The sequence below is a fragment of the Caloranaerobacter longqiensis genome, assembly GCF_050286925.1.
Taxonomy (GTDB): domain Bacteria; phylum Bacillota; class Clostridia; order Tissierellales; family Thermohalobacteraceae; genus Caloranaerobacter.
Genome location: NZ_JBFWFX010000010.1, coordinates 1 through 57,671 on the forward strand (window position 1 = coordinate 1; position 57,671 = coordinate 57,671).

At 30.2% G+C, this 57,671-nt stretch carries 61 protein-coding genes, 2 pseudogenes and 1 CRISPR repeat array (1 of these 64 running past the window's edge); of the genes and pseudogenes, 47 read left to right on the forward strand and 16 right to left on the reverse strand.

The annotated features are described in order from the left end of the window. On the forward strand, positions 1-883 hold an 883-nt coding region (locus tag AB4Y15_RS09095), incomplete at its 5' end, for a lamin tail domain-containing protein (protein ID WP_427339908.1). 31 nt (positions 884-914) lie between these two features. Here the strand turns inward: AB4Y15_RS09095 and AB4Y15_RS09100 are convergent. The 3 genes from AB4Y15_RS09100 to AB4Y15_RS09110 are packed head-to-tail and all read right to left on the reverse strand — an operon-like array spanning position 915 to position 1,568. Next, positions 915-1,133: a manganese catalase family protein gene (locus tag AB4Y15_RS09100; RefSeq protein ID WP_427339910.1), complete on the reverse strand. Its 219-nt coding sequence runs from the start codon at positions 1,131-1,133 to the stop codon at positions 915-917. Positions 1,134-1,147: 14 nt separating this feature from the next. After that, the gene (locus AB4Y15_RS09105; protein WP_035163871.1) at positions 1,148-1,399 is read right to left on the reverse strand and encodes a spore coat protein CotJB; all 252 of its coding nucleotides are present in this window, start codon (positions 1,397-1,399) and stop codon (positions 1,148-1,150) included. A gap of 19 nt (positions 1,400-1,418) precedes the next feature. Next, a complete protein-coding gene (locus AB4Y15_RS09110) occupies positions 1,419-1,568 on the reverse strand; it encodes a spore coat associated protein CotJA (RefSeq protein ID WP_427339912.1) in 150 nt (49 codons plus the stop codon). A 194-nt stretch (positions 1,569-1,762) separates the two neighbouring features. Between AB4Y15_RS09110 and arsB the strand changes: the two genes are divergently transcribed. Continuing rightward, the gene (arsB, locus tag AB4Y15_RS09115) at positions 1,763-2,824 is read left to right on the forward strand and encodes an ACR3 family arsenite efflux transporter (protein ID WP_427339914.1); all 1,062 of its coding nucleotides are present in this window, start codon (positions 1,763-1,765) and stop codon (positions 2,822-2,824) included. A 34-nt stretch (positions 2,825-2,858) separates the two neighbouring features. Beyond that, complete coding sequence (locus AB4Y15_RS09120; protein WP_069650806.1) at positions 2,859-3,260, forward strand: arsenate reductase ArsC; 402 nt, start codon at positions 2,859-2,861, stop codon at positions 3,258-3,260. Between the two features lie 117 nt (positions 3,261-3,377). On the opposite strand, the gene AB4Y15_RS09125 is transcribed toward AB4Y15_RS09120, so the two are convergent. Beyond that, entirely contained in the window at positions 3,378-3,719 is a 342-nt protein-coding gene (locus tag AB4Y15_RS09125; RefSeq protein WP_427339917.1) for a hypothetical protein, read from the reverse strand. 1 nt (position 3,720) lies between these two features. Further along, a complete protein-coding gene (locus AB4Y15_RS09130) occupies positions 3,721-4,926 on the reverse strand; it encodes a DUF1576 domain-containing protein (RefSeq protein WP_427339919.1) in 1,206 nt (401 codons plus the stop codon). Between the two features lie 357 nt (positions 4,927-5,283). Here AB4Y15_RS09130 and AB4Y15_RS09135 point away from each other — a divergent pair, with 357 nt between their 5' ends. The 25 genes from AB4Y15_RS09135 (at position 5,284) to AB4Y15_RS09255 (ending at position 31,072) form a co-directional block, all read left to right on the forward strand. After that, positions 5,284-5,520: an ArsR/SmtB family transcription factor gene (locus tag AB4Y15_RS09135; RefSeq protein ID WP_427340066.1), complete on the forward strand. Its 237-nt coding sequence runs from the start codon at positions 5,284-5,286 to the stop codon at positions 5,518-5,520. Positions 5,521-5,612: 92 nt separating this feature from the next. Beyond that, the gene (locus AB4Y15_RS09140; protein WP_427339921.1) at positions 5,613-8,126 is read left to right on the forward strand and encodes a CoA-disulfide reductase; all 2,514 of its coding nucleotides are present in this window, start codon (positions 5,613-5,615) and stop codon (positions 8,124-8,126) included. A gap of 109 nt (positions 8,127-8,235) precedes the next feature. Then, positions 8,236-8,787 (forward strand): rubrerythrin family protein, encoded by a 552-nt coding sequence (locus AB4Y15_RS09145; protein ID WP_427339923.1) that lies wholly within the window; start codon positions 8,236-8,238, stop codon positions 8,785-8,787. Between the two features lie 144 nt (positions 8,788-8,931). Beyond that, a complete protein-coding gene (locus AB4Y15_RS09150; protein ID WP_427339925.1) occupies positions 8,932-9,561 on the forward strand; it encodes a hypothetical protein in 630 nt (209 codons plus the stop codon). 232 nt (positions 9,562-9,793) lie between these two features. Further along, the gene (locus AB4Y15_RS09155; RefSeq protein ID WP_427339927.1) at positions 9,794-11,080 is read left to right on the forward strand and encodes an HD-GYP domain-containing protein; all 1,287 of its coding nucleotides are present in this window, start codon (positions 9,794-9,796) and stop codon (positions 11,078-11,080) included. After that, complete coding sequence (locus AB4Y15_RS09160; RefSeq protein ID WP_427339929.1) at positions 11,070-11,678, forward strand: DUF5317 domain-containing protein; 609 nt, start codon at positions 11,070-11,072, stop codon at positions 11,676-11,678. The genes AB4Y15_RS09155 and AB4Y15_RS09160 overlap by 11 nt, the downstream gene beginning before the upstream one ends. Positions 11,679-11,814: 136 nt before the next feature. Then, a complete protein-coding gene (locus AB4Y15_RS09165) occupies positions 11,815-12,549 on the forward strand; it encodes a PrsW family intramembrane metalloprotease (protein ID WP_427339931.1) in 735 nt (244 codons plus the stop codon). Between the two features lie 49 nt (positions 12,550-12,598). Then, complete coding sequence (locus AB4Y15_RS09170) at positions 12,599-13,801, forward strand: CapA family protein (protein WP_427339933.1); 1,203 nt, start codon at positions 12,599-12,601, stop codon at positions 13,799-13,801. Between the two features lie 93 nt (positions 13,802-13,894). Beyond that, positions 13,895-14,728, forward strand: a complete 834-nt coding sequence (gene cdaA, locus AB4Y15_RS09175) for a diadenylate cyclase CdaA (protein WP_427339934.1) — start codon at positions 13,895-13,897, stop codon at positions 14,726-14,728. Beyond that, positions 14,709-15,947 (forward strand): CdaR family protein, encoded by a 1,239-nt coding sequence (locus AB4Y15_RS09180; protein WP_427339936.1) that lies wholly within the window; start codon positions 14,709-14,711, stop codon positions 15,945-15,947. The genes cdaA and AB4Y15_RS09180 overlap by 20 nt, the downstream gene beginning before the upstream one ends. A gap of 17 nt (positions 15,948-15,964) precedes the next feature. Further along, a complete protein-coding gene (locus tag AB4Y15_RS09185) occupies positions 15,965-17,683 on the forward strand; it encodes a sigma-54 interaction domain-containing protein (protein ID WP_427339937.1) in 1,719 nt (572 codons plus the stop codon). 226 nt (positions 17,684-17,909) lie between these two features. Then, positions 17,910-19,001 carry a butyrate kinase gene (gene buk / locus AB4Y15_RS09190; protein WP_427339939.1) on the forward strand — a complete coding sequence of 364 codons (1,092 nt, stop codon included), beginning with the start codon at positions 17,910-17,912 and terminating at the stop codon, positions 18,999-19,001. After that, entirely contained in the window at positions 18,994-19,896 is a 903-nt protein-coding gene (gene ptb / locus AB4Y15_RS09195) for a phosphate butyryltransferase (protein WP_427339941.1), read from the forward strand. Before buk (AB4Y15_RS09190) ends, ptb begins: the two co-directional genes overlap by 8 nt. A gap of 18 nt (positions 19,897-19,914) precedes the next feature. Beyond that, positions 19,915-20,991: a butyrate kinase gene (gene buk / locus AB4Y15_RS09200; protein WP_427339943.1), complete on the forward strand. Its 1,077-nt coding sequence runs from the start codon at positions 19,915-19,917 to the stop codon at positions 20,989-20,991. 11 nt (positions 20,992-21,002) lie between these two features. Next, the gene (locus AB4Y15_RS09205; protein ID WP_427339945.1) at positions 21,003-21,677 is read left to right on the forward strand and encodes a nucleotide-binding protein; all 675 of its coding nucleotides are present in this window, start codon (positions 21,003-21,005) and stop codon (positions 21,675-21,677) included. 138 nt (positions 21,678-21,815) lie between these two features. Next, positions 21,816-22,046 (forward strand): 4Fe-4S dicluster domain-containing protein, encoded by a 231-nt coding sequence (locus tag AB4Y15_RS09210; RefSeq protein WP_035164795.1) that lies wholly within the window; start codon positions 21,816-21,818, stop codon positions 22,044-22,046. Between the two features lie 20 nt (positions 22,047-22,066). Continuing rightward, positions 22,067-23,128 carry a 3-methyl-2-oxobutanoate dehydrogenase subunit VorB gene (locus AB4Y15_RS09215; RefSeq protein ID WP_427339947.1) on the forward strand — a complete coding sequence of 354 codons (1,062 nt, stop codon included), beginning with the start codon at positions 22,067-22,069 and terminating at the stop codon, positions 23,126-23,128. After that, the gene (locus tag AB4Y15_RS09220; protein ID WP_427339949.1) at positions 23,128-23,874 is read left to right on the forward strand and encodes a thiamine pyrophosphate-dependent enzyme; all 747 of its coding nucleotides are present in this window, start codon (positions 23,128-23,130) and stop codon (positions 23,872-23,874) included. The genes AB4Y15_RS09215 and AB4Y15_RS09220 overlap by 1 nt, the downstream gene beginning before the upstream one ends. A gap of 1 nt (position 23,875) precedes the next feature. Then, positions 23,876-24,415 carry a 2-oxoacid:ferredoxin oxidoreductase subunit gamma family protein gene (locus tag AB4Y15_RS09225; protein WP_427339951.1) on the forward strand — a complete coding sequence of 180 codons (540 nt, stop codon included), beginning with the start codon at positions 23,876-23,878 and terminating at the stop codon, positions 24,413-24,415. Positions 24,416-24,566: 151 nt separating this feature from the next. Then, a complete protein-coding gene (locus AB4Y15_RS09230; protein ID WP_427339953.1) occupies positions 24,567-25,448 on the forward strand; it encodes a YitT family protein in 882 nt (293 codons plus the stop codon). Between the two features lie 126 nt (positions 25,449-25,574). Then, complete coding sequence (gene glmM, locus AB4Y15_RS09235) at positions 25,575-26,921, forward strand: phosphoglucosamine mutase (RefSeq protein WP_427339955.1); 1,347 nt, start codon at positions 25,575-25,577, stop codon at positions 26,919-26,921. A gap of 404 nt (positions 26,922-27,325) precedes the next feature. Then, complete coding sequence (gene glmS, locus AB4Y15_RS09240; protein WP_427339956.1) at positions 27,326-29,152, forward strand: glutamine--fructose-6-phosphate transaminase (isomerizing); 1,827 nt, start codon at positions 27,326-27,328, stop codon at positions 29,150-29,152. 454 nt (positions 29,153-29,606) lie between these two features. Then, positions 29,607-30,392, forward strand: coding sequence for a PHP domain-containing protein (locus AB4Y15_RS09245; RefSeq protein WP_427339958.1), 786 nt, complete (start codon positions 29,607-29,609; stop codon positions 30,390-30,392). 40 nt (positions 30,393-30,432) lie between these two features. Further along, positions 30,433-30,792: an inorganic diphosphatase gene (locus AB4Y15_RS09250; RefSeq protein ID WP_427339960.1), complete on the forward strand. Its 360-nt coding sequence runs from the start codon at positions 30,433-30,435 to the stop codon at positions 30,790-30,792. Beyond that, positions 30,767-31,072, forward strand: coding sequence for a hypothetical protein (locus AB4Y15_RS09255; protein ID WP_427339962.1), 306 nt, complete (start codon positions 30,767-30,769; stop codon positions 31,070-31,072). Before AB4Y15_RS09250 ends, AB4Y15_RS09255 begins: the two co-directional genes overlap by 26 nt. Positions 31,073-31,128: 56 nt before the next feature. Here AB4Y15_RS09255 and AB4Y15_RS09260 read toward each other — a convergent pair. Next, positions 31,129-31,242 (reverse strand): annotated as a pseudogene (locus tag AB4Y15_RS09260) (S26 family signal peptidase); the annotation flags it as partial. 272 nt (positions 31,243-31,514) lie between these two features. Further along, the gene (locus AB4Y15_RS09265; RefSeq protein WP_427339964.1) at positions 31,515-32,180 is read right to left on the reverse strand and encodes a hypothetical protein; all 666 of its coding nucleotides are present in this window, start codon (positions 32,178-32,180) and stop codon (positions 31,515-31,517) included. Positions 32,181-32,482: 302 nt separating this feature from the next. Between AB4Y15_RS09265 and AB4Y15_RS09270 the strand changes: the two genes are divergently transcribed. The 16 genes from AB4Y15_RS09270 to AB4Y15_RS09345 all read left to right on the forward strand — a co-directional run bounded on the left by AB4Y15_RS09270 (position 32,483) and on the right by AB4Y15_RS09345 (position 46,875). Beyond that, positions 32,483-34,108, forward strand: a complete 1,626-nt coding sequence (locus tag AB4Y15_RS09270) for a type I restriction endonuclease subunit R (RefSeq protein WP_427339966.1) — start codon at positions 32,483-32,485, stop codon at positions 34,106-34,108. Positions 34,109-34,150: 42 nt separating this feature from the next. Next, positions 34,151-34,924, forward strand: coding sequence for a type I restriction enzyme endonuclease domain-containing protein (locus AB4Y15_RS09275; protein ID WP_427339968.1), 774 nt, complete (start codon positions 34,151-34,153; stop codon positions 34,922-34,924). Positions 34,925-34,973: 49 nt separating this feature from the next. Beyond that, complete coding sequence (locus AB4Y15_RS09280; protein WP_427339969.1) at positions 34,974-35,204, forward strand: type I restriction enzyme endonuclease domain-containing protein; 231 nt, start codon at positions 34,974-34,976, stop codon at positions 35,202-35,204. 323 nt (positions 35,205-35,527) lie between these two features. Further along, positions 35,528-35,891: direct repeats of the CRISPR family, unit length 31 nt; unit sequence GTTACTAGAGTACCTATAAGGAATTGAAACA. Positions 35,892-36,555: 664 nt separating this feature from the next. Then, on the forward strand, positions 36,556-37,383 hold the full coding sequence (locus tag AB4Y15_RS09285) for a pyridoxamine 5'-phosphate oxidase family protein (protein WP_427339971.1): 828 nt from the start codon (positions 36,556-36,558) through the stop codon (positions 37,381-37,383). A gap of 105 nt (positions 37,384-37,488) precedes the next feature. Next, entirely contained in the window at positions 37,489-37,698 is a 210-nt protein-coding gene (locus AB4Y15_RS09290; protein WP_427339973.1) for a hypothetical protein, read from the forward strand. Between the two features lie 417 nt (positions 37,699-38,115). Next, positions 38,116-39,384: an MFS transporter gene (locus AB4Y15_RS09295; RefSeq protein ID WP_427339975.1), complete on the forward strand. Its 1,269-nt coding sequence runs from the start codon at positions 38,116-38,118 to the stop codon at positions 39,382-39,384. A 105-nt stretch (positions 39,385-39,489) separates the two neighbouring features. Further along, on the forward strand, positions 39,490-40,536 hold the full coding sequence (gene rsgA, locus AB4Y15_RS09300) for a ribosome small subunit-dependent GTPase A (RefSeq protein ID WP_427339977.1): 1,047 nt from the start codon (positions 39,490-39,492) through the stop codon (positions 40,534-40,536). 131 nt (positions 40,537-40,667) lie between these two features. Beyond that, positions 40,668-41,003: a coiled-coil domain-containing protein gene (locus AB4Y15_RS09305; protein WP_427339978.1), complete on the forward strand. Its 336-nt coding sequence runs from the start codon at positions 40,668-40,670 to the stop codon at positions 41,001-41,003. Between the two features lie 217 nt (positions 41,004-41,220). After that, a complete protein-coding gene (gene larC / locus AB4Y15_RS09310) occupies positions 41,221-42,444 on the forward strand; it encodes a nickel pincer cofactor biosynthesis protein LarC (RefSeq protein WP_427339980.1) in 1,224 nt (407 codons plus the stop codon). Then, positions 42,434-43,240 (forward strand): ATP-dependent sacrificial sulfur transferase LarE, encoded by an 807-nt coding sequence (gene larE, locus AB4Y15_RS09315; RefSeq protein ID WP_427339982.1) that lies wholly within the window; start codon positions 42,434-42,436, stop codon positions 43,238-43,240. Before larC ends, larE begins: the two co-directional genes overlap by 11 nt. A 25-nt stretch (positions 43,241-43,265) precedes the next feature. Continuing rightward, positions 43,266-44,012: a nickel pincer cofactor biosynthesis protein LarB gene (gene larB / locus AB4Y15_RS09320; RefSeq protein WP_427339983.1), complete on the forward strand. Its 747-nt coding sequence runs from the start codon at positions 43,266-43,268 to the stop codon at positions 44,010-44,012. 133 nt (positions 44,013-44,145) lie between these two features. Continuing rightward, a complete protein-coding gene (locus tag AB4Y15_RS09325) occupies positions 44,146-44,571 on the forward strand; it encodes a ferritin family protein (protein WP_427339985.1) in 426 nt (141 codons plus the stop codon). 255 nt (positions 44,572-44,826) lie between these two features. After that, a complete protein-coding gene (locus AB4Y15_RS09330) occupies positions 44,827-45,222 on the forward strand; it encodes an MGH1-like glycoside hydrolase domain-containing protein (RefSeq protein WP_427339987.1) in 396 nt (131 codons plus the stop codon). Positions 45,223-45,252: 30 nt separating this feature from the next. Next, the gene (locus tag AB4Y15_RS09335) at positions 45,253-45,564 is read left to right on the forward strand and encodes a LysO family transporter (RefSeq protein ID WP_427339989.1); all 312 of its coding nucleotides are present in this window, start codon (positions 45,253-45,255) and stop codon (positions 45,562-45,564) included. Then, positions 45,554-46,147, forward strand: coding sequence for a LysO family transporter (locus tag AB4Y15_RS09340; protein WP_427339991.1), 594 nt, complete (start codon positions 45,554-45,556; stop codon positions 46,145-46,147). Before AB4Y15_RS09335 ends, AB4Y15_RS09340 begins: the two co-directional genes overlap by 11 nt. 14 nt (positions 46,148-46,161) lie before the next feature. Next, positions 46,162-46,875, forward strand: a complete 714-nt coding sequence (locus AB4Y15_RS09345) for a M48 family metallopeptidase (protein ID WP_427339993.1) — start codon at positions 46,162-46,164, stop codon at positions 46,873-46,875. 50 nt (positions 46,876-46,925) lie between these two features. Here the strand turns inward: AB4Y15_RS09345 and AB4Y15_RS09350 are convergent. The 3 genes and pseudogenes from AB4Y15_RS09350 to AB4Y15_RS09360 all read right to left on the reverse strand — a co-directional run. Continuing rightward, positions 46,926-47,117 (reverse strand): annotated as a pseudogene (locus AB4Y15_RS09350) (transposase); the annotation flags it as partial. Positions 47,118-47,206: 89 nt separating this feature from the next. After that, complete coding sequence (gene fabF, locus AB4Y15_RS09355) at positions 47,207-48,454, reverse strand: beta-ketoacyl-ACP synthase II (protein ID WP_427339995.1); 1,248 nt, start codon at positions 48,452-48,454, stop codon at positions 47,207-47,209. Between the two features lie 37 nt (positions 48,455-48,491). Further along, a complete protein-coding gene (locus tag AB4Y15_RS09360; RefSeq protein ID WP_427339996.1) occupies positions 48,492-48,725 on the reverse strand; it encodes an acyl carrier protein in 234 nt (77 codons plus the stop codon). 273 nt (positions 48,726-48,998) lie between these two features. On the opposite strand from AB4Y15_RS09360, the gene bioF reads away from it, so the two are divergent. The 3 genes from bioF to bioC are packed head-to-tail and all read left to right on the forward strand — an operon-like array spanning position 48,999 to position 51,739. Further along, the gene (bioF, locus tag AB4Y15_RS09365; protein WP_427339998.1) at positions 48,999-50,171 is read left to right on the forward strand and encodes an 8-amino-7-oxononanoate synthase; all 1,173 of its coding nucleotides are present in this window, start codon (positions 48,999-49,001) and stop codon (positions 50,169-50,171) included. 4 nt (positions 50,172-50,175) lie between these two features. Beyond that, the gene (locus AB4Y15_RS09370) at positions 50,176-50,922 is read left to right on the forward strand and encodes an alpha/beta fold hydrolase (protein WP_427340000.1); all 747 of its coding nucleotides are present in this window, start codon (positions 50,176-50,178) and stop codon (positions 50,920-50,922) included. Between the two features lies 1 nt (position 50,923). After that, complete coding sequence (gene bioC, locus AB4Y15_RS09375; protein WP_427340002.1) at positions 50,924-51,739, forward strand: malonyl-ACP O-methyltransferase BioC; 816 nt, start codon at positions 50,924-50,926, stop codon at positions 51,737-51,739. A 45-nt stretch (positions 51,740-51,784) separates the two neighbouring features. Here bioC and dsdA read toward each other — a convergent pair whose 3' ends face one another. The 6 genes from dsdA to AB4Y15_RS09405 form a co-directional block, all read right to left on the reverse strand. Further along, entirely contained in the window at positions 51,785-53,143 is a 1,359-nt protein-coding gene (gene dsdA, locus AB4Y15_RS09380; protein WP_427340004.1) for a D-serine ammonia-lyase, read from the reverse strand. 510 nt (positions 53,144-53,653) lie between these two features. After that, positions 53,654-55,072 carry a [FeFe] hydrogenase H-cluster radical SAM maturase HydG gene (hydG, locus tag AB4Y15_RS09385; RefSeq protein ID WP_427340005.1) on the reverse strand — a complete coding sequence of 473 codons (1,419 nt, stop codon included), beginning with the start codon at positions 55,070-55,072 and terminating at the stop codon, positions 53,654-53,656. Positions 55,073-55,128: 56 nt separating this feature from the next. Beyond that, a complete protein-coding gene (locus tag AB4Y15_RS09390; protein WP_427340006.1) occupies positions 55,129-55,383 on the reverse strand; it encodes a TM1266 family iron-only hydrogenase system putative regulator in 255 nt (84 codons plus the stop codon). A gap of 323 nt (positions 55,384-55,706) precedes the next feature. Further along, positions 55,707-56,180, reverse strand: coding sequence for a spore coat protein (locus tag AB4Y15_RS09395; protein ID WP_427340008.1), 474 nt, complete (start codon positions 56,178-56,180; stop codon positions 55,707-55,709). Between the two features lie 59 nt (positions 56,181-56,239). Beyond that, a complete protein-coding gene (locus AB4Y15_RS09400) occupies positions 56,240-57,364 on the reverse strand; it encodes a bifunctional cystathionine gamma-lyase/homocysteine desulfhydrase (protein ID WP_427340010.1) in 1,125 nt (374 codons plus the stop codon). Position 57,365: 1 nt separating this feature from the next. After that, positions 57,366-57,671: the 3' portion of an S-ribosylhomocysteine lyase gene (locus AB4Y15_RS09405; RefSeq protein WP_427340011.1), read on the reverse strand. Its footprint extends 156 nt past the window's final position; the window shows 306 of its 462 coding nt (coding positions 157-462); its start codon lies beyond the right edge, outside the window; it ends in the stop codon at positions 57,366-57,368.

Sequence of the window (57,671 nt, forward strand, 5' to 3'; positions counted from 1 at the left end):
AAAAGAAATAAAAAATAAAGGATTGAAAATTACGCGAGCAAAAGGCGGATTGAGTATCATAGATACAGATGACTTGAAGTTTACAATAATTGCTCCAAATTCTGAAAAGTATGATGAAACTAACGAATATTCAATAGTTAATAAATTAATTTATAAAAACACTTCTTTTATTTTCACTGGCGATGCTGAAAAGGATTCAGAAGAAGAAATGATAAAGCTAGGTTATGATTTAAAGGCAGATGTTTTAAAAGTTGGGCATCATGGTGGCAGAACTTCAACGAATTATGAGTTTTTAGAAAGAGTTAACCCTAAATTTGCAGTCATATCAGTTGGGAAAGATAATGATTATGGACATCCTCATAAAGAGGTTTTAAAAAGACTAGATAAAATGGGAATAAAAGTATTTAGAACAGATGAATTAGGAACTATAATTGCAACTTCTGATGGTGTTAATATTAAATTCAATAAAGAACCTTGCAAGGTTGATTTAAAATCAAATGATGATTCAACAAAATCAAGTGTAAATAGTGTAAATACAAATAATGATTCAAAAACTACTGAAACTAACACAGCTAATACTAATGTTACTAAAACTAATGCTAGTGTTATTATTAAGAATATAGATTTAAGCAAAGAGATAGTTACAATACAGAACACTACTGATAAAGATATAAACATGACTGGCTGGAAATTAGTATCAGAGGAAGGAAATCAAATCTTTAATTTCCCAGACGGGTACATTCTTAAAGCAGGAGCTACAATTACAATTGCGAGTGGTAAATCTACAGGTGATTTAAAGTGGACTAAAAAATATATCTGGAACAACGATGGGGACACAGGAATACTCTACAACGATAAAGGGGAAGAAGTATCACGATATTAAAATGGGTGGCAAGCTGCCACCTATGAATTTTTCATTGATAGCATAGTGGTGCAAACTCTTCAGTTCCTATATCAGTTAAAATACCTTTTGCTTGATCAGTAGGCATTGCCCATCTTTGGGTTAAATATCTAATACCTGCTGAAAGTTCACCATCTGGACCTCCAAATTGTTCTAATATCATAGCTGCAAGAGTTGGATTGCAAGTATCTACTCTAACTGGATATTGTAGTTTCTTTTCATAAATCCACATAACTTAACCTCCTATCAATATTCTATTTCCCATGGCCAAGGGCTTTTTGTATATTCCCATGGATATTTACTTAAATCATAATTAGTTAGAGGTCCATATTTCATATTATACATATTTGTAAGTTCTTTATATTTCTTTGAAAAAGTATTGTGAAGGGCTACAGCTCTTTCATCATTTGGATGGGTATCAAGGTATAAGTTTATATCAGTTAAGCAAAAGCATATTTCCATTATTTCTTTTAGCATATCTAATTGTTTTGAATCCACAGAAAACACCTCCAAATTATTACTTCTTGACAGGTTTATACGGCATATATAGTTCAGGGAAAATAGTTCCTTTCTTTAATGCTTCTTCAGGACAATATATTTTACCCATTATCTGATAGGGAGTATATGCTTTAGCAAGTTCATAATAAGGATATTTTTTCATGTCCATTATTACCCCTCCTGAAAAATATATTTTGTAGTAATATATTACGCTTATTTAAGCATATCTGTGACTAATGCTATATTAAGATATTGTGATGGGTTTTAATATCTTAATTTACCACAAAAATTATATTGACTCATGAATTTGTTATATGTTAATTTAAGCATATATACATTTGAATATATATAAGGAGGTACAGTATGTCTAAGCAAGTAAAAAAGCAAAGTGAAGGATTAGATTTCTTTGGGAAATATCTGACCATATGGGTAGCATTATGTATAATAATAGGTGTAGCAATAGGTCAATTATTTCCGGCTTTTCCACAAGTACTAAGCAAGTTTGAATACGCCAAAGTTTCAATACCAGTTGCCATACTTATTTGGCTTATGATTTATCCAATGATGCTAAAGATAGACTTTTCTAGTATTATTAAAGCTACTAAAAAACCAAAGGGTTTAACTGTAACGTGTATAACTAACTGGCTTATTAAACCATTTACTATGTATTTAATTGCAAGTTTTTTCTTAAAAGTTGTTTTTAAATCATTAATACAACCAGATTTAGCTTCCGAATATTTAGCAGGAGCTGTTTTATTAGGAGCGGCACCATGTACTGCTATGGTATTTGTGTGGAGTCATCTAACTAAAGGAGATCCAGCTTATACATTAGTTCAGGTAGCAGTAAATGACATAATCTTATTATTTGCTTTTACACCTATAGTAGCATTCTTACTTGGAGTTAGTAATGTAACAGTACCATATGATACTTTGATTCTTTCAGTTATATTGTTTGTAGTAATTCCATTAGCTGGTGGTTATCTATCTAGAAAGTATATAATTAGAAGAAAAGGTATGGAATATTTTGAAAATGTGTTTCTAAAAAAATTTGATAATATTACTGTTATAGGATTATTGCTAACATTAATAATAATCTTTTCATTCCAAGGGGAAGTAATTATTAATAACCCAATCCATATAGGACTTATAGCAATTCCACTTATAATTCAAACATTTTTTATATTTTTCATTGCATATGGATGGGCAAAGGCATGGAAATTACCACATAATATAGCTGCGCCAGCATCTTTGATAGGTGCAAGTAACTTTTTTGAATTAGCAGTAGCTGTAGCAATATCACTATTTGGTCTAGAGTCAGGTGCAGCATTAGCAACAGTTGTTGGTGTATTAGTTGAAGTACCACTTATGCTAACGCTTGTTAGAATAGCAAATAAGACAAAACATTTATTTAAACATTCTTGGTAGTAAAATATCAATAATAATCTGAGGAGGAATTTTAGTGAAGAAAAAAGTTGCTTTTGTTTGTGTTCATAATTCTTGTCGTTCACAGATGGCAGAAGCCTGGGCAAAGCATTTAGGTAAAGATGTATTAGAGGTATATTCAGCGGGAACAGAAGAGTATCCAGAAGTTAAGCCTAAGGCAGTTCAAGTTATGGAAGAAGTGGGAATTGATATGAGTGACCATTATCCTAAACTTTTATCGGATATACCTGAAAAAATAGATATTTTAATAACTATGGGTTGTGGTGTAGTATGTCCTTATGTACCATGTGACCATAGTGAGGATTGGGGGCTCGAAGACCCTTCTGGTGGCCCTATAGAAGAATTTAGAAAAACAAGAGATATTATTAAAGAAAAGGTAGAGGACCTTATAGAAAGAGTAAAAAGCAAAAAAATATGAGGGATTTAATATCCCTCTTTTTTATATACCTTATTAAATCAAAACTAATTTAAAATATAATTTCCGTTTATGGATATAGGAAAAATATTCCTAAATTTATTCAAATTAAAGATTTTGTTATTTATTCCTATATAAAGTTATAGATAGAGAAGTTCCATCAAAATTTACTTCTGCTTTATCCACCATCATTCCTACAAGTGTAAGCTCTGTATCACTATCACATTCACCAGCTAATTCCCAATAATACTCTTCTACTTCTGATTGTCTTGGGTAGTTTAAAAGTTCTTTAAGCTGCTGAACTCTAACATCATTACAATCTATATTATCAATTTCAAGATATATCTTAAAATAATCTTCATGATTTTCTAAGGATATATTCATGTTGTTAGTACCGTGGAGAAAACAGAAAGTAATTAACTCATCAAGAATTTTTGATATTCTTTTTATCTCATGTTTCATATTAATCCTCCTTCTTGAAGGCATCAATAATTGGTACTAGTATAGTAGCAACAATACCACTTGAAAAACCGTTATTATATAAATTAATTCCTCCGTGAAGATATCCAACATTCATTACTACAGATAAATGAATAAATCCAGCAAGTATTCCTGCCAAGTAACCATAAGTTCCTGATATTGGGGCCATACTAGTTCCAAATAGACCAGTAATTATTAGAATAGTTGGGGTTATCTTTTTTGTGATTAAAACACTGCCTAATAATACACCTAATAAAATTGGTATAGAGTTTTTAGGATGCTTACCAAAAGATGAAAAACCGACAAGAGTTAACAATCCACCTATAACAGGTCCATTAATTACCCCACCTGATATTATAACATAAATTATGCCTATAAGCCCCATTAAGCCCATATTAATTAAAGTCAAACCAAAGCCTGTTAGTAGTGTAAAGTCTGTAATAAGTCTTCCAGTAAACCAAAGCAGTTTTTTATAACCTTTAAAGCTTTTGTTATTAAAAAAGTAACCTAATGTAATTAATGTTAAGAAAAATACAGTAAAAAATATTTTTAGAAGTATGTCGTGTTCATTAGAAAGTATAATTTGGTTTTCTACGATGAAACCATAACTTTTCATAATTGACATAATTATTGTTCCAATAAAACCTGCTGCAAATCCTATGTTATATAGATTGTAACCATCGTGTACTCTTAGCATATGTGCTGAAAGTGGAGGAATTATAAATCCAACTAATATTCCTACCAAAATACCTAATAATATACCAATAGGAATAGGAAGGTTTAACCCGTAAGCAAATTCATTTACTAAAGGAGATAATGCAGTTGCAAACATAGTAATCAATATGACATTTTTGAAATTTGTTTTTTGATATTTAGAATAAATATATCCTCCAATATAAATAGGCCAAACGTTAAAAATATTTTTTCCGAAAAAAGCAAAACCCATGATTATAAAAATAGCTGCTATAACTGGCCCATTAATATTTATTTTAAGTTTCCATATAATATAAATATTCACTAGAGTAAGAATAGCGGAATTAATTAAAGCAGCACCTAATCCACCGACTTTAATATAATCTGTTATAAGAACATCTGGATGAATTATTATTTTGAAAATTCCATTTACTATATTAGTTGGAGTATCAATAATAAGTGCCAGTAATATAAAAGAAATTGGCAGTATAAGCATTATATACAGTTTAGTTTTTATGTCTATTTTATTAAATTCTAATTTTTTCAGTAGAATCACCTCCATGTATTATTTTCTGAAAATTTATCAAAAAAAGTAGGGATCAGTATATGTAATATTTATAAGAAGAAATTTGAAAAATATGTGATTTAGTTTTTAGAGAAATGAAAGAATTTATGAAGTGATATTTGAATTTAGGTGTGCTTATACTATTCTACCATAAATTAAACAATATGAATAGAATAAAATTGACAATTTCTTTTATATATTGTAATATTAAAATATACAGATAGAACGAGGTGATGACTTATAAAAGAAATAGTAAATCAAATCGAGGAATTAACTAAAAAAGCTGATATATTAAAGGCTATTGCACATCCAGTAAGATTATGTATAGTTAAAGGGCTTTTAGACGAAGAAGGATGCAATGTAACTAAAATACAAAATTGTTTAAACATGCCTCAATCAACAATATCACAACATTTAGCAAAGTTAAAAGCAGCTGGTGTTGTTGAAGGCAGGAGACATGGTGTAGAGATTAAATACTATTTAGTTAACGAAGATGTTAAGAAAATTTTAAAAGCTATATTTTAATTTGCTTTTCATGCTCAATTTTGTATTTTTTTTAACAATACAATTTAATTATTAATATATATTAATTAAAAGATTAACAAGGAGGAATTTTTATGTCAAAAAAAGTTTTAATTGTAGGTGGTGTGGCTGGAGGAGCTTCTACGGCAGCAAGACTTAGAAGGCTCGATGAAACTGCTGAAATCATCATGTTTGAAAAAGGTGAGCATATTTCATTTGCAAACTGTGGTTTACCTTATTATATTGGCGGTACAATTGAGCAAAGAGATGCTTTATTAGTTCAGACTCCAGAAAAAATGAAATCGAGATTTAACATCGATGTAAGAGTGAAAAACGAAGTATTATCAATAGACAGAGAGAAAAAAGAAGTAAAAGTAAAAGATTTAAATAGCGGAAAAGTATATAAGGAATCATATGATTATTTAGTATTATCTCCAGGTGCTAGCCCAATTAAACCACCTATTCCAGGTATTGATTCACCTAATATATTTACTTTAAGAAATATACCTGATACAGATGCGATAAAGGAATATATAGATAATAAAAAGCCTAAGCGTGCAGTAGTTGTTGGTGGTGGATTTATCGGTATAGAAATGGCAGAAAACCTTTATGATAGAGGTTTGGAAGTTTCTATTGTAGAAATGGCAGACCAAGTTATGGGTCCTATTGATTTTGATATGGCTCAGATTGTTCATCAACATATTAGATCTAAAAATGTAAAATTATATCTAAAAGATGGAGTTAAAGAATTTGAATATAAAGATGGCGTAACTAAAGTAACACTTCAAAGCGGTAAGACTTTAGATGCTGATATAGTAATACTTGCGATCGGAGTAAGACCGGACAGTAAATTAGCTATAGATTGTGGCCTTGAGGTTAACCAAAGAGGCGGAATAATTGTTGATGAGTATCTAAGAACATCAGATAAAAATATCTTTGCTATAGGAGATGCAATTGAAGTAGTTGACTTTGTAAATGGTTCTAAGACTATGATACCACTAGCTGGACCTGCAAATAAACAAGGTAGAATAGTAGCAAATAATATTGCAGGTAGATCAGAAAAATACAAAGGAACACAAGGTACTTCAATAGCAAAAGTATTTGATTTAACAGTTGCTTCAACTGGCAATAACGAAAAGATATTAAACAGAATGGGCAAAAAATATGGTAAAGATTACAAAATAGCGCTTATACATTCAAAATCACATGCAGGATACTATCCTGGAGCAATACCAATGACAATCAAATTAATATTTAACTTAAAAGGAAAAATATTAGGTGCTCAAATAGTAGGTTATGATGGTGTAGATAAGAGAATAGATGTTATTGCATCTGCAATAAGATTTGGAGGTACAATTTACGACCTTAAGGAATTAGAACTTGCTTATGCACCACCTTACTCATCAGCAAAAGACCCTGTAAACATGGTAGGTTTTACAGCAGAAAACATACTAAAAAGAGACGTAGATGTTATAATGTGCAATGAGTTAGAAAAATTAGATAAAAACGAAGTAATTATTCTTGATGTTAGAGATGAAATTGAAAGAGAATTAGGATATATTGAAGGCTCAATTAATATACCATTAGATGAGTTAAGGGATAGATTGAATGAATTAGATAAAGAAAAATTAATAATAACATATTGTGCTATAGGACTTAGAGGGTATTTAGCAGCTAGAATTTTAAAACAAAATGGCTTTAAGAAGGTTAAGAATTTAAGTGGAGGATATACAACTTATAGTTGTATCTTCTGTCAAGATGAAGATGGAGCTTCAAAATGTGGAGGAGTTACTTGTGATTCTAATGTAGATTTCAATGAAGATGGAGAGCCAGAAGAAATAGATGTAAATAAACTAGAAGGGAAAACTGTAAAGTTGAATGCTTGCGGCTTGCAGTGTCCAGGACCGATAATGCAGGTATATGAGAGAATGAAGACATTAGAAAATGGAGATATTCTAGAAGTAACTGCAACAGACCCTGGATTTGTAAATGATATAAAAACTTGGTGCAAAAGAACTGGTAATACTTTGATAAAGACAGAAAAAAGACCTAAAGAATTTGTAGCTTTTATTAGAAAAGGTACAGGTGGAAATATTGCTGCAAAAGAGAATAATACTAGCAATGTAGTACAAGCTGCAAATGACGGTAAATCAATAATTGTATTCAGTGGAGATTTAGATAAAGCAATAGCTTCATTTATAATCGCAAATGGAGCAGCTGCTATGGGTAGAAAGGTTACAATGTTCTTTACATTCTGGGGACTTAACATATTAAGAAAACCAGAGAAGGTAAAAGTACAAAAAGGCTTTATGGATAAAATGTTTAGTATGATGATGCCAAGAGGAAGTAAAAAGTTAAAACTATCACAGATGAACATGATGGGCATTGGTGCTAAAATGATAAGAAGTGTAATGAAGAAGAAAAATATTTCTTCATTAGAAGAATTGATTGAACAAGCTAAGAATCAAGGTGTAAGATTAGTTGCATGTAATATGTCTATGGATGTAATGGGAATAACTAAAGAAGAGTTAATAGATGGTGTAGAAATAGGAGGAGTTGCAAGTTTCTTAGGAGCAGCTGAAGAATCAAATGTTAACTTATTTATTTAGTATTGAAAGAGGGACTTTGTTCCCTCTTTTATTTTTAAAAAATTGTTTAAAGGTTTTTTATATGGGTATTAATAAGACGGACAAGAAAAATAGGGTAGGGGGTATTTAGATGAATGCAATGACAGCAACAAACTTACGTTCAGCATATGGTGGAGAAAGTCAAGCTCATATGAGATATAAAGTATGGGCAGCTAAAGCAGAAGACGAAGGATTCAGTAACGTAGCAAGATTATTCAGAGCAATATCATTCGCTGAAGAAATTCATGCTACGAGCCATTTTAAGGCTTTAAAAGATGAAAAAGGTGACTTTTCAGTTACAGCAGGAGCTGGATTTGGTTTAGGTAGTACTTCAGAGAACTTACAAGGAGCTATAGATGGAGAGAATTTTGAAGTTGAGCAGATGTATCCTGCTTTTATAGAAGTAGCTAAAATGCAAGGAGAGAAAAAAGCTACAATCTCAATGCAATATGCATATGAGGCAGAGAAAACACATGCAGCTCTTTTTACTAAGGCAAAAGAAGCTGTAGATTCTGGTAAAGATGTAGAATTTGGAGATTTACATGTATGTGAAATTTGTGGTTATACTGTAGAAGGAGAAGCTCCTGAAAAATGTCCGATTTGTGGTGTTAAAACTGAGAAGTTTAAAACTTTTAGTAAATAATGTAAAAAATAATATAAAAATATTTGCAAACATCCCGTTTCGGGATGTTTTTAATTTTTTTAATAAATTAAACAAAAAATAAAGGAAAAAATAATATCTTGTAGAATAAATAAGTTAGTCCAAAAAACAAGCGAAGGTGATAATATGATTATAAAGGATATAGAACAATTTATTAGTCAGATTAAATCTGTTCTTTCATGTAAAATTGTTGCTGATGAAAACGGTAGCATTCAAGAGATACATATACTTTCAGATACAAAAAGAAGTCCAAAACAAATTTCTAGAGATGTGCAGTCAGGTTTAATATCAAGATTTGGGTTAGATATAGATCATAAAAAAATAAGTATTGCTCAAATTGATGAAAAAGTAGCTGAAAATAAGGATTTTAGATTAAAGCTCAAAGCAATTGAGTTTTCGACATCAGGGACAAAAGTATTTATTAAAGTTATATTAGAAAAAGATGAAGAGATTTTTGAAGGAGAAATATCAGGAGTAAATACTGTTTCAAACTCTCAAAGACTTCTAGGAACTGCTACGTTAAAGGCAGTTGAGAAATTCTTAGGAATTGAAGATAACTTTATACTTGAGGATATAAAAACTGTTGGGTTAGCAGGACGAGAGGTTGTAGTATCAGCTATTACCTTTGTTACTACTAACCATGAAAAGCTGCTATCAGGTTGTGCTTTTGTCAATAGAGACAAAAAAGAAGCAGTAGTAAAGGCAACATTAGATGCAATAAATAGAAGTATTATTAGACATTACAGTGGTAATTAGGCCGGCTAACTTTTATTTTTATTTTGACTTTTTTTCTCTTTAGCGAAGCGAGTATAGCCTGTTGGAATAGCGAACCAACAGAGTATATACTTAAAGGGGGCTATATTCGATGAAAAAAGTATTAATGGTATTAACAAGCTTATTAGCTTTAATATTAGCAAGTGGGGCAAACTTTACTTGGTTTTAGTTTAATACTTAGCCGGCCTTTTCTTTTGAGGCAAGGAGGATTGACATGTCGCAAATACCAAATAAATTGAAGTTATATATTTTATTTTTATGTTTGCTTGCTGTGGCTATGATGGTTTTTATGATACATAGCTTTGATGTATACAGTATGAAGGGGTTACTTTTCTTTAGTATACTCTCAGTAGTTTCAGAATCCTTGTTAATTCAATTAATTAATGGGGCGGCTGTTTCTGTTGGTTTTGCTGTAAGTTTAGCTTCTATTATAGTAGGTGGACCTTTGATTGGAGCGTTAGTAACAGCTACAGGAGTTCTGTTAAGAACGGTAAAAGTACCAGGTAGAGGTTATGTACATTTATTTAATACTCCAATATATAAGACTATATTTAATGTTTCTCAGATTGTTATTACAACTGGTTTAGCAGGAATTGTATATATTAAAACGGGAGGTATTATAGGATTAAGTAGTTTTATAACTAATCCATTACCAATCTTATTAGCTGTTATTGTATATATTCTTTTAAATACTGTAATAATGGCAGAGTTAATGTCGATACTAAGTGGTCAAAGTCTTATAAAAATGTGGATGAAAAATCTTAAAGGCTTTATACCTAATACTACTGCTATAGGAACATTAGGTTTAATAATTGCTTTAGCCTATATTTCATATGGTGCTTTTGCCGTAATGATATTTTTTAGCCCACTATTATTAGCAAGATATTCATATAAATTATATATGGATATGAGGCATGTGTATATGGAGACTATTCAAGCTCTTACAAATGCGATGGAAGCAAAAGATGCATATACTAGGGGGCACGCTGAAAGAGTAGGTAAATATGCAGTTAAGTTAGCCAAAGCATTGGACCTTTCTGATAGAAGAATTGAAAATATAAAAAATGCAGCAATTTTGCATGATATAGGGAAAATAGGCATTGATGACCAAATATTAAAGAAGCCAGGTAAACTTACTGATGAAGAGTATGAAAAAATAAAAAAGCATCCATCAATAGGTGCTGAAATATTAAAAGGAGTTAACTTTTTGAAAGAAGTTTCAGATATAGTAAGACATCATCACGAAAGATATGATGGGAAAGGATATCCTGATGGACTTAAAGAAAATGAAATACCTGCAGAAGCAGCAATACTTGCAATAGCAGACGTATATGATGCAATGACATCTGATAGACCTTATAGAAAGGCATTGTCAAAAGAAGTAGCACTTAGTGAGATTGAAAAAAATGCTGGAACACAGTTCAATCCAGAATTTGCCAAGATGTTTGTGAAGATAATGAGAAATGAAGACGAGAAGGAGATGCTAGCTAATGCTAATTGAGTCAATGGCAACTTCTCTAGTTGTAGGTAAGGTTAGAGGGGGAAAACTAGAAAATATCGGGAAAGTACAGATTAGAGGTTGGTATCTTTTTGTTTTAGGTTTTATTATTGAATTTGCAAGTGTGTATTTAAAAATAAAAAATATTGGAGTAATAAGCACTTTTGTTGATAAATATTTTGTTTATGTACATAGTTTATCTTATATTTTAATCTTTATTGGACTTATACTTAATTTTAAAAACAAATCTATGATATTAGTCTTTATTGGAACACTTCTTAATTTTATAGTTATTGTTGCAAATGGTGGTAGAATGCCTGTATCACCTGAAGGATTAAAAGCGGCAAATTTAATATCTAATCTAGAAATGCTAAAAAATGATATGATTATAACACATACATTAATAACTGAGTCTACTAGATTTCCTATTTTAGGAGATATTATACCATTAGTAAAACCATATCCATTTCCTAAAATGATAAGTATAGGAGATGTTTTTTTAGGTCTTGGAATATTCTGCTTTATACAAGGAGCAATGACTAAAAAGGGGATTTTTTCAAAAAAGAGCAAAATGGTAAGATTTGAATACAAGAAAAGATGACAAAATCTTCGATTTAAATAGATTACGATAATGATAAGGGAGTAGATAGATACTCTCTTTTTTATTTTCGTAGAAACGTATAACATAGGTTCTATTGTAAATAATATAAATAAAAATGTGCATGTATTTTGAGAGGATGAAAGATTTGTTTGTAAGACTTTTTATAATAGCCATAACTCCAGCAATATCAATTGCATATGCAGTTTATCTTAGTGATAGATATGATAGAGAACCAATATCTCTTTTGTTTAAAACATTTATATTTGGAGCTTTATCTGTAATTCCGACTATTATAGTAGAAAGATTTTTAGCTTCTTTTAATTTTTTTACTGGGATATTAAGTGCATTTTATACAGCATTTGTAGTTGCGGGTTTTACAGAAGAGTTTTTCAAGAGAGAAGTGGTACTAAGACTTGTATATAATAGTAAATACTTTGATGAAAAGCTAGACGGTATAGTATATTCTATATTTTCAGCTCTAGGTTTCGCTACTGTTGAAAATGTTATGTATGTAGTTTTTAGGTTTAGTTACAACTCTTATGTTGGTCTATACAGAGGGATACTTTCAGTACCGGCCCATGCAATTTTTGCAGTAACTATGGGTTATTATCTTTCAATATCAAAATTTACAAATAATTTGACAGAAAGAGAATTAAATCTAAAAAAATCTTTATTTATACCAGTTATTATTCACGGTATATTTGACTTTATATTGATGTCTAGAGTACCAGTTTTAGCAATACTATTTATTCCGTATATAATATATATTTGGAAAAACAGCCAGGCTAAATTGAACAGATATATAATTGAATCAGGAGAAAGGTTTAATAGAATAAATAAAAAAAATAATTTAATTAACAAACAGGAATAAAAGGTTTAAAATAGAATTAGGAAGAATAAAAACAGTAAAGGTGACTTATATGAAAAGAAAAAGATTAATTTTGAGCATTTCTATATTTTTTTTATTTGTTTTTCTCTTTTTAACAGGGTATATTACAGATAAATATGAGACAAGCCCTAAAAATAAAATTGTATATTATAAAAAGCCTGATGAAGTATTAGAAATGCAGCTTAAACAAAATTACAAAGTTCAAGCAACTATTGTAGCAACTGGAGATATAATGTTTCACACTCCTCAGCTAAAAAGTGCACTAGACGTAAAAAATGGAGTATATAATTTCGATGATATGTTTAAATCAGTAAAAAAATACATTGAAAGTGCAGATTTAGCTATAGGTAATTTTGAAACAGTAACTGCAGGTCCAGAACACGGCTTTAGAGGCTATCCTACTTTCAATACCCCCAAATCAGCTATAAAGACACTTAGAGATATAGGATTTGATATCTTATCAACAGCGAACAACCATAGCTTAGATGCAGGTAGGGAAGGATTAGTTGAAACAATAGAAAATATACATGAATTTGGGCTAAAAAATGTTGGTACATATAAAGAACCTGGAAAAGAAGTACTTATTGAAGATGTTAAAGGTATTAAAGTTGCTATTATGTCATATACCTATGGTTGTAATGGACTTGAATCAAGACTAACAGAAGAAGAATTGAAATATATGATTAACTTTATAGATGAAGATAAGATTAAAGAGGATATAAGGATTGCAAAAGAAAAAGCAGATATTGTAGTAATAATTATCCATTGGGGTAACGAATATCAGAGAAAACCATCCGAATTCCAAATTTCATTAGCAGAAAAAATGTTTAATTGGGGAGCAGATATTATATTAGGCAGTCATCCTCATGTTATACAGAAAGCTGAGTTAAAAACAATAAATGGACAAGTAAAATATGTGATATATTCTATGGGTAACTTTATTTCTAATCAAAGATATGAAACTATAAAAAACAGATATACTGAAGATGGGGTAATAGTTAAGATTCATTTAGAAAAAGATTTTGCACAAAATAGTACGAGAATTAAAAATGTAGAATATATCCCTACTTGGGTAAATAGATATATTTCTGCTGGGAAATACAAATATGAAATTTTACCGACAATTGATTATTTAAATGAAAAAGTAGAAGGAATTTCTGAAAATTTGTTAAATAAGTTAAAAATATCTTATAAAGCTACAATGAGTACAATTAATCAAAGTAAACTACAGTAGAACACTATACCCAAAATATTGTTTATGTATTTATACCAGGTAATATATATTGTATAATTTTATTTAGGTAGAAAAATATCCAGGGGTGTTAAAATGCAGTTTTTAAAGGAACTATTTATAAATATTAGGATAAGAGATATTATAGATATTGCTATAGTGGCTTTTGCTTTTTATAAGCTCTTTATGCTTATTAGAGAGACACGAGCTGAACAGTTAATTAAAGGTATCATAGTCTTACTAGTCGCTACGAAAATAAGTGAATGGCTGCAATTGTTTACTATAAATTGGATTCTTGAAAAAACCATGACAGTTGGAGTAATAGCCCTTCTTATAGTTTTCCAACCAGAATTAAGAAGAGCATTAGAGTATATTGGCAGAAGTAGATTTTTAACGAAGACAATTATTGAAATAGAAGATGAGAACATTCGTAATGTTATAAACGAAATATTAGAAGCTGTGGCATCTTTATCAAGGCAGAAAATAGGAGCTTTAATAGTGTTAGAAAGAACAACGGGTTTAAATGAAGTAGTAGAAACCGGTACTTTAATTAATGGAAAAGTATCAAGTGGTCTTTTAATTAATATTTTTATACCTAATACTCCGCTGCATGATGGTGCGGTAATAATAAAAGACGATATTATAAAAGCTGCAGGATGTTTTTTGCCATTAACTGAAAATATGAATCTTAGCAAAGAATTAGGTACAAGACATAGAGCAGCACTAGGGATAACTGAAAAATCAGACTCTTTGGCTATAATAGTTTCAGAAGAAACTGGTGTTATATCAATTGCTGATAATGGGAAACTTTCTCGTTATGTTGATATTAAAACGTTAGAAAAAATATTAGAGGATATTTATATTACTAATGAAATGAGACGCGGACTATTTATTAGATGGAGGATAAAAAATGGCGAGAAGCAAGAATAGGAATATTACTATAAAAATAATAGCCGTTTTTTTCGCAGTTATATTATGGACTTATGTTATGAGTGATGTAAATCCTAAAATAACGAAAGAAATCGAGAACATAAAAGTAGAACTGATAAATCTTGATACTTTGCAGGTTTCAGGCATAACTCTTATGGAACCTAAAGAGGTAACAGTAAAAGTTAAGCTATCTGGCAGAAGAAAAGAATTAATAGATATAACTGCAGATGATATAATCGCACAGGCTGATTTGAGTGGATATAAAGAAGGTTCGCATAGAGTTGATATTGAAGTAAGGACTCATGATAGTAGAATAGAAATAGAAGATTATTATCCTAAACAGGTAGTTTTTAAATTCGATAAAATTGTGCAGAAACAAAAACCCGTTATATTGAGATTAACGGGAAAAGAAGGTGTGGGATATAGTGCAGGAAAAGGAATAGTAAAGCCAAGCACAGTTTATATTAAAGGGCCGAGAACATGGGTTAATTCAGTAACAAATGTTATTGCATATGTAAATTTAAATAATTCAACTGAAGATATAATTACAAGCGTACCTTTGAAAGCTGTAAATGATAGAGGTAAAGAGGTAGAAGGTATTATTAAAGAACCAAATATTGTAGATGTAAAAATACCTATATTAAAGGTGAAAGATGTTCCGATCAAACCACGAATCACAGGCACACCTTTGATAGGATATGAAATAATAAATGTTATTTCAGAGCCCGACCATGTAAAAATTAGAGGTTCAGAGGAAGTAATAAAAGATATAAAAGTAATAGAAACAGAGCCTGTAAATGTCGATTATATTGCAAAGAGTATAAGCAAAATAACACCTTTAATTTTACCTGATGGAATTGAAGTAGTTGATGGAAATGATTCAGTAAATGTTAAAGTAGAGATTGAAAAGAAAGTTGAAAAGACATTTGAGTTTGATATAGATGAGATTAACTTTATCAATTTAGATACAGAGTTAGAAATTGACAAAGATAAATCTGATCAAAAGCTAACAGTTACTTTTACAGCTGTTGAAAGCACTATGAATGCATTAACTAAAGATGATATAAAAATAAGTGCTAATCTTGATAACTTAAAAGAAGGACTTCATAATGTAGATATAGAAATAAAAAAGCCTTCTAAAGTAGAAATAATAAAATTAAATCCGAAGGTTTTTAAGATATATTTAAAAAAGAGAACAGATGAAAATTCAACTTTTTAAACATGAGGTGGGCTAATTTGAGAAGAGAATTAGAAGTAATACTTGATTCTACCCATGATGCAATGATTGCAGTAGATAAGCAAGGAATAATAACTTTATTTAATAAAGCTGCTGAAAAACTAACAGGTATTGACAGTAAATATGCTTTGGGTAAACCCGTAAATGAAGTTATATTAAATACAAGACTTATGCATATATTAGAAACTGGAGATTATGAATTAAATAGGCAACAAGACTTAGGTAACATAAAAATAATTACTAACAGAATGCCTGTAAAGGATGAAAATGGAGAAATAATAGGTGCTGTAGCTGTTTTTAGAGATGTTACAGAAATATTAGATTTAGCTACCCAGATAACAAATTTAAAAGAAATACAGAGCATGCTTGAAGCTATTTTTAATTCTACACAAGATGCTATTTCGGTAGTAGATCAAAATGGAATAAATGTTATGGTCAATCCTGCATATACTGAGCTTACTGGCTTGAGTGAAGAAGATATATTAGGGAAACCTGCGACTATAGATTTAGTAGAAGGACAGAGTGTTCATATGAAAGTCTTAGCTACTAAAAAGCCTATAAGAAATGCTAGATTAATCGTAGGACCAAATAAAAGAGAAGTAATAGCTACAGCTGCACCAATTATAGTTGATGGAGAATTAAGAGGCAGCGTCGGAGTTTTGCATGATGTATCTGAAATTATAAAGCTAAATAAAGAGCTAAATGCAGCAAAGCAGATAATTAGAAAGCTAGAAGCTAAATATACTTTTGATGATATTGTTGGACAAAATGAATTAATACTTAAGGCGATTGAGAAAGCTAAAAAGGCAGCAAGCACTCCAGCTACAGTTATATTAAGAGGTGAAAGTGGTACAGGTAAAGAGTTATTTGCTCATGCAATCCATAATGAAAGCGATAGAAAATTTCGTCAGTTTGTTAGAGTTAATTGTGCGGCTTTAAGTGAAAATTTACTTGAAAGTGAATTGTTTGGATATGAAGAAGGAGCTTTCACAGGAGCAAAAAAAGGTGGTAAAAAGGGATTATTTGAACAGGCAAACGGCGGTACTATCTTTTTAGATGAAATTGGAGATATAAGCTTAAATACACAAGCTAAACTTTTAAGGGTTTTACAGGAAAAGGAGATTGTAAGGGTAGGAGGTACAAAACCTATACCTATAGATGTTAGAATAATTACTGCTACAAATTTGGATTTAGAAAAGGCTGTTGAGGAAGGAAGATTCAGAGAAGATTTATATTATAGGTTAAATTTTATACCGATTAACATTCCTGCATTGCGCTATAGAAAAGATGATATATATCTTTTAGTTATACATTTTATTAAAAAATTTAATCAGGAATATGGTAGAAGGATTAATGATATCACTAAAGAAGCATTGGATATTCTAAAAAAACACGATTGGCCAGGGAATGTTAGAGAGCTAGAAAATATTATTGGTAGAGCAATAATAAACATGAAACATTGTGAGAGTGTTATTGATGTTAAACACATACCATTGATAGATTCTTATGTTAAATATGATAAACAAAATCTAGTCCAAACTGAAGATATTGATGATTTAGAAGATATCACATTAGAAGAAGCTGTATCGAAATTAGAGAAAGAATTAATAATTAAAACTCTTAAGAAGTATAAAAATAATAAAACTAAAACAGCTAAAGCTTTAGGAATTTCTATTAGAAGCTTATACTATAAAATGGAAAAATACAACATAAATTAGTGTGCAAAAAAATGCAAAATAAACGGACTATGCAAAAAAATGCATGCAAAATTTTGCATAATAAATTTAGGATAGAATCATTAAAAGCTATAAAGGTTTATCCTTTACAGCTTTGTTTATGTTAAATAGATTGTTCTAGCTTTTACTTCTAAAAGATTCTTTCAACATTATAGTTGGCATATATATTGCATACAATAAACGTTAGAAAAAATATAGGGGTGAAGTTATGGAAAGGAAATATGTACTTGCTATTAATCCTGGTTCAACTTCAACGAAAGTTGCTATTTATCAGGGAAAGGAAAAGGTTATCCTAAAGAAAATTGAGCACAAGGCAAGTGATTTAGAGAAATTTGACAAAATAACAGATCAGTATGAATATAGACTTAAACTTATAATGGACTGGCTAGAAGAAGAGGGAATTGAAACTTCATCTTTGGTTGCTGTTGTAGGTAGAGGAGGACTACTGCGTCCAATGCCTGGGGGGACATACCTAGTAACAGAAAAGATGATTGATGATTTAAAAGTAGGAGTGCAAGGTGAACACGCTTCAAATTTAGGTGGAATGTTAGCAAAAGGTATAGCAGATAAAGAAGGGATTAAAGCATACATAGTAGATCCTGTTGCAGTTGATGAATTTGATGATATAGCTAGAATTTCAGGCATGCCCGAAATACCAAGAAGATCATTATTACATGCATTAAATATTAAAGCTGTATCGCATAGAGCGGCTGAAGAATTAGGTGAAGAGCTAGAAAATCTAAACTTAATAGTTGCTCATCTTGGCGGAGGTATCTCAGTAGCACCTGTTAAAAAAGGTAAAATAGTTGATGTAAACAATGCAAATGAAATGGGGCCTTTCTCACCAGAGAGAACGGGAGGACTTCCTGTAGGAGATTTGATAAAGATGTGTTATTCAGGAAAATATACTTACAAGGAAATTAAAACTAAGCTTAGAGGAAAAGGTGGCTTAGTAGGATACTTAGGAACTAATGATGCCAAAGAAGTAGTTGAAATGATTAAAAATGGAGATAAGAAGGCTAAATTAGTATTTGATGCAATGGCTTACCAAATCGGAAAAGAAATAGGTGCTATGGCAACTGTTTTAGAAGGTAAGGTTGATAGAATTATCTTGACAGGAGGATTAGCATATTCTGATTTATTAACAGATTATATTAAGAATATGGTTAGCTTTATAGCACCTGTTATTGTTTATCCGGGTGAAGATGAGATGGAAGCATTAAATGAAGGAGTTTTAAGAGTGCTTTCAGGTAAGGAGAAAGAAAAAATATATGAAAACGAGGTGAAAATAGATGATTAGAGGTTTTGAAGATGTTTTAAGGTTAGCTAAAGAAAGAGGACCTAAAACTATTTCAGTAGCAGCTGCACAAGATAAGGAAGTTCTTATCGCAGTTAAACAAGCTAAAGAAATGGGAATAGCTGATGCAATATTAGTTGGTGATAAGGAGAAAATAACTCAAATAGCTGATGAAATTGGAATGAATTTAGATGATTTTGAAGTGATAGACTTAAAAGATTTAAAAGAAGCTTCAAGAAAAGCTGTTGAGCTTGTAAGTAGTGGCAAGGCTCATATGGTAATGAAAGGATTAGTGGATACTTCAATAATACTAAAAGCTGTTTTAGATGAAGAAATAGGGCTTAGAACAGGTAAAGTATTAAGTCACGTTGCAGTATTTGATATTGAAACTTACGATAAGATTTTATTTGTAACAGATGCAGCTATGAATATAGCTCCAAATTTAGAACAGAAAAAACAAATCATCGAAAATGCAGTATTTGTAGCTCATTCACTAGATATTGAAAATCCAAAGGTAGCAGTAATTTGTGCAAAAGAAAAGGTAAATCCTAAGATGCCTGCTACTGTTGATGCGGAAAAACTAGTAGAAATGAATAAAAATGGTGAGATTACAGGATGTATTGTTGGGGGACCTTTTGCATTAGACAATGCAATATCAAAAGAAGCTGCTAAGCATAAAGGAATAGAACATCCTGTAGCTGGAGATGCTGATATATTGTTAATGCCATATATTGAAGCAGGTAATGTGCTTTATAAAGCTTTAGTATTCTTATCAAAGGCACAAAATGCAGGTGTGATTGTAGGTGCAAAAGCTCCTGTAGTTTTAACTTCAAGAGCTGATAGCGAAAGTGCTAAGTTAAATTCAATTGCTCTTGGTGTATTAATGGCTACTAAATAAATAGAAAGGAGAGTAAATATGAGCGAAGTATTCAGATTGCTTATTATAAATCCTGGTTCAACTTCTACAAAAATAGCTATATATGACAATGAAAAGCCAGTTTTAGAAGAGACTTTAAGACATTCTACTGAAGAATTAGCAAAATATGAAAAAATATATGATCAATATGAATTCAGAAAAAATATTATACTTGAAACACTAAATGAAAAAGGCATTAATTTAACTAAATTAAGCGCTGTAGTTGGTAGAGGTGGATTACTTAAGCCAATAGCCGGTGGAACTTATAAAGTAAATGAAAGAATGCTTGAAGATTTAAAAGTTGGTGTTCTTGGTGAACACGCTTCAAACTTAGGTGGTATTTTAGCACATGAAATAGCATCTCAGTTAAACATACCAGCATTTATTGTTGACCCAGTTGTTGTTGATGAAATGGAAGATGTGGCTAGAATATCAGGTATGCCTGAAATAGAAAGAAAGAGTATTTTCCATGCATTAAATCAAAAGGCTGTAGCTAGAAGAGCAGCGAAAGAATTAGGAAAGAGCTACAATGAAGTAAACTTAATAGTAGCTCATCTAGGAGGAGGAATTTCTGTAGGAGCTCATAAAAAAGGTAGAGTTGTAGATGTTAACAATGCGTTAGATGGTGAAGGACCATTTTCACCAGAAAGGACTGGAGGACTTCCAGTAGGAGATTTAGCTAAACTTTGCTTCTCAGGAAAATACACATTAGCAGAAATGAAGAAGAAAATTAAAGGTAATGGTGGATTAGTTGCATATCTTGGAACAAATGATGCTAGAGAAGTAGTTAAAATGATAAAAAATGGAGATAAAAAGGCAGAATTAGTGTATAAAGCTATGGCTTACCAAGTTGCCAAAGAAATTGGAAGTTTAGCTGCTGTATTAGAAGGAAAAGTTGATGGGATAATACTAACTGGTGGTATAGCTTACGATAAAGAATTTACAAAGTGGATTATAGATAGAGTAAGCTTTATTTCTAAGGTGTTTGTATATCCAGGGGAAGATGAAATGATAGCTCTAGCAGAAGGTGGATTAAGAGTATTAAGAGGAGAAGAGGAAGCAAAGGTATACAGTTAGAGGTGAATTTTATGCTAAATGATAAGAGAATCAGAATTATAACAGGACATTATGGAAGTGGAAAGACAGAGTTTGCAGTAAACTATGCAGTTAAATTAGCTAATTATGGTAGAAAAGTTGCATTAGCTGATTTAGATGTTGTTAATCCATATTTTAGAAGTAGAGAAAAGGAAAGTTTATTATCTGAAATGGGAATCAAAGTAATAGGAAGCTCAATTAATGCTTTAGCGGCGGATGTACCTGCTGTATCTGCTGAGATTTTTGCTCCATTACAAAATGAAAGTTATGATGTAGTACTAGATGTAGGTGGGGACCCTGTTGGAGCTAGAGCTCTTGGAAGATATCATAATTATTTCAAAGAAGGTAAATATGATATGTTCTTTGTAATAAATGCTAATAGACCTGAAACTCAGGAAGTAGAGAATACTATAAAGTACTTGAGGGAAATTGAAAGGGCTTCAAGAGCAAAAGTAACAGGGCTTATTAACAATACGCATCTACTTAAAAGTACTACTGTAGAAGATGTTCTCAAGGGGCAAAAATTGGCTGAGGAAGTATCGAAAAAATTGAATATTCCAATTAAATATATAGTTGCTTTAGAACATGTTGCTAAAGAACTTCCGTCAAACCTTAAAGGTGAAATCTTTCCAATAACGCTTTATATGAGGGAAGAATGGATGCTTTGATTGCACTACATGCAATCGAATTAAAAATGTAAAATTGAAAATGTAAAATTAATATTTAATATATCTAAAAATTTTATGAATTCAATAATTTTACATTTTAAATTTTCAATTTTAAATTTAAAAATGGGAGGGTTGTAAATGGCTAAAGCTAGAGGAAAGGTAACATTCAAAGAAGATTTATGTAAGGGTTGTGAATTATGTACAACTGCATGTCCAGTTAACATTGTTGTAATGAACAAAGAAAAGATTAATATTAAAGGTTACCATCCAGCTACAGTTATCGAAATGGATAAGTGTATAGGCTGTGGAAACTGTGCAACAATTTGTCCTGATGTTGTTATAGAAGTTGAGAGAATAATAGAAGAATAATTATTAAGGAGGGGAAATAAATGGCTAAGATTTTAATGAAAGGTAACGAAGCCATAGGTGCAGCAGCTATTAAAGCTGGTTGTAAATATTTCTTCGGTTACCCAATTACACCACAAAATGAGCTTCCTGAATATATGGCTAGAGAGCTACCAAAAGTTGGTGGGGTATTTTTACAAGCTGAGAGTGAGGTAGCTGCAATAAACATGGTATATGGTGCAGCAGGAGCTGGTGCAAGAGTAATGACTTCTTCATCAAGCCCTGGTATAGCATTAAAACAAGAAGGTATTTCATATATAGCTGGTGCAGAATTACCTTGTGTAATTGTTAATATAGTTAGAGGAGGCCCTGGCCTAGGAGGTATTCAACCTGCTCAATCTGACTATTATCAATCCACTAGAGGTGGTGGAAACGGAGACTATAGAACAGTTGTATATGCACCTGCTACATTACAAGAAACTGTTGATCTAGTTATGGAAGCATTTGATGTAGCTGACCAATACAGAATTCCTGTAATGGTTGTAGGAGACGGTATGATCGGTCAGATGATGGAACCAGTTGAATTTAAAGAGCCTAAGAAAAGAAATCTACCACCTAAGGATTGGGCAACTACTGGGACAAAAGGACAAAGAAAACCAAATATTATAAATTCATTATTTATAGATCCAAAAGAATTAGAAGATCATGTTTGGAGATTAGAAGAAAAATATAAAGTTATAAAAGAAAATGAAGTAAGATATGAAACTTATAACCTTGAAGATGCAGATGTAGTTGTAGTAGCTTATGGTACTACTTCAAGGGTTGTTAAAAATGCTATAGCTAAGTGTGAAGCTGAAGGATTAAAAGTTGGTTTAATCAGACCAATAACATTATGGCCATTCCCAGATGAAGCTTTCGAAAAGATAAGTGATAAAACTAAAGGAATATTAACAGTAGAAATGAGTACTGGTCAAATGATTGATGATGTTAAGATAGCTATAAACGGTAGAAAACCAGTTTATTTCTATGGTAGAACAGGTGGTATGGTACCAGAGCCAGACGCTATAGTAGCTGAGATTAAGAAGATAGCAGGGGGTGAAAGGTAATGGTTAAGGTTTTCGAAAGGACTAAGGGTTTAACAGATAAGCCATTCCATTATTGTCCTGGTTGTACGCATGGTATTATTCATAGATTAGTAGCTGAAGTTTTAGAGGAATTAGATGTATTAGGTAAAGCAATCGGTGTAGCTCCAGTTGGATGTTCAGTTTTTGCTTACGATTATTTCAACTGTGATATGCATGAAGCTGCTCACGGTAGAGCACCAGCTGTTGCTACTGGTATAAAGAGAGTTCATCCTGATAGTGTAGTATTTACTTATCAAGGAGACGGAGACTTAGCTTCAATTGGTACTGCTGAGATTATTCATGCTGCTCATCGTGGAGAAAAAATAACTACAATATTTGTTAATAATGCTATTTACGGTATGACAGGTGGACAAATGGCTCCAACAACATTAGTAGGACAAAAAGCAACAACTGCTCCATATGGTAGAGATGAAAATCATGCAGGTAGACCATTAAAGGTAGCAGAAATGCTTGCTACAATTCACGGAGCTAAATTTGTTGAGAGGGTATCAGTTCATAATCCTGCTAATATTAGAAAAGCTAAGAAAGCTATAAAGAAGGCTTTTGAAGTTCAGTTAGCAGGTGAAGGATTCGGAATCGTTGAAGTTCTTTCAACTTGTCCAACTAACTGGGGATTAACTCCAACAGAAGCGTTAAAGTGGCTTGAAGAAAATATGATACCTTATTATCCATTAGGAAACTTCAGAACACCTGAGGAGGTGAAATAAGATGGAAGAAAGAGTAATAATGGCAGGATTCGGTGGCCAAGGTGTTATGTCAATGGGTCAGCTATTGACTTATGCAGGTATGATAGAAGGTAAAAATGTATCATGGCTTCCATCTTACGGACCAGAAATGCGTGGAGGTACTGCAAACTGTAACGTTATAGTTTCAGATGAACCAGTAGGTTCACCTATAGTAACAGAAGCTACTGCTGCTATAGTTATGAACAGACCGTCATTAGACAAGTTTGAAAGTTTTGTTGTTAAGGGTGGCAACTTATTAATAAATAGTTCATTAATAGATAGGAAAGCTGAAAGAGATGATATAAACGCTTACTATATTCCAGCGAATGAAATTGCAGTAGAATTAGGAAATGGTAAGGTTGCTAACATGGTTATGCTAGGTGCTTATTTAGAGTTAACTAAAGCTGTTAAGGTTGAATCAGTTTTAGAAGCTTTAAAGAAAGTGTTTGGAAAAACTAAAGCTCATTTAATTCCATTAAACGAAAAAGCTCTCGAAAAAGGAGCAGAATTAGTAAGAAAATAGTACAAACCGACCAAATTTGGTCGGTTCTTTTTGTTTCATTTTTTTCACAAATAAAATTTCATAAATATATTGCAATACGACATAAGAGGGAGTATAATGATGTTGAAAAAAAATAGGGGTCTTCCCCTAGAATGAAAAGAGGTTATGTGAGTTGCAAATTGCTAAAAGAATGTCTTTTACTTCTACAAATTTAGTGGATTACTCAAGTAAAATTATATTCATTTTATTGGGGAACTTATTTTGCTCAATTGCTTTTAATGGTTTTTTCGTACCAAATCACTTGCTAAGTGGTGGAGTTGGCGGAATAGCTATAATGATTCATTTTTTAACTAATTTACCAATAGGACTTATTATATTTCTTATTAACATACCAATTTTTATAATCGGTTCTAAAATTATAGACAAAAAATTTACAGCATATAGTTTTATATCAATGTTGACCCTATCATTTTTACTTGAGTTAACTAGAGGAATTGACCAATTGATAATGATGGATGATATATTACTTGCAGCTATTTTTGGTGGTATACTAAATGGATTAGGTATGGGATTGTTGTTTAGAAACAGGACATCACAGGGTGGATTAGATATAATAGCTGCAATATTTAAGAAAAAATATAACATAAATATCGGAACAGGATTAATGGGAGTTAATACAATAATTATAGCATCATCTTCAGCATTATTTGGATTAAAACCAGCAATGTACACACTTATAGCATTATATACAGCATATAAGATAGTTGATAAGGTACAGGAAGGATTAGACACTAAGAAAAATGTAATAATAATATCAGATAAATCTCAAGAGCTAGGAGAAGCGATACAGAAGAAGTTACACAGAGGAGTTACTTTCCTTAAAGGAGAAGGTGGATATACTAAGAATAATAAAAATGTAATTTATTGTATAGTAACATCAACTCAAGTTGGAAAACTAAAAGAAATAATTGAAGAAGTAGATCCTAATGCTTTTATGACAATCAACAATATACAAGAAGTAAAAGGTAGAGGGTTTAAGAGTGTTGGAATATAAGGTAAGGTTTAATCCTTACCTTTTTTTTTCTTCAGATTAAAACAATTTTGAACTAAAATGGGTAGTTGTTACAATACACACAATATGTTATCATAAAATAGTATAGTTATATAAGGAGGTTTGCTGATGGGAAGATTATTTGGAACTGATGGAGTTAGGGGTATAGCAAACAAGGAATTGACTCCTGAATTAGCATTTAAATTGGGAAGAGCTGGAGCGTATATACTAACTAAAGGGAAAAAGGATGCAAAGATAGTTGTAGGAATGGATACAAGAATATCTGGAGATATGTTAGAAGCTGCATTAATATCAGGCATTTGTTCCGTTGGTGTAGATGTTTTATCTGTAGGTATTATACCGACACCAGGGGTTGCATATTTAACAAGAGAATATAATGCTGATGCAGGAATAGTAATTTCAGCTTCACATAATCCAGTAGAATACAATGGTATTAAATTTTTCAATTCTAAAGGATATAAATTAAATGATGAAATAGAAAGAAACATAGAAAAAATAATTTTAGATAATATTGAAATACCTGCAAGTCCTACAGGAGAGAACATAGGAAGAGTTAAAAGAGTAGAAGATGGACAAAGAAAATATATAGATTTTCTAAAGAGTACTATTGATGTTGATTTAAAAGGATTAAAAGTAGCAATGGATTGTGGTAATGGTGCAGCATATAAAATAGCTCCTACTGTATTTGAAGAGTTAGGTGCAGAAGTAGTGGTAATTCATAACATGCCAAATGGTATTAATATAAATGTGAATTGTGGTTCTACTAATCCAGAGCAGGTACAAAAGTTGGTTTTAGAAACAGGTGCAGATATAGGACTTTCATTTGATGGAGATGCTGATAGATTAATAGCAGTTGATGAAAATGGTAAAATAGTAGATGGCGATCATATAATGGCTATATGTGGAATATCATTAAAAGAAAGAAATAAACTTAAAGGTAATACTGTAGTAGCGACTGTTATGAGCAATATGGGGCTTGATATCTGCTTAAAAGAAAAAGAAATAGAAATTGTTAAAACCAAAGTAGGAGATAGATACGTTCTTGAAGAAATGTTAAATAAAGGTTATTCTTTAGGTGGAGAGCAGTCAGGACATATTATATTTTTAGATTATAATACAACTGGAGATGGGATATTAACTGCTCTGCAATTAACTAGTGTTGTGAAGAATAAGGGTAAAAAACTTTCAGAACTTGCAAAAATAATGACTACATTGCCACAAGTATTAGTAAATGCCAAAGTACCTAATGATAAAAAGAAGAAATACCTTGAAGATGAAATGATTAGAAGAGAAATTGAGAAAATAGAAGAAAGTTTAAAAGATACAGGAAGAGTTTTAATAAGACCATCTGGTACAGAGCCATTAGTTAGAGTTATGATTGAAGGAAAAAATGAAGAAGAAATCAAAGAAATGGCACAAAGTTTAGCAAAACTTATAGAAGAAAGACTAAATTAAGAAATTTAAAATTGAAAATGGAAAATGTAAAATTAAAAATGTAAAAATTAGCTGATATATAATAGATAATTCAAATTCTCAATTTTAAATTTTAAATTCCTTATAGGGGGTGATGCTTGTAAGAAAAAGGCAAACAATTGAATAAAAAGCGCCAGGGCTTAAAAGTATGTATTACTTTTAAGTCGACGAGGACAGGGTTTATCGAGGTTTCGGCGGATGCCCTGCGGTGTATCCACCACCGTTAAAGATTCTACAAAACCCATAAGCGATTATGGGGACAAAAGGAATCGGGTGGATTAATAAACCCATTTCCAATGGGTTAGTTTGTTGTGCTTCTAAAAATGATAGAGATAGTAGCAAGCATCATGCATAATTCATAATAAATGACAAAAAGGGGTGTTATTATGTGTGGAATTGTTGGATATATAGGTAGCAAAAAAGCTCATGAAATACTAGTTGAAGGACTTGAAAAGCTTGAGTATAGAGGATATGATTCTGCTGGTATAGCAGTTTTTGATAAAGGACAATTAAAGGTAAGAAAATATAAAGGAAGACTTTCAGTTTTAAGAGAAAAGTTAAGTGAAGAAGAGTTTAATGCTACTGTAGGTATTGGCCATACGAGATGGGCTACACATGGAGAACCATCAGATAAGAATGCACATCCTCATACTAATGTAACAGGGGATATAGCTGTAGTTCATAATGGTATTATTGAAAACTTTATGGAGCTTAAAGAAAAACTACAGGACAAAGGATACAAATTTGTTTCAGAGACAGATACAGAAGTTATATCTCATCTAATAGATTATTACTTCGATGGTGATTTGTTAGAAGCTGTAAAAAAAGCAGTATCAAGACTTGAAGGAGCTTTTGCTTTAGGAGTAATTTGCAAAGATAATCCTGATAAATTAATTGCAGTAAGAAAAGACAGTCCATTAATAATAGGAATAGGAAAAGGAGAAAACTTTATAGCATCTGATATACCTGCAATATTAAAATACACTAGAGATGTTTATATATTAGAAGATGGAGAAATGGCTGTTGTAGAAAAAGACAATATCAAAATAATGCAGCTTAATGGAGAACCTATAGAAAAAGAAGTTTTCACAGTTAACTGGGATGTAGAAGCAGCAGAAAAAGGTGGATATGACCACTTTATGATAAAAGAAATTTATGAACAGCCTAAAGCAATAAAAGATACTCTTTCACCAAGAATAAATAAAGATAATGTAATAAAACTTGATGATATAAACATTACAAAGGAAGAATTAGATAAAATAAATAGAATTTATATTATAGCTTGTGGTACAGCATATCATGCAGGTTTACTTGGTAAAGTTCTAATTGAAAAATATGTAAAGATACCTGTAATTGCAGACGTGGCGTCAGAATTTAGATATAGTAATCCATTTATCGATGAAAATACTCTAATGATAGTAGTAAGTCAATCTGGAGAAACAGCTGATACATTAGCAGCTTTAAGACTTGCTAAGAAAAATAATGCAAAAGTATATGCTGTAACAAATGTAGTAGGAAGTACAATATCAAGAGAAGCTGACGAAGTATTTTACACTTGGGCTGGTCCAGAAATTGCCGTTGCTTCAACTAAAGCTTATACAACACAATTAGTTTCAATGGCTTTAATAGCTCTTGATATGGCAGTTAAGAAGGGAACTATTGATAAAGAAGAGTATGACAAAGTATTAAATGAATTAAGAAGTCTTTCAGAAAAAGCTCAGAAAATATTAGATAATACAGAGCTAATCAAAAAAGCTAGTGAAAAAATCTATAAAGCACAAAGTGTATTTTTCATAGGTAGAGGTATAGATTATGATGTAGCAAGAGAGGGTTCATTAAAACTTAAAGAGATTTCATATATTCATTCCGAAGCAATGGCTGCTGGAGAATTAAAACATGGAACAATCGCTTTAATAGAGGAAGGAACACCAGTTATAGCTATAGCTACTCAAGAAAAACTATATGATAAGATGTTAAGCAATATAAAAGAGGTAAAAGCTAGAGGTGCATATGTAATAGCTTTAGCTAAAGAAGGAAACAAAGAAATAGAAAAAACAGCAGATACTGTAATATATATTCCAGATGTTATAGATGAATTAACTTCAGTTCTAAGCGTTATACCTCTTCAATTACTAGCTTATTATGTTGCAGTAATGAGAGGTTGTGATGTAGACAAACCAAGAAATTTAGCAAAAAGTGTAACTGTTGAATAAGAAAATATTATTTCCTGGGGAATAATGTTGTCGAATTAAAGGAGATAAAGTTTGTTTAAATCATGGATGGAGTGCAGAGTGCAAGCTGCATCTATCCATGATTTTTTTATAATCCATAGCAAATTATAATAAAATCTTATATTTTAAAAATTTAATGTCGATTTTATTGAAACTTTGTCTGGCATGTTCACATGCCAGAGTTGTTATAAACTGTGTTAGCTTGTGGATAATTTCAAATATAATTTCCGCAATGGATATAGACAAAATCCACCTTAATTTATTCAATTTAATCGAAGATTTTGTTTTATATAAAATTACTTTTAGACGAATATTAAAATAAATCATATAAAAATGAAGGAGGTTATGATATTTTATTGAATTTACTAATATGGCAAAGTGAATATGATAACATTTAGAACAGTTTTATTATGTTTTTTAAAGGAAGGGTGAGGATATGTTTAAAAAGAGTAGTGGTATGATAGATGGCCATGTACATATTGAAAAAGGAGATTATACCATAGATTGGATAAAAAAAATTGTTAGATATGCATGCGAAAGAGGAATATCAGAAATCAATATTTTGGAACATTCTTATAAGTTTAAAGAGTTTGAAAGAGTTTATGAAAAAATTGCTTCGTATAATGAATATCAAAAATCTTGGTTAAATGAAAGAATGAAATTGTCTCTAGATCAATATGAGAAATTAATTATGGAAGCAAGAAAAAATAAATTTCCAATTAAAATAAATTTTGGATTAGAAGTATGTTTTATAGAAGGAACTGAAAATATAGTTAAAGATATAATTGGAAAATTTGATTGGGATTTTATGACAGGTTCAGTACATTGGATAGATGGATGGGGGTTTGATCATAAAAAGGAATTTTGGGAAGGAAAAGGTGTAGACAAGTTATATAAAAGATATTATGAAATTATGAAAAGTCTTATAAAATCTGGGCTGTTTGATATTTTAGCACATCCTGATTCTATCAAATGTTTCGGCTATTATCCTTCTTTTGATTTAGAAGAAACTTATATAGAAATTGCAGATTTATTAAATCAATATGATATGTATGCTGAACAGAGTGGTGGATTATATTTAAATTATGGACATGAAGAACTCGGAATGAATAGTAAATTATATAATATTTTCAAAAAAAAGAATGTGAAGATAATTACCACTTCAGATGCTCATAGGCCAGAAGATACAGGGAAATATATAAAAGAATTAAGTGAACTATAAAGATTATAATTTAAAATTGAAAGAAAGAAGGGAATAAGTGATGGAAGAATATCTAGGGAAAAAAGTTATGGTAGTTATAGACAGACCATTAGGGTCTAAACACCCAGAACATGAATTTATATATCCAATAAACTATGGGTATCTTTCTAATACAGTTTCAGGAGATGGAGAAGAAATAGATGCCTATGTTTTGGGCGAGTTTAAACCACTAGAATCCTATGAAGGGTATGTTACCGCAATAATACAGCGAAAAAATGATAATGAAGATAAATTAGTAGTCTGCAAAGATTTAAATATGTATAATAGAGATCAAATCAAGGCATTAGTAGAATTCCAAGAGAGATTTTTTAAAACAGAAATTATTATGTATGACGATGAGGCTGAAAAAGATAAAAAGTAATCCTAATGTGGCTTTATGTGTTGATAATTTTCAAATTGAGGGATATGCAAAAATAAAAGGGCATCCTTTTGCAGAAGAAAATAAAAATTTTATAGAAGTATTTAGAGAAGTACATAATGGTTCTTTTAATGCATATTCTCATATGGAAAATGAAGTAGTTATAGAAGTTGAACCGAAAATTGTTACAACATGGAAGTATGAAAATGGAAAGCCTTTTAGGGAGTTTTTAGATTTTAGAAATGGAAGGGCGTATAGAAAATATTATGATAATAGTAAATAGAGATAGATGGATACAAAGAGATGGTTCTGTTGTGTTAAACCATCTCTTTGTATCTATTACTTAACTTGTCCAAACTTTTCCCCAAATGGGAAAAATCTAAAAGATGCTTTTCCTTGGATTCTTTTTATCTTAACTGGTCCAAAATTTCTACTATCATTACTATTTTGTCTGTTATCTCCTAGGTTGCAAAATTATTAAGTCCTAAATCAATTCCTATAATTCTGCCTTTATTTTTAGTTACTTTCTCCTTTCAATTTCTTTCTTATAGATAATCTCTATTACATATATTTGCCTTTTAGGTATTATTCGTACTTGTCGTAATTTACCACTAAATACTCTTTATATAATTTATTTATAGGACCTACTATTGTTGACCAACTTGTTTCGTCTTACACTATATAAGAACAATTTATATATATCAGCATTTATTTACAATCAAACTTTAAACATCTCCTAAATATTTATCTAATAAATTATTTAATTCTTTTATACTATTCAAATTCACCTTTGAATCTAAAGTTTCTATTTTAACTAACTCTTCATTAACATACCCATTACTTATACTTTTCACTAAGCCTATTCCCTTGGCATAATATTTTTTTATTTCTATATCATTTTTTCTTATAGTGACTTCCAATGTACTATAATATCCAGAGGGGGTATTTACATCTACATTAACTCCTGTAATTTCATATTCTGTATTATCTTCATTTTTCCACTTAGTGCCTACTTTTATAGGAGTTTGTAATACTATGTCATTTTCATTTAGTTCTTTGTTAAGATAATTTTTATCAAATGAATCAACTTCACTTCTATATATTAATTTAATATAATCATTAGTTTTTTTATAAATTGATACTAAACATGTGCCATAATCAATTTGATTTATTTGATACATGCTTTCATTGATTTCATTTACTATATATATTTTTCCATACCCTTCAAATCCACCATTAAATACCTTTACTAAATTATTTTTAGGTACATACTCTCTTATATTAATTGTAGTATTGTTAGTATTTATCATCTCATTCAAGCATGATGACAGTAGTATAGATAATCCTAATAATATAATATATCTTTTCTTGGTATTTACAAGTATATTCAAATTACATCCCTTCTTTAAATTAATAAGTATATATTATACATTAAATGTAATATTATAGAAACTAGAATTGTTATAATAACACTTTAAATGTATTCAAGTACTATTTATGAACAACTTTTAGAATAATATATAAATATGAAAGGCACACTTATGTGTGCCTTTAAGGCTGTAGACAAAATAGGGGAGAATCCTTTAAAATCAAATGTTTATGTTAATCTAAAAGTAGTCCACGGTATTAATTAAAAAATCCCCCACAATAAAATATACTACCCCTATACAAAAGTATAGGGAGCTAGTGGAGGATGATAAGTTTGAAACAAAAAGCAGAAATCTTACTAAAATATTTTAGAGAGGGTGAATCACAGAGAGAAATAAGTAGAACATTAGGTATTTCAAGAAAAACAGTAAGAAAATATATTAAAGAATTTGAAGAGAAGTTACAAAAATTAGGTAGTGAAAGTGATGAAAACAAGATTCTTTTACTAATTGAAGAAATGGTATCAAAGCCTAAATATGATACATCAAAGAGAAAAAAAGTTAAGTTAACAGACGAAGTTATTGAAATAATAGATAAGTGTCTTGAGGAAAATGAAAAGAAGAAACTTTCAGGCAAATCAAAGCAAATAATGAAGAAGATAGATATTCATGAGTATATAATAGAAAAAGGCTATGATATTAGTGATGGAATCAATGCAAGAGCAGGGACATTAACTGCTAATGAAGACAGATTTATGATGTGGAGAACAATAGATGGTGAAGAAATAGCACCTTTATCTATCCCACAGTTAGAGGTACTGATAAAAGGAATGTTTGAAAAAAAGATATTTTTAGACCTTATTAAGCATTTTATAGTATTTCAATCTGATGGTAAAGAAACTATTAAGATATTAGCGGGTTATCATCAATATCATGCTGTAAACAAAGCTATTAAAAGTACAGAAAGAGCCATAAAAGAAAATGGAGATAGAAAAATAGGTGTTATATGGCATACACAAGGTTCGGGTAAGAGTTTATCTATGGTGTTTTATACTGGGAAATTAGTTCTTAACATGGATAATCCAACCATTGTAGTAATAACTGATAGAAATGACTTAGATAATCAGTTATTTGCTACATTTAGTAAATCTAAAGATCTATTAAGACAAACTCCAAAGCAAGCAGAAAGTAGGAGTCATCTTAGAGAGCTTTTGAAAGTTGAATCAGGAGGAATAATATTTACTACTATACAAAAATTTGTTCCTGAAGAAAAAGGAGACAATGTTCCTGTTTTAACTGACAGAAAGAATGTAATAGTAATTGCAGATGAGGCACATAGAAGCCAATATGGATTTGATGCAAATGTTGTTGAAAATAATAAAAAGGAAGAAGCGAGTATAAAATATGGTTATGCCAAATATATGAGAGATGCACTTCCAAACGCTTCATTTATAGGTTTTACAGGAACTCCTATAGAATTGGCAGATAAAAATACACCTGCTGTATTTGGTGATTATATAGATATTTATGATATGATTAGGGCTGTTGAAGATGGGACAACAGTTAAGATATATTATGAAAGTAGAATTGCAAAACTTGATTTACCTGAAGAAATGAAACCAGTTATTGATGAGGAATACGAAGAAATTACTGAATATCAAGAATATAGTGAAAGAGAAAAATTAAAATCTAAATGGTCAAGATTAGAAGCTTTAGTAGGTGCAGAAAAGAGAATTAAACTTATTGCAAAGGATATAGTAGAGCATTTTGAAAAAAGGCAACAAGCGTTATTTGGAAAAGCAATGATTGTAGTTATGTCGAGAAGAATTGCTATAGATTTATATAAAGAAATAGCAGCCTTAAGACCAGAATGGCATAGTGACGATGACGATAAAGGAGTTATTAAAATAGTTATGACTGGTTCATCAAGTGACCCAGAAGAGTGGCAGTAATTTATAGGTAATAAGAAGAGAAGGGAGTTATTTGCTAAGAGGATGAAAGATATTAATGATCCTTTAAAAATAGTAATTGTTCAAGATATGTGGCTAACTGGGTTTGATGTACCTTGTATGCATACCATGTATATAGATAAGCCTATGAAAGGACATAATTTAATGCAGGCTATAGCAAGAGTTAATAGAGTGTTTAAAGACAAACCAGGTGGGTTAGTAGTAGATTATATTGGTATTGCAGATTCACTTAAAAATGCATTGTCCCAATATACAGAAAGCGATAGAAAAACAGCTGGTATAGATACAGATATGGCTGTGAATATAATGTTAGAAAAATATGACTTGATTAAAGAATTACTTTATGGATGGGATTATAGTAAGTTTATGACAGGAAATGCATCAGAAAGAATGCAGATGATAGTTGCAACTGTAGATTATATAATTGGATTAGGGGAAAGAGCAAAGAAAGATTTTATTAAGTATGTAACAGAACTTTCAAAAGCTTATGCTTTATGTGCTACAACTGAAGAAGCAGAAAAATTAAATTTGGAAATTGGATTTTTTAAGGCTGTAAAATCAGGTATTATTAAAATGATACCGACTAGTAATAAAAAGAAAACAAGATCACAATTAGATAAACAAATTAGTCAATTGATTTCTAAATCAATAATTTCAGAAGAGGTTGTAGATATTTTAGATGCAATTGGATTAAATAAACCTAATATTGCAATTCTATCTGATGAATTTTTAGAAGAAGTTAAAGGTTTAAAACATAAGAATTTAGCTGTAGAGTTATTGAATAGATTACTTAGATGATATATTAAAGCAAATAGCAAGGGATCTTACTCAGTCTATCAAAAAAAATATGAGTGTTGATTGGAATTTAAGAGAGAGTGTAAGAGCAAAGATGAGAGTTACTATAAAACGATTGCTAAAGAAATATGGATATCCACCAGATCAGCAGCTAAAGGCGATTAAGACTGTTATGGAACAGGCTGAACTTATGTGTTCTAACGAAGTATTGTATCATGAACAAGAAGAACATCAATATGATTATTATAAAGCAGCTGATGATAGAGAGACAAAATATCTGTAAATAGTTCTATAATTTACAAAGACAAAGTAGAATGAAAATGTTCTTTATAAGAGATTTGTGAGATGTAACTAGATATATAAATTGATATCTTGAATTTGAATGTGTAGCATGTGGAGAAAAGAAAAAAGTAGGTTTCGGATTATGTCGTCGACCTCCAGTAGTGCAAAAACCCTTGGGGATCGACGACTTTTTGTTTTTTGCAAAAAACGTGTAAAATTCAATATATAGAATGGTAAAACTCTAGTATATTAGTAGGAATTAACACAAAAAATCAGTTAATTGACTAATATGCAAAAATGTGGTATTATCAATAAGTGTAATGGGTTACTAGAGTACCTATAAGGAATTGAAACAAGTTATTAACTAGAATACGATACAAATTATTTTTAAGTTACTAGAGTACCTATAAGGAATTGAAACAGAGCTAATCAAATAACTGTTGGCGATAATGGAGAAGTTACTAGAGTACCTATAAGGAATTGAAACCAATGTTTGCGACGAATACGACGATTTAATGCTAGAGTTACTAGAGTACCTATAAGGAATTGAAACACATTTGAAACCATAGATGGCGTTTTAAATCATTCTGTTACTAGAGTACCTATAAGGAATTGAAACATATAAACAGGTTTCTTTGGTCTTCCTTGAGAATCTGTGTTACTAGAGTACCTATAAGGAATTGAAACCTTTACACCCAAATAGATACGGTATAGTATGATAAACACGGGGACGGTTTTGTTGTATCTAAAAAGTTTGATGAGATAAATAGAATAAATTTTTCAAGACGACGAGGATAAAGAAGAAAAGGATGAGCAAACAAAAGAACTGTTCCTTTGTATCTGGTACAGAATGGATTGATTTAGAAGACATAAAAAAAGAAAAATCTGAAATAACAAAGTAAATTCATAACAAAAGTCATGTAATTTTAGGCTTTAAATGTCTAAATTTGCATGGCTTTTTTTGTATAATGGGAAGGTTTGTGATATAGGGTTTAACAAAAAATATATTGATTAGAACATTTTTTTGAAAGAACAAAAAATTACAGGATTATTCTAATTATTGTAGAATAAGTAAATATATTTTTTTATGAGATTATATAGTTATTAAAAGAACAAAATCTTCGATTTAAATAAATTAAGGTAGATTTTGCATATATCCATTACGGAAATTATATTTAAAATTATCCACAAATTAATACAGTTTATAACGACTCTGGCATGTAAACATGCCAGATAAAGTTTCAATAAAATCGACATTAAATTTTTAAAATATAAGATTTTATTATAATTTCCTATGGATTATAAAAAGATGGAATATTTACATGCTATAAAAAAATGAAAGGAGATAAGTAATGAAAGAATATCTAGGGAAAAAAGTTATGGTAGTTATAGACAGACCATTAGGGTCTAAACATCCAGAACATGAATTTATATATCCAATAAATTATGGATATCTTTCTAATACAGTTTCAGGGGATGGAGAAGAAATAGATGCCTATGTTTTGGGCGAGTTTAAAGCACTAGAATCCTATGAAGGGTATGTTACCGCAATAATACAGCGAAAAAATGATAATGAAGATAAATTGGTGGTTTGCAAAGACTTAAATATGTATAATAAAGACCAAATTAGAGCATTAGTGGAGTTTCAAGAGAGATTTTTTGAAACAGAAATTATTATGTATGAGGATGAGGCTGAAAAAGATATAGATGGTGAAACAATAGAATTTGATGTTTTAAAAAGAGAATTTATAGATATAGTTAATTCAAAAAAATTTATGGTATTTGCAACAAGTAAAGATAATAGAGTTACTGCAAGAAATGTAAGTTGTGTTTTAATAGATTCAAAAATATATTTTCAAACAGATAAAACTTTCTTAAAGTATGAACAGATAAAAAGCAATCCTAATGTGGCTTTATGTATTGATAATTTTCAAATTGAGGGATATGCAAAAATAAAAGGGCATCCATTTGAAAAAGAAAATAAAAATTTTATAGAAGTATTTAGAGAAGTACATAATGGTTCTTTTAATGCATATTCTCATATGGAAAATGAAGTAGTTATAGAAGTTGAGCCAAAATTTGTTACAGTATGGAAGTATGAAAATGGAAAGCCTTTTAGGGAGTTTTTAGATTTTAGAAATGGAAGGGCATATAGAAAATATTATGATAATAGTAAATAGAGACAAGGAGAAACATGGAGACAGTTCTGTTGTATTCAAAAAATTTAATGAGATAAATATAATAATTTTTTTCAAGAAAACGAGGAAAAAAAGAGAGGGATAAGTATGTTTTTTTCTATACTTAGATATTTGCTAATAATTATATTGATACGTGTATTTGTAAATATTGGAAAAAGAAAGAAATTTGAAACTCCTGAAGAAAAAAAGAAAAGAGAAGATAGAGAGTTAAACTTATTATTATATACATACATTCTTATATTTGTAAGTTTTTGGATAGGGTTGGCTATATATATTATAAAATTATCTATACAATAAAATTATATTTTTTATCATAGGGAAACATGAGGACGGTTCTATTGTATCAAACCGTCTTTTTATATCTGACAGAAGAATTTGGTGGAACAAAGATTTGAATTGCAATCAAATAGTAAAAAATAGGACAAATTGGTATGATGTAGGGTTTAAAAAATAATTAGTAAAAAATTATACAAATAAAAATCTTTACAAATATACAATTTAAATGATAATATACTAAATATAGACAGAATACCCATGTTATTAAATCGATATCTAATTGTTAAATTAACTAAGAACAAAATCTTCGGTTTAAACAAATTAAGGAAGATTTTGTTGAAATCCATAAACGGAAATTATATTTGAATTTATCTACAATTTAAAGTGGTTTAATAATTTCCTATGGATTATAAAAAAACGTTAACAAGGGAGATTGTAATGGATCATGTGTTTATAAAAAATAAAAACTTTAGATATTTAATGTTAGGTAAATTGGTGTCTTTAATTGGTTCTAATTTACAAATTTTTGCTTTATCTTTACATGTTTTAAAAATAACAGGATCAGCAACGGAATTTTCTAAAATTTTGATTATTTCGCTAATACCAGAAATTATATTAACACCTTTTGCAGGAGTAATTGTAGATTGGTTAGACAGGAAAAAGATTATTGTTTATTCTGATTTATTAAGCGGTATTATCATAGCAGCATATGTTTTATTTTTCAATGCTGGTTTAAATAACCTTATCAGTATTTATATTTTGAGTTTTATTATATCAATTATATCAGCTTTATTTCAGCCAGCTATTTTAACAGTTATCCCCAGTATAGTAGATGATGAGGATTTAGAAGATGCTAATAGTGTTAATTCGGGAATTATGAATGTAGGAGAGTTAATTTCTCCATTCATTGCTGGGATTTTAATGTATAGATTTGGAATTAATTTTATATTATATGCTAATGCAGTTAGCTTTATTTTATCAGCATTCAGTGAAATGTTTATAGATATACCACCTCTTGAAAGAAAAGAAGAACATTTTTCATTGAATCAATATAAGGAAGATTTTAAAGAGGGTTTTAACTTTATTTATAAAACTAATGGGTTGAAAATGATTATTTTGCTTGGTATAGGGATTAATTTTATTTTATCCCCTATAACTACAATTGGAGTAACCTACATATACAAAGTAATTATTGGAGTAAATGACAAACTATATGGTTTTGCTGAAAGTATTGCTGCTTTTTCAATGATTATTGCTCCTATTGTATTTTCAGCTTATAAATCTAAATCCAACAATCCTTATAAGATGATTATGGGAATGATATATGCTAGTTTAACTATATTTCTGATGGGATTGGTAGTTTCTAGTGTTTTTAAAGGAATATTTACTAAAAATCAGTTGTATTACTTATTTATTGTTTTAGAATTTTTATTAATTTTCTTTATCAGCATTTCAAATATTGCTTTAGTAGTTATTTTTCAAAAAATTGTTCCTCTAGAAAAAATGGGTAGAGTCTCTGCTATATTAAATGCTTCTTGTATGATTGCAGCACCACTTGGACAGTTTTTTATAGCACTTTTATATGATTATGTATCTGCTACAATTACAACGATGTTTATGGGTGGTGTTTTTTTATTAGTTGTACTGATTAATAAAAAACGAGTAATAAAAACACTGGAAGATGATTTAGAATATTCGAAATATTGAATCAACGTTACTAGAAAATGTCATTAAAATTTATTAGAAAAAAGATCATTATATGAATTAGATTATTAAGAAGAATATAATATATGATTTTTTAAGGAGGATTTTATGGACTGGTTAAATAAATTTGGATGGTATGAGTATAGTGAGTTTCCTGCAGAAGATGTTGGAAGAATAATTACTGACTATGGCAAACGATTTAAAGTGGTGACTAAAGATGGAATTAAAACAGGAGTAATAGCTGGTAATCTGCTCAATAGAGCATTAGATAATTCTGATTTGCCTTGTATAGGGGACTGGGTTAAGATAAATAATGTATCTGATGATGAATGTGTTATAACTTACGTGTTAAAGAGAAAAAATAAAATTTCTCGTAAATGTCGCGGTAGAAAAGTAGAAGAGCAAATTATAGCTGCAAATATTGATTATGCTTTTATTATTATTCCTATGGATAATATAACATCAAAAATCAATGTTGATAAATTCTTATTAATATGTAGAAATGAAAATATTAAACCTATATTGCTTTTAAGTAAAATTGATGTTTTAGAAGATTTGCGAGTAATTGAAGATTTCAAAGCATATTACAAGGATATTGAGATATTTCCTATTAGTACTACTGAGCTTATTGGTGTAGAGGAATTGAAAGTATATTTTAATCATAACAAAACTTCAGTTTTTATTGGACCGTCTGGAGCAGGTAAATCTACACTAATCAATTATTTAGCAGGAAAAAATATAATGAAAACCAATTCGGTTTCAGAGAAAGATTTAAGAGGTAGACACACTACTACTTTTAAAAATTTAATCCTTTTAGATTCTGGTGGGTTAATCATTGATACACCAGGATTGATTAATGTGATTCCGTGGTGTGAAGATAATGTATTAGAAGATGTTTATGATGATATTGAAGATTTAGTGAAGATGTGTAAATTTAGAAACTGTACTCATACCAATGAACCTGAATGTATGGTTAGAGAAGCTATTAAATCTGGAGTTATTTCTCAAGATAGGTTTAATAATTATATTAAAATCAAAAAAGAAGTTGAGTATATTAACTCTGTCCATAGATTTAAAGGGAATTCTTCTACTTGGGAGGATATTGAGAATATAAGAAAAGTCCAAAAGAAAAAAGTCTATCGTAAACGTAGATAAGAAATATGAGGAAACAAGGGGACGGTTCTTTTGCATCCTAAAAATGAATGAGGAAACAGAAAAACCGTCCCTCTGTATTATTGATATAGACTATTCAGTATAGTATAATGATAAAAAGAGGTGAATTAATTATGGATAAGGAAATTTTAGATTTTCTCAAAGAGTTTAAAAATGAATTAAATAATAAGTTTGATGAATTAAATGGTAATTTTAATGAATTGAATAGTAAGTTTGATGAATTGAATAGTAGATTTGATAGTCTAGAATTACAAGTAAAAGAAAATACTCAAATTTTAAAGGCTTTAGAACATTCTACTCAAATCAATAGAGCAGAACATGATAGAATAATAAATGATATAGCACATATTAAAGGAGATATAGAAGCAATTAAAGAAGACTTAAGTATAGTAGAAGAAGTAACAGCAAATAATTGGGCTAATATTGCAAAATTAAAAAGAGCAAGATAAAAAATGTAATGATATAGAAATCATTATATAGGGAAGAATCCCTTATAGCTTTTTAATATGTTAAAACTAATATTGTCTAAAACCGATAACTGATATAATTAAAACCATGAAGGTTTTCATGATTATAGAAAATCATTCATGGTTATTTTTATTATCATAAACTCGTGATTGGTTTATACTATAAAGGCAAAAAATTTGAAAATGGGAGAGATAAGTTATGAAGATACTTTACTATGATTGTTTTTCAGGAATAAGTGGAGATATGAATTTAGGTGCTATGATTGATTTAGGAGTAGATAAGGAATATTTAATTAATGAACTTTCAAAATTGAATTTGGATTCGGAATATGAAATAAGAATAAGAAGAGAAAATAAAAAAGGGATTGAGGGGACAAAGGTAGATGTAATTTTGAAAAATAAACATGATCATTCTCATGACCATGCTCACAGTCATACGCATAGGAATCTAAAGGATATTGAAGATATAATAAATTCAAGTAGTTTAAATGAAAATGTAAAAAAATTGAGTATAGATATGTTCAGGAAGATTGCACAAGCTGAAGCAAAGGTTCATGGAAAATCTTTATATGAAGTACATTTTCATGAGGTAGGAGCTGTGGATTCTATAGTAGATATTGTGGGAGCTGCAATATGTATAGACTATTTAAAGGTAGACAAGATTATGGCATCTCATGTACAAGTGGGTGGAGGTTTTGTAAACTGTGCTCATGGATTGATTCCAGTACCTGCTCCAGCAACAGTTGAAATACTAAAAGGTATCCCAATAAAGTCAGGGCTAGTACCATTTGAAACAACTACACCTACAGGTGCAGCAATTCTAGCTGTTAATGTAGATGAGTTTACAGATGAAATGAATTTTACTATAGAAAAAATTGGATATGGAATAGGAAGTAGAGACTTAAAAATACCTAATGTTTTGAGGGTTTATATAGCGAGAGAAAATGAAGAAAAAAAAACAGAATATGATTTACATAACAAACAATATATATTAGAAACCAATATAGACGACATGAATCCAGAGATATATAGTTATATAGAGAAAAAACTTTTTGATAAAGGGGCATTAGATGTATTTAGAACACCTATAATTATGAAAAAAGGCAGAATGGCAGTAAAATTAAGTGTTTTAGTTAATGAGAAGGACATAAAAGCTATACAGGAAGTAATTTTTAGAGAGACTCCTTCTATAGGAATTAGAAAATATGAGGTTGAAAAAATAATGTTAGAAAGGGATTTTTCAAAGATTAGTACAAATTACGGAGAAGTAACAGTGAAAAATTCATATTACAAAGGAGAGAAAATCAAATCCAAACCAGAATATGAGGATTGCAGAAAACTTGCAGAAGAAAATAATGTACCTATTGGAGAGATTTATAGAGAAGTTTACAAAAGAATAGAGGGTGTTTCAAATGATAAATAATGAGAAATATTTAAAACTGATAAATTATTTAAAGGAGTTAGAAAGGGTAATTTTAGCATTTTCTGGTGGAGTAGACAGTACATTTTTACTCAAAGCTGCAAAAGAAGCTTTAGGAGATAATGTGAAAGCAGTTACAATACTTTCTCCATATATACCTAAATGGGAAGTTAAAGAGGCAAAACAGTTAGTTAGTGAATTAGGTGTTAATTATGAAATTGTAGAAGTACCTATTATTGAGGAAATTAGAAATAATCCAGAAAATAGATGTTACTTATGTAAAAAGGCTGTTTTTAGTATTATAAAATCAATTGCTGAAAAAGAAGGATACAATTATGTAATTGATGGAACAAACTTTGATGATACAAAGGATTATAGACCTGGATTAAAAGCTTTGGAAGAATTGAATATTAAAAGCCCTCTGCTTGAATGTGAATTGACTAAAGAAGAAATAAGGCAGCTGTCTAAAGAATTAGGACTTAAGACATGGGATAAACCACCATATGCATGTCTTCTTACTAGAATACCTTATGGTAATGAGCTGAATGTAGAAGATTTTGAGAAAATAGAGAATGCAGAAAAATATTTGATGGATATTGGGATTAGGGCAGTAAGGGTGAGGTGTCATAAGGATTTAGCAAGAATTGAAGTTGGAAAGAATGAAAGAAGTAAGCTATTTGATGAGAAAATTTTAGATGAAATTTCTAAAGAGTTCAAAAAAATTGGGTTTAAATATGTAACATTAGATTTAGAAGGTTATAGAACTGGAAGTTTTAATGAGGCAATTTTTACAAAATAAAATAATCTCATAGGAGGAAAAATACATGGACTTGCAAGATATGAGAAAGTTACTCGAAGGAGTTAAAAATGGTGATATTGAAATAGAAGACGCGTTAGAAAGATTAAAAGATTTGCCTTATAAAGATTTGGGTTTTGCTAAAATTGATAATCATAGAGAAATAAGAGTAGGATATCCAGAAGTTATATATTGTGAAGGTAAAACTGTAGAGCAGGTTAAGAGTATAGTAGAGTTTATGCTTACAAAGAATAAAAATATAATAGCTACTCGTGCTAGTGAAGAAATGTATAAAGCAGTCAAGGAGATATGTGAAGATGCTAATTATAATAAATTAGGGAGAATAATTACAATAAGAAGGACAGAGGAAAAATATACCGATAGCTATATAGCCATAGTTGCAGCAGGGACATCGGACTTGCCAGTAGTAGAAGAAGCAGCAGAGACTGCGAAACTTCTTGGAAATAGGGTGGAAAAAGTTATTGATGTAGGAGTAGCGGGAATACATAGATTATTGGCTAACCTGGATATTATAAGGGGAGCAAAAGTAATAATTGTTGTTGCTGGAATGGAAGGAGCCCTTGCTAGTGTTGTAGGTGGGCTTGTAGATAAGCCAATCATAGCTGTACCTACAAGTGTTGGTTATGGAGCAAATTTTGGTGGACTTTCTTCGCTATTATCTATGTTAAATAGCTGTGCCAGTGGAGTGAGCGTGGTAAATATAGATAATGGATTTGGAGCGGCATATATTGCTAGTATGATTAATAAGATTTAATAGAGTTAATCTAAAAATATATCAGATTATGAATTGCCTAGACTTAAAAGTCTAGGCGTTTTTTTATGAAATGCTGGTAACAATATATTGTTTAATACATAGATTAAAGTAGGAAAGTAGCTGGAGGGGTTTTATGTATTATTATGGTATTACTCCCAACCAATTAATACAGGCGATGAAAGGTGAATTAGAGGCTATAGAATATTACGAAAAGCTTATTAAAATGGCACCAAATCGAGAAGAAGCCAATATAATAAGAGCATTTTATGAAGATGAGAAAAAACATTATGATAACTTCAGACGTTTATATATGATGATGACAGGAAGGCCTCCAATTATACCACCAGTTGATAAGCCTAAAATAAAAAACTATTTACAGGGTATAGAGCAGGCCATATTGGATGAGCTAGATGCCTACGAATTTTATAGAGATATTTATTTATCTAATATAAATCCATATGTTAGAAATACATTTTTTGAAGCTTTTACTGATGAGAATGAGCATGCAGCCCATCTAAATTATCTATATACAAAAAATAAGTGTAGAAAAAATTTATAAATGAACAAAATAATAACGGCTATTTGAAGTTTTACTTCATATAGCCGTATTTTTATGCTATTGTTTCTTGATTATGGTATAATCTTTATAGTGAACATAATACTAGAAGAACCATTCTCTATCTTTAACAAAGAAGAAACAAATTTTTACAAGAGAGTATCTATGAAAAAGAACAAAATCTTCGATTTAAATGAATTATAAGGAAGTATTATCAGAATTTGCATTGATTTTAAACAAAGCTGAAGAACATAAGAAATGGAAAGAAATAGCCTTTTACTATTTATACCAATAATTCTAGGCAATAGATTACCTGATAATATCATTAAAAGTTTAGTAGATGGGCTGAAGGACAATAGAAGATTTTTGACAAAATATGGACTTGCTACTGAAAGCATTAGCAGTGATTATTACATACCTAATGGGTATTGGCGTGGACCTATATGGGCTCCATCTACAATGATTATAGTTGATAGTCTTAAGAATGTAGGTGAAGAACAACTTGCTAAAGAAATTGCACAAAGATATTGCAGTATGATATTTAAAAATGGTATGGCTGAGAATTTTAATGCATTGACTGGAGAGGGGCTGTGTGATACTGCTTTTACTTGGACTTCCAGTGTGTTTTTAATTCTTGCCAATGAATACTGTTAAATTTTAATACTGCCATAAGGAGCGTATCGTATGGGAATAAGATTACTTTTATATTTGATTATTTTAATATTAGGTGCACTAGTCGGCTATAAACAGTTGGGTAGTAGTAAAGCAGACTATAACTTGAGTAAAATACAAAATATAAGTTTATTGTTTCTATTATTTGTAATGGGTGTAAAAATGGGGCTTGATGATAGAGTTGTGTCATCATTTTTAGAATTAGGCTTTCAAGCTATAATAATTTCAGCATTTTCAATATTTTTCAGTGTGTTGTTGGTTAAATCTGTTAAAAGCTATATTGTAAAAGATAGTAAAAAGGAGAGACAGAAAAATGACTCGTAAAATAATATTAGCAGTGGCTATCGGTATAGGTGTAGGATATTTTATACCATCTAGTTATATCTTTCCTTATACTGATATTATTATAGATATTGGACTTTGTTTTCTTTTATTTTTCGTTGGTATGGATATAGGTAAAAATAAAGAAGTATTGAATAAAATCAGGAGAATAGGTTTTAGAATACTTCTTATCCCTATTATGATAATTATTGGTAGTATTGGTGGAAGTATTCTTGCTGGGTATTTGCTAGGACTTCCATTAAATGAATCTGGAGCTGTAGGAGCGGGGCTCGGATGGTATTCTCTATCTGCAATGATACTTGCAAACTACTCGGCAAAACTGAGTGCTTTAGCTTTTATATCCAATGTCACTAGAGAGATTATAGCATTAACCACTATACCTTTTATAGCTAAATACATTGGAGACCTTGAGAGTGTTGCTCCTGCTGGTGCAACGTCCATGGATACTTCATTGCCGGTAATATCAAATGTTACAAATCCTCAGACGACTATAGTTGCATTTATCAATGGAGTAATCCTTTCAATAGCTGTACCATTTTTAGTATCGTTTATGATAAAGATTTAGGAGTTATGATGACTATGAGACTATCATTTAATTATGGAAGTAAAAATATAGAATTTGATGTGATATTCAGAAAAAGAAAGACTATGGAAATTAGTATAGAGCCACCGGATATTATAAAAGTTGTGGCTCCATTTAACACACCAAAAGAAATTATTATTCAGAAAGTCAAAAGTAAAGCATCTTGGATAGTTCAGAAACTATTTGAGTTTAAAGATATTGAATATAGAAAAATTAAAAGAGAATTTGTAAATGGCGAATCTTTTATGTATCTAGGGAGAAATTATACACTTCAAATTATTTTGGATGAAAGTGTTAAAAAGCCAGAAGTAAAATTGTACCAAGGAAAATTCTATATAACATCGTTTACAAAAGAAGAAAAGGTGCTACAAAAGGCAATGGAAGAATGGTATCGTAAAAAGACTTTGGAAAAAATACTTGAGCGTATTAAATATTATCAACCTCATTTTCCTGTAAAGCCGAAAATGGTAAAAGTGAAGGAACAGAAAAAGAGATGGGGTAGTTGTTCTTCTGATAGAAACCTTTTATTTAATTGGAGATGTGTAATGGCACCTTCAAATGTATTAGATTATATAGTAGTTCATGAAATGTGCCATATGATTCATATGAATCATTCGAAAGAGTTTTGGAAATTACTTGAGTCTATTATGCCAGATTATAAGAAACGAAGAGAATGGCTTAAAAATTATGGTATTAGGATGGATTTGTAAATTAGTATACTTAATAGCAGAACATGGGTACAGCAGACTGTGTGAAAATAAATGTATAATTCTTTATTATCTTTTCTAAAATCAGCTATTGTCTTAAAATCAGGTTTTAGATTATTTAAATCCTTTGGATTATATCCTGGTCTACCTGTTTTAGCTGGGGTAGCTTTTACAAAACCTAGCTCTTTCATGTCCAGTTTGTCTACATAGGCATCTATTACTCTTACTAGATTATCTTTTGCTATTGAATAACTATATTTCTTTGGTTAGCGGGTTTTCACACAGTCTGCCGTCCCTATATGTTATACATTTTAAATTTATAATTATCACGGATTCAGGAATTTTTATTTTCCCATTTTTTAAATATGATTGAAGCATTATGTCCACCAAATCCAAATGAATTTGATAAAACATAACGAAGGTTTACATTTCGTCCATTATTTGCTACATAGTCAAGATCACATTCTTTGTCTTTGACTTTATATCCAATAGTAGCATGAATATAGTTATCTTCTAAGGATTTTAGACATGCTATAGCTTCTACTGCTCCTGCTGCTCCTAATAAATGTCCAATCATAGATTTTGTTGAGCTGATAGGAATTTTATAAGCATAATCTTTGAATACTGTTTTGATGGCTTTTGTTTCTAATTTGTCATTATAGGGGGTTGAAGTTCCATGGGCATTGATATAAGATATGTCTTTAGGGCTGATATTTGCATCTTTTATTGCCAATTTCATTGCTCTTGCTTTACCTTCACCATCAGGAGTGGGAGTAGTTAGATGATAAGCGTCACATGTAAAGCCATATCCAACTACTTCACCATATATTTTGGCATTTCTTTTTAGTGCATGTTCAAGTTCTTCTAATATTAAAATTCCAGCACCTTCTCCCATAACAAAACCATCTCTTTCATTATCAAAAGGTATAGAAGCACGTTTAGGATTATTTTTTAAAGATAAAGCATTAAGATTAGTAAAACCAGCTAACATAAGAGGTGTTATACAAGCTTCGCTAGCTCCAGAAATAACAATATCTGCATAACCGTATTGAATAGCTCTAAAAGCTTCACCGATTGCATTAGTTCCTGCAGCACAGGCAGTTACAATTGTATTTGATATTCCTTTTGCATTAAAATTTATTGCAATATTTCCTGTTAAGATATTTGGTAAAGATTTAGGAATCAATAGGGGAGAAACCATATTCATTCCACCATTTAATAATTTTGCAGTTTCTTCTACAATTGTAATGATGCCGCCTACTCCATTTCCAATAGATACACCTAATCTTTCATTGTCAAAATTTGCTTTATCCAATTCTGCATCATAGTAAGCTTCAATTGCTGCAACTATTCCTAGCTGAGAAAAACGATCTAATCTATTTACCTGCTTTTTGCTAAAGAAATTGTGTGGGTCAAAATCTTTTACTTCTGCAGCTATTTTTACCTTGGACTTCTCTATATTAAAAGATTTAATATAATCAATACCGCATAATCCATTCTTAGCGTTATTCCAAAATTCATTTACAGAGTTTCCTATGGGTGTAACAGCTCCAAGACCAGTAACTACAACTCTTCTTTTCATAAATACCTCCATAAAAATTGAAATGGTATCAAATTGTTTACAAATTGAGTTTGCTTTCGATATTTTTAACAATATCTTCAACTGTTTTAAATTCTGCAACTTCCTCATTTTCAATATTAATTTTAAATTTGTTTTCTAAAGCAATGATAATTTGAGACATATCTAAAGAATCAGCATCTAATTCGTCATATAAATGACTTTTTAGTAAAATCTCATCTTCAGAAATTCCCATTACATCAATAATTACACTTTTTACACTTTCAAATACCATTTTATTACCTCCATTTTTTAATAATAAAGAATACAATTTATATTATATATTTTTTTTAAAAAATGTAAACCATTTTTAAAAACAAGTTGACAATAATGCGATATTAATGTATTTTTATAGTGATATGTTTTTAATATTTTGAACAAAATTTTCGATTTAAATAAATTAAGGAAGATTTTGCCCATATCCATAAACGGAAATTATATTTGAATTTATCCACAATTTAAAGTAGTTTAATAATTTCCCATGGATTATAAAAAAAGAGGAATGATTATGGAAAATATTTTTAATATGTTATCTTATTTGAAGGAGAAAGGGTTATATCGAGGAGATTTTAAATATTTAAGTTCAGAGCAGGCTCCTAGGGTTAAGATTAATAACAAAGAAATTATTTTATTAGGTTCAAATAATTACTTAGGACTTTGTAATGATATTCGCTTGAAAGAAGTTGTTATCGATGCAGTAAATAAATATGGATTTGGTTCAGGAGGCTCAAGATTAACCACTGGGTCTTATGATTTACACAGAAAGTTAGAAGAAAAAATTGCTCATTTTAAAGGTACAGAGGCTAGTTTGGTTTTTAATACTGGCTATATGGCAAATGTAGGGATAATTTCATCTCTTTGTGACAGAAAATGGGTTGTTTTTTCAGATAGAAGCAACCATGCCAGTATTATTGATGGCTGTTTATTAAGTGGTGCAAAACTTGTTAGATATAAACATTGCGATATGGACGACCTTGAGCGTAAAATACGAAAAAATAAAGGTAAATATAATTTAATTGTAACTGATGGGGTATTTAGTATGGACGGGGATGTAGCACCGTTACCTGATATTATAAAATTAGCAAAAAAGTATGAAATAATTACAATGGTTGATGATGCTCATGGAGTTGGCGTTCTAGGAGAAAATGGTTCAGGTACCGTGTCATATTTTAAAGTTAATGACCAGATAGATATACAAATGGGAACATTAAGCAAAGCCGTGGGTTCTATTGGAGGATATGTGGCTGGAAAGAAATATTTTATTGATTATTTTAGAAATTTTGCTAGAAGCTTTATTTTTTCAACGGCATTACCTCCTTCGGCTATTGCGGCATCTATTAAAGCTATTGAAATCATTGAAAAAGACAAAACTAGAAGAAAGTATCTTTTAGAAATGGCTAGCTGGTTTAAAAATAAACTTATTGAAGCAGGATTTCAAGTTACAAATACTATTACACCTATCATACCAGTGATTGTGGGAGATGCGAAAAATACAGTAAAGCTTAGTGAAAGTTTATTAGAGGAAGGAATTTATATACCAGCTATAAGACCTCCTACGGTGCCGAAGGGAACTAGTAGGTTAAGAATTTCATTGATGGCTACTCATACCTATGATGACTTAAAATATGTAATAGATGTAATTAAGTTTCATGGAAAAAGATTAGGGATTATTGAAGGATGATTTTATGAGAGAATATTTAATAATATTATCAGGCTGGGCAGTTCATAGGTTTGTTTGGGTACCTATTTGTAATTTATTAAAAGAAGATTATGAAGTAATTATTATAGATTGGAATGATGTTGAATTATTAGATGAATTTAAACAGAAAGTTATTACTGTCCTAAAAGGAAGGAATATCTGTAAGTTTTCAATTATAGGATGGTCTTTAGGTTCTTTGGTAGCAATAGAAGTAGCAACTAGTTATTCTTTTCAAATTGATAATATGATTCTTATTAGTGGTACGAGTAAATTTGTACGGGATCAAACAGATAATTACAATATTGGATGGCACAAAAAAATTCTTGATAGAATGATTTATATGCTAAAAGAGTATCCTGAAGAAACTTTAAGAAGATTTTATAAAAACCTTTTTAGCAAAGAAGAAGTAAAAAATGGTTATTATGATTGTTTTATCGAAAAATTAGCTCTTTTTAATAAAAAGGGTTCAATAGAGTCTTTAGCTTTAGGCTTAGAATATTTAAGGCTCAAAGATTTAAGAAACCAAATTAGTGGTCTAAATGTGCCAGTATTATTAATACATGGTGAAGAGGATTTAATTTGTCCTATTGAGGCTTCTGAATATATAAAGATTAATTTAAAAAAATCTAGATTAGTGCCATTCATTAAAACAGGGCATATGCCATTTTATACAAAACCAAATCAATGTTATGAAATTATTAAAAATTATATGTTAGGTGGAGAGGGAAGATAAGATGATTGATAAAGAAAAACTAAGAAGAAGATTCAGTAGAAATGTTAAGAATTATGATAAATATGCTAATATACAAAAAAAGATGGGGGATACTCTTGTTAATCATATTAAAAATGATAGTTTACATATAAAAAGTATATTAGAAATTGGATGTGGAACAGGATATGTTACTAAAAGGTTAATAAATGATTTTCCGAATGCACAAATTACTGCAGTAGATATTGCACCAGGGATGATTGAGCATGTGAAATCTAATATCCAATATGACCATGTAAATTTTATTTGTGGAGATATTGAAGAAATGGATTTAAAGGGTAAGTATGATTTAATTATATCGAATGCAACTTTTCAATGGTTTAATTATTTAGAAAAGACAACTAATAAATTGATTGGGTTACTTAATACAAATGGTATTTTGTGTTTTTCAATCTTTGGCAAAGATACATTTAAAGAGCTACGTGAAGCTTTTCATAAAGCTAAGAATGCACTTGAAATAAGTGAGCCAGTTTCACCTAGTCAACCTTTTTATTCCCTAAAAGAGCTATATGATATATGCAATAATATAATAACTAGAAATAATCTGGATGATATAAAGATTGATTTCTTAGAATCTTATGAGTATGAATATTTTAATTGTTGTACAGACTTTTTGTATTCAATAAAAAAAATTGGTGCTAATAATAGTCAAAGTGGAAGAAACATAACTACTCCTGATTTTATAGAAAAAGTTATTGATATTTATGACAAAGATTATCAGAAAGATGGTAAAGTTGTAGCAACTTATCATATATTATATGTTTATATAAAACTTATATAGGGCTAAATAACAAATGTTTGGTAAAAATAATAAAGGGCAGAGGTTTCATTTTAAATCTCTGCCTTTTTTATAATATTCATTCATAACCTCCTTAGGTACCAGACTTCCTCCAGTAGCCCATGCAATATGAGTTGCATTTGACATCTTACCATACAATCCATTTTTCTTTAGAAATTCTTCCAAAGAGCTGCTTTTGAGTAAATCAATTACACCTGGTATTCCAGCCAAAGCTGAAGGTTCTAAGTATATATTTTCATTGTCTGCTAAGGTACTGAGAAGCCTATAAAGCTTATCATCTTCAACAGTATATATACCACTAATTAAGTTTCTTAATGTTTTTCCAACAAAGCCAGAAGGTCTTCCAACTGCAAGACCGTCAGCTTCAGTTATATTGTCAATTCCAAAGTCTTGAACAGATATTTCATTATGCTTATCAGTTAATAAACCCAAAAGCATACATGGAGAATGAGTTGGTTCAGCAAAGAAGCAATGGACATTATCTTTAAATAACAGCTTAAGTCCAAAGGCAATTCCACCAGGCCCTCCACCAACACCACAGGGTAAATATACGAATAAAGGATGCTTACTATCTACAATTATATTCATTTCTTCAAGCTGTTTCTTTAGTCTTATTGCTGCAACGCTATAGCCGAGGAAAAGGTCTTTAGAATTTTCATCATCTATAAAATAACTCATAGGATTTGAATTAGATAATTTTCTGCCTTCTTCTACAGCCTTACTGTAATCTGATTCATATTCTATAACTTTTACTCCTTTACTCCTCAACAAGTCCTTTTTCCACTTTTTGGCGTCGGCAGACATGTGAACAACTACCTTAAAACCTAATTTTGCACTCATAATACCAATACTAAGCCCTAAATTTCCAGTAGAACCAACCTGTATAGTATATTGATTAAAAAATTCTCTAAATTTATCACTATCCATAATTGAATAATCATCATCTAAGCTTAACATATTATGCTTTATTACTAATTCTTCTGCATACTTTAGTACTTCATAAATCCCACCTCTTGCTTTAATAGAGCCTGCTATAGCAAGATGAGAGTCGCATTTTAATAGCATACGTCCGGGAATTTTTACTTCAAACATTTTTTCCAAGACTTCTTGCATTTTAGGAATTCTAACTAATGGAGATTCTATTATTCCATTTAAATCCTTCGTTTCAGGAAAAAGCTTGGATATGAGTGGAGCAAAACGGTTTAATCTTTCTTCGGCATCCTTAACATCCTTTTCATTTAATGAGATATTTTTAATTGCTATATCGAATTTTTCATATTTTGGATTTATCCAGAACACTTCTTTAGTATAAATTATGTCATTCAGCAGCGGAAATTCCTGTATCCATTCTTTTGTACTTTTTCCAGCTATCAACTTATCTTCCATAGTAAGCACCTCTTTTCTTTTTGTTTTTCATAAGCTGTTAGCAAAATATCTAATATAATTAGAAAAGTATTGTCTTTAAAGATTTTTATCTGGCATCGGTGAATTCCTTCTAAGAATGAATGTTTTTTTTGAAAAATTATACATTTTAATAGTTTTTCATTACTTACTTTCTATGTGTGTTCAGGGCTAGAGATATGCCTTACATATTCATAGTTTTGTCTTATATAATTATTGAAACGCTAAGATAAATGAAATTGTTATCTTTGATTAATTTTTTATATCTCTTAAGCAATTTTTTACTTATAAAGCTATCTAATGATTTGTTAACAGGATTTTTTATATTGATTCTTTTTCACATTTTGTAACTTCCTGCAAATATATTTACGAACTAGATATTATTAAGTTTTAAAAACAGTACATTTTTTTGTAATACTTATATGTAATATTGTTTATTTATGTTAAATAATCATAATTAAAGCACCTAGATTAAATTAATCTAGGTGCTTAAGATTAGAATCTAAGGTCTCTTTCACCATTTTCTATTCTTTCTAAATACTTAATTGTGGCTTTTCTTGCAGATTCCTTAGGTATTTGTTTTAAAGCTTCTTCTATAGTTTTTCTTCCAAGTTCTTTTAATTCTTCATCAGCATAATCTAGTAAGAATTCTTTAAAAGTTAATAATGCATTAGGTAGACATACATTATGAATTTGTCCAGATTTAGCTAGTGCCATGAATCTTTCGCCAGTTCTTCCTTCTCTGTAGCAAGCTGTACAGTAGCTTGGTATATAACCAGATTTGCATAAGCTTTTTAAAATTTCTATTGGAGAACGATGATCTTCTACTTCAAATTGAGGTTTCTCATCATCGTGATGTTTGTGCATATATTCTTCAACGTAACCTCCTACACCTGTGCATGAACCTGCACTAATTTGTGATATACCAAGAGATATAACTTCATCTCTATACTTTGGTGCTTCTCTAGTTGAAAGTATCATTCCAGTATAAGGTACAGCTAATCTGATAATTGCAACAATCTTTTTGAAATCATCATCTGAAACAAGATATGGGTAGTTATTGATATCAACACCTTCTGCAGGTCTTAATCTTGGAACAGATATTGTATGAGGACCTACCCCATAAACGCTATCAAGATGTTCAGCATGCATTAGTAGTGCGATTGTTTCGTATTTATAATCATAAAGTCCATAAAGAACACCTAAGCCTACATCATCAATTCCTGCTTGAAAAGCTCTGTCCATAGCTGTTGTGTGCCAGTTATAATCATGTTTAGGTCCTTTTGGATGAACTTTTTCATATGTTGGTTTATGATATGTTTCCTGGAATAAGATGTATGTTCCTATTTCAGCTTCTTTTAATCTCTTATAATTTTCTACAGTTGTAGCTGCTATATTAACATTAATTCTTCTAATACTTCCATTATCAAATTTTATTGAATAAATAGTTTTTATACAATCGATTATATAATCTAAAGTACAATTTACAGGGTCTTCACCTGCCTCTAAAGCTAGTCTCTTATGTCCTAAAGACTCTAGAACTTTAACTTCTTCTTCAAGTTCTTTCATAGTTAGCTTCTTTCTTTTAAAGTTTTTATTTGAATGTTTATATCCGCAATATTCACAGTTATTAACGCAATAATTGCTTACATATAAAGGTGCAAAAAGAACTATTCTTTTACCATATATTGTTTCTTTAATATGTCTTGCTGTCTTGAACATTTCTTCTAGTATATCTTCATCTTCTATATTAAGTAATACAGCTGCTTCTCTATGAGTTAATCCTTTACATTCTTTTGCTTTTTCTAGAATGCTTCTAACATACTCTTTATCTTGTGCTTTTTTCTTACCGTATTCTATAGATTCAATAATTTCAGAATGAATTATAAAATCTTCGGCTCTATATTCTTTCATTTTAAGACCCCCTATAGATTAATTAGATTTAAGAGAAACTATTTAGAAATATTAAGTTACATTATTTTAACTTTTGTTAATGCTGATTTAACATTTACGCCTTTTACTTTTCCGAGTTTTCCTGTCATAGCACTTATTTCATCAGAAGTTCCATCAACTATCAGAGAAATCACAGAAATATTTTTTTCTCTATACGGTACTCCCATTCTTCCAATAATAATGTTTGCATAGTCGTGGAGTATTGAGTTTACTTTATCTGCATTTTCTATATTTTCTATAACAATACCTACAACGCCTATTCTATTTTTCATAGTACACCTCCTTACAAAAAAACCTCCCGTAAAATACGGAAGGTTTTTACATACACTAGTCAAAAGCCTATTTCTACCATTTACTATACTAAAAATCAACACCATGTAAAGCAACATATAGGCACTATGAAAATCGTGTTATGACTCCTTCCCCTTTTACTCGGAAAATCCTCGTAATTAGGTTGGATTTTTAATTATCCACTATGACGGAAAACCATCATAGCAGAATTATTTGTTACTATTATAACAAATATACAAGCTGTTGTCTATATATTCGAATAATTTAACACATTATAAAAAATGAACTTAATTACTAAAAGAACTTATTTAACATTATACATTCCATGGCTATTCATATAGTCAAAAAGTTCTTTTCCATGCTGTTGTTCGTCTTGTTGTATATGTTGAAGTGCTTGCCTAATAGTTGGATTTACACATTCAAATATTACAGTATCATAAGTTCCAGATACATATTTTTCAGTAGATAATAAATCGCTACATAAAACTTTATCTTTCTGATTATTCATAGTACTTTGTATATTAGTTTGTTGTGTTTGCCCTCCTTGAGGCATAGGTTGTTGATTTGGTTGTGGATGATTGAGATTAGGCTGTTGACCATTGAGTATTTGGTTAATGATGTCATAATGATGTTGTTCTTCAGTTGCAATTTTACTAAATAGCTGCTTTAATTGTGGGTCCTGTGCTTGACTAGCGTAATTTTGATATTTTTTAACGCATGTTTCTTCTTGATTTTTTTGGTCTTCTAAAAGCATTCTTTCTTTTTGACTGAGTTGCATTTGTATTAAATCACCTCCCAATAATAATTTTAAACAAGGAGGTGGAAATTATTCATAAATTATTTTAAGTTTAATGTTAAATCACTAATAATGTCTTCAACATCTTCAATACCTACTGAAAGTCTAACTAATGTATCAGTTATACCTAGTTTAGCCCTAATTTCTGCTGGAATTGAAGCATGAGTCATTTTAGCAGGAACAGAAATTAGGCTTTCAACTCCTCCAAGACTTTCTGCTAGTGTAATTATTTTTAAATTTGATAGTAGTTTATTTAGATATTCTTCATTAACAACTTCGAATGAAATCATTCCACCAAATTTTTTCATTTGCATGATTTTATTTTCATTTGCTTCAATACCTGGATAATATATTTTTTTGACCCATTCTTGTTCTTTAAGCCAATTTACTATTTTTTCAGCATTTTCACAGTGTCTATCCATACGTACATGTAGCGTCTTAATACCTTTAATTAAAAGCCAACTATCAAATGGACCAAGTATTGCACCTACTGAATTTTGAATAAAATGCATTTTACTTCCTAGTTCTTCATTATTTACAATAACTAAACCTGCGACTAAGTCACTATGACCACCTAGATATTTTGTTGCACTGTGAATAACAATATCTGCTCCTAGCTTAATAGGTTTTTGCAGGTATGGAGTCATAAATGTATTATCAACAATAAGAAGTAAATTATTTTCTTTTGCTATTTTAGAAACTTCTTTAATATCTGTTAATTTCATTAGAGGGTTTGTAGGTGTTTCTATATAGATAGCTTTTGTGTTTTTTCTTATATATTTAGATATATTGTTTATATCATTAGTATTAATAAAATCATATTCTAAACCAAGATTTTTAAAAACTTTATCTACAACTCTAAACGTTCCTCCATAAACATCATCACTTAAAATTATATGGTCGCCTGATTTAAATAACATAAAAACTGAAGATATAGCTGCCATACCAGAACTAAATGCAAAACCTCTAAAGCCGCCTTCTAAATCTGAAATTAATTTTTCTAAAGCTTCACGTGTTGGATTACCTGTCCTTGAGTATTCATATCCGCTGTGCTGCCCAACTTCTTTTTGACGATACGTTGAAGTTTGATAAATAGGAACAGTAACTGCTCCTGTTTTTTCATCTCCATCTATACCTCCATGAATTACAAGTGAATTGAATTTCATTTTATTCCTCCTTTTCATATTTTTCTTTAAGACCTTTTAATACTTTCTTAGAATATTCTTTAGCTCCAAATAAAGACATATCTTTATAATTCCCACATTGTACTGGATTTACTGCTGGAATTTCTTTAGCTAATAGAATTTTCTCTAAAGACTTTATAAGTGCATGTGCTACTTCGTTTTCATTTATTTCACCTACTATTATTAGATAAAAACCAGTTCTGCATCCCATAGGAGATATGTCTACAACATTATCAAGTTCTTCTCTAATAAAACCTGCTAATAAGTGTTCTATTGCATGAATAGCTCC

Bases quoted from the DNA above. Each gene is read 5' to 3' on its own strand.
- AB4Y15_RS09100 (WP_427339910.1), bottom strand. From the start codon at position 1,133: ATGTGGATTTATGAAAAGAAACTACAATATCCAGTTAGAGTAGATACT.
- AB4Y15_RS09110 (WP_427339912.1), bottom strand. From the start codon at position 1,568: ATGGACATGAAAAAATATCCTTATTATGAACTTGCTAAAGCATATACT.
- arsB (WP_427339914.1), top strand. From the start codon at position 1,763: ATGTCTAAGCAAGTAAAAAAGCAAAGTGAAGGATTAGATTTCTTTGGG.
- AB4Y15_RS09125 (WP_427339917.1), bottom strand. From the start codon at position 3,719: ATGAAACATGAGATAAAAAGAATATCAAAAATTCTTGATGAGTTAATT.
- AB4Y15_RS09130 (WP_427339919.1), bottom strand. From the start codon at position 4,926: ATGCTTATACTGCCAATTTCTTTTATATTACTGGCACTTATTATTGAT.
- AB4Y15_RS09140 (WP_427339921.1), top strand. From the start codon at position 5,613: ATGTCAAAAAAAGTTTTAATTGTAGGTGGTGTGGCTGGAGGAGCTTCT.
- AB4Y15_RS09145 (WP_427339923.1), top strand. From the start codon at position 8,236: ATGAATGCAATGACAGCAACAAACTTACGTTCAGCATATGGTGGAGAA.
- AB4Y15_RS09150 (WP_427339925.1), top strand. From the start codon at position 8,932: ATGATTATAAAGGATATAGAACAATTTATTAGTCAGATTAAATCTGTT.
- AB4Y15_RS09155 (WP_427339927.1), top strand. From the start codon at position 9,794: ATGTCGCAAATACCAAATAAATTGAAGTTATATATTTTATTTTTATGT.
- AB4Y15_RS09160 (WP_427339929.1), top strand. From the start codon at position 11,070: ATGCTAATTGAGTCAATGGCAACTTCTCTAGTTGTAGGTAAGGTTAGA.
- AB4Y15_RS09165 (WP_427339931.1), top strand. From the start codon at position 11,815: ATGAAAGATTTGTTTGTAAGACTTTTTATAATAGCCATAACTCCAGCA.
- AB4Y15_RS09170 (WP_427339933.1), top strand. From the start codon at position 12,599: ATGAAAAGAAAAAGATTAATTTTGAGCATTTCTATATTTTTTTTATTT.
- cdaA (WP_427339934.1), top strand. From the start codon at position 13,895: ATGCAGTTTTTAAAGGAACTATTTATAAATATTAGGATAAGAGATATT.
- AB4Y15_RS09180 (WP_427339936.1), top strand. From the start codon at position 14,709: ATGGCGAGAAGCAAGAATAGGAATATTACTATAAAAATAATAGCCGTT.
- buk (WP_427339939.1), top strand. From the start codon at position 17,910: ATGGAAAGGAAATATGTACTTGCTATTAATCCTGGTTCAACTTCAACG.
- ptb (WP_427339941.1), top strand. From the start codon at position 18,994: ATGATTAGAGGTTTTGAAGATGTTTTAAGGTTAGCTAAAGAAAGAGGA.
- buk (WP_427339943.1), top strand. From the start codon at position 19,915: ATGAGCGAAGTATTCAGATTGCTTATTATAAATCCTGGTTCAACTTCT.
- AB4Y15_RS09205 (WP_427339945.1), top strand. From the start codon at position 21,003: ATGCTAAATGATAAGAGAATCAGAATTATAACAGGACATTATGGAAGT.
- AB4Y15_RS09210 (WP_035164795.1), top strand. From the start codon at position 21,816: ATGGCTAAAGCTAGAGGAAAGGTAACATTCAAAGAAGATTTATGTAAG.
- AB4Y15_RS09215 (WP_427339947.1), top strand. From the start codon at position 22,067: ATGGCTAAGATTTTAATGAAAGGTAACGAAGCCATAGGTGCAGCAGCT.
- AB4Y15_RS09220 (WP_427339949.1), top strand. From the start codon at position 23,128: ATGGTTAAGGTTTTCGAAAGGACTAAGGGTTTAACAGATAAGCCATTC.
- AB4Y15_RS09225 (WP_427339951.1), top strand. From the start codon at position 23,876: ATGGAAGAAAGAGTAATAATGGCAGGATTCGGTGGCCAAGGTGTTATG.
- glmM (WP_427339955.1), top strand. From the start codon at position 25,575: ATGGGAAGATTATTTGGAACTGATGGAGTTAGGGGTATAGCAAACAAG.
- glmS (WP_427339956.1), top strand. From the start codon at position 27,326: ATGTGTGGAATTGTTGGATATATAGGTAGCAAAAAAGCTCATGAAATA.
- AB4Y15_RS09245 (WP_427339958.1), top strand. From the start codon at position 29,607: ATGTTTAAAAAGAGTAGTGGTATGATAGATGGCCATGTACATATTGAA.
- AB4Y15_RS09250 (WP_427339960.1), top strand. From the start codon at position 30,433: ATGGAAGAATATCTAGGGAAAAAAGTTATGGTAGTTATAGACAGACCA.
- AB4Y15_RS09255 (WP_427339962.1), top strand. From the start codon at position 30,767: ATGAGGCTGAAAAAGATAAAAAGTAATCCTAATGTGGCTTTATGTGTT.
- AB4Y15_RS09270 (WP_427339966.1), top strand. From the start codon at position 32,483: ATGATAAGTTTGAAACAAAAAGCAGAAATCTTACTAAAATATTTTAGA.
- AB4Y15_RS09275 (WP_427339968.1), top strand. From the start codon at position 34,151: ATGAAAGATATTAATGATCCTTTAAAAATAGTAATTGTTCAAGATATG.
- AB4Y15_RS09280 (WP_427339969.1), top strand. From the start codon at position 34,974: ATGAGTGTTGATTGGAATTTAAGAGAGAGTGTAAGAGCAAAGATGAGA.
- AB4Y15_RS09285 (WP_427339971.1), top strand. From the start codon at position 36,556: ATGAAAGAATATCTAGGGAAAAAAGTTATGGTAGTTATAGACAGACCA.
- AB4Y15_RS09290 (WP_427339973.1), top strand. From the start codon at position 37,489: ATGTTTTTTTCTATACTTAGATATTTGCTAATAATTATATTGATACGT.
- AB4Y15_RS09295 (WP_427339975.1), top strand. From the start codon at position 38,116: ATGGATCATGTGTTTATAAAAAATAAAAACTTTAGATATTTAATGTTA.
- rsgA (WP_427339977.1), top strand. From the start codon at position 39,490: ATGGACTGGTTAAATAAATTTGGATGGTATGAGTATAGTGAGTTTCCT.
- AB4Y15_RS09305 (WP_427339978.1), top strand. From the start codon at position 40,668: ATGGATAAGGAAATTTTAGATTTTCTCAAAGAGTTTAAAAATGAATTA.
- larC (WP_427339980.1), top strand. From the start codon at position 41,221: ATGAAGATACTTTACTATGATTGTTTTTCAGGAATAAGTGGAGATATG.
- larE (WP_427339982.1), top strand. From the start codon at position 42,434: ATGATAAATAATGAGAAATATTTAAAACTGATAAATTATTTAAAGGAG.
- larB (WP_427339983.1), top strand. From the start codon at position 43,266: ATGGACTTGCAAGATATGAGAAAGTTACTCGAAGGAGTTAAAAATGGT.
- AB4Y15_RS09325 (WP_427339985.1), top strand. From the start codon at position 44,146: ATGTATTATTATGGTATTACTCCCAACCAATTAATACAGGCGATGAAA.
- AB4Y15_RS09330 (WP_427339987.1), top strand. From the start codon at position 44,827: ATGGAAAGAAATAGCCTTTTACTATTTATACCAATAATTCTAGGCAAT.
- AB4Y15_RS09335 (WP_427339989.1), top strand. From the start codon at position 45,253: ATGGGAATAAGATTACTTTTATATTTGATTATTTTAATATTAGGTGCA.
- AB4Y15_RS09340 (WP_427339991.1), top strand. From the start codon at position 45,554: ATGACTCGTAAAATAATATTAGCAGTGGCTATCGGTATAGGTGTAGGA.
- AB4Y15_RS09345 (WP_427339993.1), top strand. From the start codon at position 46,162: ATGAGACTATCATTTAATTATGGAAGTAAAAATATAGAATTTGATGTG.
- fabF (WP_427339995.1), bottom strand. From the start codon at position 48,454: ATGAAAAGAAGAGTTGTAGTTACTGGTCTTGGAGCTGTTACACCCATA.
- AB4Y15_RS09360 (WP_427339996.1), bottom strand. From the start codon at position 48,725: ATGGTATTTGAAAGTGTAAAAAGTGTAATTATTGATGTAATGGGAATT.
- bioF (WP_427339998.1), top strand. From the start codon at position 48,999: ATGGAAAATATTTTTAATATGTTATCTTATTTGAAGGAGAAAGGGTTA.
- AB4Y15_RS09370 (WP_427340000.1), top strand. From the start codon at position 50,176: ATGAGAGAATATTTAATAATATTATCAGGCTGGGCAGTTCATAGGTTT.
- bioC (WP_427340002.1), top strand. From the start codon at position 50,924: ATGATTGATAAAGAAAAACTAAGAAGAAGATTCAGTAGAAATGTTAAG.
- dsdA (WP_427340004.1), bottom strand. From the start codon at position 53,143: ATGGAAGATAAGTTGATAGCTGGAAAAAGTACAAAAGAATGGATACAG.
- hydG (WP_427340005.1), bottom strand. From the start codon at position 55,072: ATGAAAGAATATAGAGCCGAAGATTTTATAATTCATTCTGAAATTATT.
- AB4Y15_RS09390 (WP_427340006.1), bottom strand. From the start codon at position 55,383: ATGAAAAATAGAATAGGCGTTGTAGGTATTGTTATAGAAAATATAGAA.
- AB4Y15_RS09395 (WP_427340008.1), bottom strand. From the start codon at position 56,180: ATGCAACTCAGTCAAAAAGAAAGAATGCTTTTAGAAGACCAAAAAAAT.
- AB4Y15_RS09400 (WP_427340010.1), bottom strand. From the start codon at position 57,364: ATGAAATTCAATTCACTTGTAATTCATGGAGGTATAGATGGAGATGAA.